This is a genomic window from Motilibacter peucedani, assembly GCF_003634695.1.
Lineage (GTDB): Bacteria > Actinomycetota > Actinomycetes > Motilibacterales > Motilibacteraceae > Motilibacter > Motilibacter peucedani.
The window spans coordinates 224,225-281,485 of the sequence record NZ_RBWV01000013.1 but is presented as its reverse complement, the minus strand read 5'-3'; the positions used below and the strand labels follow the sequence as shown (position 1 = coordinate 281,485).

53 protein-coding genes (2 of these 53 only partly in view) are annotated in these 57,261 nt (G+C 73.6%); 29 read left to right on the top strand and 24 right to left on the bottom strand.

Annotation, left to right across the window (positions count from 1 at the left end; all coding sequences use genetic code 11):
• Positions 1-683, bottom strand: the 5' portion of a protein-coding gene (gene eccD / locus CLV35_RS14390; protein WP_183061986.1) for a type VII secretion integral membrane protein EccD. The gene continues 730 nt to the left of window position 1, outside the view; only the first 683 of its 1,413 coding nucleotides appear in the window; its start codon is at positions 681-683; its stop codon lies off the left edge, out of view.
• A gap of 181 nt (positions 684-864) precedes the next feature.
• On the opposite strand from eccD, the gene eccCa reads away from it, so the two are divergent.
• The 11 genes from eccCa to CLV35_RS20140 all read left to right on the top strand — a co-directional run bounded on the left by eccCa (position 865) and on the right by CLV35_RS20140 (position 12,310).
• On the top strand, positions 865-4,935 hold the full coding sequence (gene eccCa / locus CLV35_RS14385) for a type VII secretion protein EccCa (RefSeq protein WP_121194172.1): 4,071 nt from the start codon (positions 865-867) through the stop codon (positions 4,933-4,935).
• 137 nt (positions 4,936-5,072) lie between these two features.
• A complete protein-coding gene (locus CLV35_RS14380; protein WP_121194171.1) occupies positions 5,073-5,384 on the top strand; it encodes a WXG100 family type VII secretion target in 312 nt (103 codons plus the stop codon).
• Between the two features lie 11 nt (positions 5,385-5,395).
• Positions 5,396-5,683, top strand: a complete 288-nt coding sequence (locus CLV35_RS14375; protein WP_121194170.1) for a WXG100 family type VII secretion target — start codon at positions 5,396-5,398, stop codon at positions 5,681-5,683.
• A 130-nt stretch (positions 5,684-5,813) separates the two neighbouring features.
• Positions 5,814-6,137, top strand: a complete 324-nt coding sequence (locus tag CLV35_RS14370; protein ID WP_147431977.1) for a hypothetical protein — start codon at positions 5,814-5,816, stop codon at positions 6,135-6,137.
• The gene (locus CLV35_RS14365) at positions 6,137-8,392 is read left to right on the top strand and encodes a hypothetical protein (protein WP_121194168.1); all 2,256 of its coding nucleotides are present in this window, start codon (positions 6,137-6,139) and stop codon (positions 8,390-8,392) included. Before CLV35_RS14370 ends, CLV35_RS14365 begins: the two co-directional genes overlap by 1 nt.
• Positions 8,393-8,400: 8 nt before the next feature.
• A complete protein-coding gene (locus tag CLV35_RS14360; RefSeq protein WP_183061985.1) occupies positions 8,401-9,654 on the top strand; it encodes a S8 family serine peptidase in 1,254 nt (417 codons plus the stop codon).
• Positions 9,647-9,976, top strand: a complete 330-nt coding sequence (locus CLV35_RS14355; protein WP_121194166.1) for an SAV_915 family protein — start codon at positions 9,647-9,649, stop codon at positions 9,974-9,976. Before CLV35_RS14360 ends, CLV35_RS14355 begins: the two co-directional genes overlap by 8 nt.
• Positions 9,969-10,265 (top strand): DUF6317 family protein, encoded by a 297-nt coding sequence (locus CLV35_RS14350; RefSeq protein ID WP_121194165.1) that lies wholly within the window; start codon positions 9,969-9,971, stop codon positions 10,263-10,265. The genes CLV35_RS14355 and CLV35_RS14350 overlap by 8 nt, the downstream gene beginning before the upstream one ends.
• A gap of 1 nt (position 10,266) precedes the next feature.
• Positions 10,267-11,595 (top strand): hypothetical protein, encoded by a 1,329-nt coding sequence (locus CLV35_RS14345; RefSeq protein WP_121194164.1) that lies wholly within the window; start codon positions 10,267-10,269, stop codon positions 11,593-11,595.
• A gap of 113 nt (positions 11,596-11,708) precedes the next feature.
• Complete coding sequence (locus CLV35_RS14340) at positions 11,709-12,125, top strand: hypothetical protein (RefSeq protein WP_147431976.1); 417 nt, start codon at positions 11,709-11,711, stop codon at positions 12,123-12,125.
• A gap of 47 nt (positions 12,126-12,172) precedes the next feature.
• The gene (locus CLV35_RS20140) at positions 12,173-12,310 is read left to right on the top strand and encodes a hypothetical protein (RefSeq protein ID WP_183061984.1); all 138 of its coding nucleotides are present in this window, start codon (positions 12,173-12,175) and stop codon (positions 12,308-12,310) included.
• 323 nt (positions 12,311-12,633) lie between these two features.
• On the opposite strand, the gene CLV35_RS14335 is transcribed toward CLV35_RS20140, so the two are convergent.
• Positions 12,634-14,079, bottom strand: a complete 1,446-nt coding sequence (locus CLV35_RS14335) for a glycosyltransferase family 39 protein (RefSeq protein ID WP_183061983.1) — start codon at positions 14,077-14,079, stop codon at positions 12,634-12,636.
• Positions 14,080-14,089: 10 nt separating this feature from the next.
• The gene (locus CLV35_RS14330; RefSeq protein WP_121194161.1) at positions 14,090-14,506 is read right to left on the bottom strand and encodes a MarR family winged helix-turn-helix transcriptional regulator; all 417 of its coding nucleotides are present in this window, start codon (positions 14,504-14,506) and stop codon (positions 14,090-14,092) included.
• A gap of 61 nt (positions 14,507-14,567) precedes the next feature.
• Between CLV35_RS14330 and CLV35_RS14325 the strand changes: the two genes are divergently transcribed.
• On the top strand, positions 14,568-15,329 hold the full coding sequence (locus CLV35_RS14325) for an alpha/beta fold hydrolase (RefSeq protein WP_121194160.1): 762 nt from the start codon (positions 14,568-14,570) through the stop codon (positions 15,327-15,329).
• Between the two features lie 15 nt (positions 15,330-15,344).
• Here CLV35_RS14325 and CLV35_RS14320 read toward each other — a convergent pair whose 3' ends face one another.
• From CLV35_RS14320 to CLV35_RS14300, 5 genes are read right to left on the bottom strand one after another with little or no spacing between them, the layout of a single operon-like run.
• Complete coding sequence (locus CLV35_RS14320; RefSeq protein WP_121194159.1) at positions 15,345-15,785, bottom strand: hypothetical protein; 441 nt, start codon at positions 15,783-15,785, stop codon at positions 15,345-15,347.
• Between the two features lie 25 nt (positions 15,786-15,810).
• Positions 15,811-16,698, bottom strand: a complete 888-nt coding sequence (locus CLV35_RS14315) for a carbohydrate ABC transporter permease (RefSeq protein WP_121194158.1) — start codon at positions 16,696-16,698, stop codon at positions 15,811-15,813.
• Positions 16,695-17,804 carry a carbohydrate ABC transporter permease gene (locus CLV35_RS14310; protein WP_231121829.1) on the bottom strand — a complete coding sequence of 370 codons (1,110 nt, stop codon included), beginning with the start codon at positions 17,802-17,804 and terminating at the stop codon, positions 16,695-16,697. The genes CLV35_RS14315 and CLV35_RS14310 overlap by 4 nt, the downstream gene beginning before the upstream one ends.
• A gap of 2 nt (positions 17,805-17,806) precedes the next feature.
• Positions 17,807-19,093, bottom strand: coding sequence for a sugar ABC transporter substrate-binding protein (locus CLV35_RS14305; protein WP_121194157.1), 1,287 nt, complete (start codon positions 19,091-19,093; stop codon positions 17,807-17,809).
• A 48-nt stretch (positions 19,094-19,141) separates the two neighbouring features.
• The gene (locus CLV35_RS14300) at positions 19,142-20,185 is read right to left on the bottom strand and encodes a LacI family DNA-binding transcriptional regulator (RefSeq protein WP_121194156.1); all 1,044 of its coding nucleotides are present in this window, start codon (positions 20,183-20,185) and stop codon (positions 19,142-19,144) included.
• Positions 20,186-20,353: 168 nt separating this feature from the next.
• Between CLV35_RS14300 and CLV35_RS14295 the strand changes: the two genes are divergently transcribed.
• On the top strand, positions 20,354-22,408 hold the full coding sequence (locus CLV35_RS14295; protein ID WP_231121828.1) for an amylo-alpha-1,6-glucosidase: 2,055 nt from the start codon (positions 20,354-20,356) through the stop codon (positions 22,406-22,408).
• 180 nt (positions 22,409-22,588) lie between these two features.
• On the top strand, positions 22,589-27,565 hold the full coding sequence (locus tag CLV35_RS14290; protein ID WP_183062012.1) for a GH92 family glycosyl hydrolase: 4,977 nt from the start codon (positions 22,589-22,591) through the stop codon (positions 27,563-27,565).
• A gap of 57 nt (positions 27,566-27,622) precedes the next feature.
• Here the strand turns inward: CLV35_RS14290 and CLV35_RS14285 are convergent, their stop codons facing one another.
• Together CLV35_RS14285 and CLV35_RS14280 are read right to left on the bottom strand one after the other, a co-directional pair.
• On the bottom strand, positions 27,623-28,522 hold the full coding sequence (locus tag CLV35_RS14285; RefSeq protein WP_121194154.1) for a hypothetical protein: 900 nt from the start codon (positions 28,520-28,522) through the stop codon (positions 27,623-27,625).
• A 115-nt stretch (positions 28,523-28,637) separates the two neighbouring features.
• Positions 28,638-29,366, bottom strand: coding sequence for a hypothetical protein (locus CLV35_RS14280; protein ID WP_121194153.1), 729 nt, complete (start codon positions 29,364-29,366; stop codon positions 28,638-28,640).
• A 49-nt stretch (positions 29,367-29,415) separates the two neighbouring features.
• Here CLV35_RS14280 and CLV35_RS14275 point away from each other — a divergent pair, with 49 nt between their 5' ends.
• Positions 29,416-30,144 (top strand): HNH endonuclease family protein, encoded by a 729-nt coding sequence (locus tag CLV35_RS14275; protein ID WP_407938212.1) that lies wholly within the window; start codon positions 29,416-29,418, stop codon positions 30,142-30,144.
• Here the strand turns inward: CLV35_RS14275 and CLV35_RS14270 are convergent.
• Both CLV35_RS14270 and CLV35_RS14265 read right to left on the bottom strand, forming a co-directional pair.
• Positions 30,138-31,331: an RNA polymerase sigma factor gene (locus tag CLV35_RS14270; RefSeq protein ID WP_121194347.1), complete on the bottom strand. Its 1,194-nt coding sequence runs from the start codon at positions 31,329-31,331 to the stop codon at positions 30,138-30,140. The genes CLV35_RS14275 and CLV35_RS14270 overlap by 7 nt on opposite strands.
• Positions 31,328-31,732, bottom strand: a complete 405-nt coding sequence (locus CLV35_RS14265) for a YciI family protein (RefSeq protein WP_121194151.1) — start codon at positions 31,730-31,732, stop codon at positions 31,328-31,330. The genes CLV35_RS14270 and CLV35_RS14265 overlap by 4 nt, the downstream gene beginning before the upstream one ends.
• 117 nt (positions 31,733-31,849) lie before the next feature.
• Here CLV35_RS14265 and CLV35_RS14260 point away from each other — a divergent pair, with 117 nt between their 5' ends.
• From CLV35_RS14260 to CLV35_RS14250, 3 genes are all read left to right on the top strand, one after another.
• Complete coding sequence (locus tag CLV35_RS14260) at positions 31,850-32,239, top strand: VOC family protein (protein ID WP_231121824.1); 390 nt, start codon at positions 31,850-31,852, stop codon at positions 32,237-32,239.
• Positions 32,236-32,460, top strand: a complete 225-nt coding sequence (locus tag CLV35_RS14255) for a hypothetical protein (protein WP_121194149.1) — start codon at positions 32,236-32,238, stop codon at positions 32,458-32,460. Before CLV35_RS14260 ends, CLV35_RS14255 begins: the two co-directional genes overlap by 4 nt.
• Positions 32,461-32,561: 101 nt before the next feature.
• Positions 32,562-33,770: a serine hydrolase domain-containing protein gene (locus tag CLV35_RS14250; protein ID WP_121194148.1), complete on the top strand. Its 1,209-nt coding sequence runs from the start codon at positions 32,562-32,564 to the stop codon at positions 33,768-33,770.
• A 29-nt stretch (positions 33,771-33,799) separates the two neighbouring features.
• Here the strand turns inward: CLV35_RS14250 and CLV35_RS20825 are convergent, their stop codons facing one another.
• The 3 genes from CLV35_RS20825 to CLV35_RS20560 are packed head-to-tail and all read right to left on the bottom strand — an operon-like array spanning position 33,800 to position 37,235.
• Positions 33,800-35,287: an ATP-binding protein gene (locus CLV35_RS20825; protein WP_121194147.1), complete on the bottom strand. Its 1,488-nt coding sequence runs from the start codon at positions 35,285-35,287 to the stop codon at positions 33,800-33,802.
• A gap of 10 nt (positions 35,288-35,297) precedes the next feature.
• Positions 35,298-36,974 (bottom strand): FAD-dependent oxidoreductase, encoded by a 1,677-nt coding sequence (locus tag CLV35_RS14240; RefSeq protein WP_231121823.1) that lies wholly within the window; start codon positions 36,972-36,974, stop codon positions 35,298-35,300.
• The gene (locus CLV35_RS20560; protein ID WP_231121822.1) at positions 36,975-37,235 is read right to left on the bottom strand and encodes a UBP-type zinc finger domain-containing protein; all 261 of its coding nucleotides are present in this window, start codon (positions 37,233-37,235) and stop codon (positions 36,975-36,977) included. It lies immediately after the preceding gene.
• A gap of 199 nt (positions 37,236-37,434) precedes the next feature.
• On the opposite strand from CLV35_RS20560, the gene CLV35_RS14230 reads away from it, so the two are divergent.
• The 6 genes from CLV35_RS14230 (at position 37,435) to CLV35_RS14205 (ending at position 42,825) form a co-directional block, all read left to right on the top strand.
• A complete protein-coding gene (locus CLV35_RS14230) occupies positions 37,435-38,040 on the top strand; it encodes an AIM24 family protein (protein WP_121194345.1) in 606 nt (201 codons plus the stop codon).
• Positions 38,041-38,043: 3 nt separating this feature from the next.
• Positions 38,044-38,727: an AIM24 family protein gene (locus CLV35_RS14225; RefSeq protein WP_121194145.1), complete on the top strand. Its 684-nt coding sequence runs from the start codon at positions 38,044-38,046 to the stop codon at positions 38,725-38,727.
• A gap of 14 nt (positions 38,728-38,741) precedes the next feature.
• Positions 38,742-39,488 (top strand): AIM24 family protein, encoded by a 747-nt coding sequence (locus tag CLV35_RS14220; protein ID WP_121194144.1) that lies wholly within the window; start codon positions 38,742-38,744, stop codon positions 39,486-39,488.
• A gap of 265 nt (positions 39,489-39,753) precedes the next feature.
• Positions 39,754-39,975, top strand: coding sequence for a DUF6582 domain-containing protein (locus CLV35_RS14215; protein ID WP_121194143.1), 222 nt, complete (start codon positions 39,754-39,756; stop codon positions 39,973-39,975).
• A gap of 103 nt (positions 39,976-40,078) precedes the next feature.
• A complete protein-coding gene (locus tag CLV35_RS14210) occupies positions 40,079-41,542 on the top strand; it encodes a carboxypeptidase-like regulatory domain-containing protein (RefSeq protein WP_121194142.1) in 1,464 nt (487 codons plus the stop codon).
• Between the two features lie 68 nt (positions 41,543-41,610).
• Positions 41,611-42,825, top strand: coding sequence for a pyridoxal phosphate-dependent aminotransferase (locus CLV35_RS14205; RefSeq protein ID WP_121194141.1), 1,215 nt, complete (start codon positions 41,611-41,613; stop codon positions 42,823-42,825).
• Between the two features lie 119 nt (positions 42,826-42,944).
• Here CLV35_RS14205 and CLV35_RS14200 read toward each other — a convergent pair whose 3' ends face one another.
• The 3 genes from CLV35_RS14200 to CLV35_RS14190 are packed head-to-tail and all read right to left on the bottom strand — an operon-like array spanning position 42,945 to position 47,514.
• Positions 42,945-43,760: an HAD family hydrolase gene (locus tag CLV35_RS14200; protein WP_121194140.1), complete on the bottom strand. Its 816-nt coding sequence runs from the start codon at positions 43,758-43,760 to the stop codon at positions 42,945-42,947.
• Positions 43,757-46,354 (bottom strand): phosphoribosyltransferase domain-containing protein, encoded by a 2,598-nt coding sequence (locus tag CLV35_RS14195; protein ID WP_121194139.1) that lies wholly within the window; start codon positions 46,352-46,354, stop codon positions 43,757-43,759. Before CLV35_RS14195 ends, CLV35_RS14200 begins: the two co-directional genes overlap by 4 nt.
• Positions 46,351-47,514, bottom strand: a complete 1,164-nt coding sequence (locus CLV35_RS14190; protein ID WP_121194138.1) for an HpcH/HpaI aldolase/citrate lyase family protein — start codon at positions 47,512-47,514, stop codon at positions 46,351-46,353. The genes CLV35_RS14195 and CLV35_RS14190 overlap by 4 nt, the downstream gene beginning before the upstream one ends.
• A gap of 168 nt (positions 47,515-47,682) precedes the next feature.
• Between CLV35_RS14190 and CLV35_RS14185 the strand changes: the two genes are divergently transcribed.
• The 3 genes from CLV35_RS14185 to CLV35_RS14175 all read left to right on the top strand — a co-directional run bounded on the left by CLV35_RS14185 (position 47,683) and on the right by CLV35_RS14175 (position 50,666).
• Positions 47,683-49,062: a VWA domain-containing protein gene (locus CLV35_RS14185; RefSeq protein WP_121194137.1), complete on the top strand. Its 1,380-nt coding sequence runs from the start codon at positions 47,683-47,685 to the stop codon at positions 49,060-49,062.
• A 63-nt stretch (positions 49,063-49,125) separates the two neighbouring features.
• The gene (locus CLV35_RS14180) at positions 49,126-49,686 is read left to right on the top strand and encodes an RNA polymerase sigma factor (RefSeq protein WP_121194136.1); all 561 of its coding nucleotides are present in this window, start codon (positions 49,126-49,128) and stop codon (positions 49,684-49,686) included.
• Positions 49,683-50,666, top strand: coding sequence for a CU044_5270 family protein (locus tag CLV35_RS14175; protein ID WP_121194135.1), 984 nt, complete (start codon positions 49,683-49,685; stop codon positions 50,664-50,666). The genes CLV35_RS14180 and CLV35_RS14175 overlap by 4 nt, the downstream gene beginning before the upstream one ends.
• Positions 50,667-50,679: 13 nt before the next feature.
• On the opposite strand, the gene CLV35_RS14170 is transcribed toward CLV35_RS14175, so the two are convergent.
• Complete coding sequence (locus tag CLV35_RS14170) at positions 50,680-51,270, bottom strand: TIGR03086 family metal-binding protein (protein ID WP_121194134.1); 591 nt, start codon at positions 51,268-51,270, stop codon at positions 50,680-50,682.
• A 73-nt stretch (positions 51,271-51,343) separates the two neighbouring features.
• On the opposite strand from CLV35_RS14170, the gene CLV35_RS14165 reads away from it, so the two are divergent.
• Positions 51,344-52,162 carry an AraC family transcriptional regulator gene (locus CLV35_RS14165; protein ID WP_231121820.1) on the top strand — a complete coding sequence of 273 codons (819 nt, stop codon included), beginning with the start codon at positions 51,344-51,346 and terminating at the stop codon, positions 52,160-52,162.
• Between the two features lie 6 nt (positions 52,163-52,168).
• Here the strand turns inward: CLV35_RS14165 and CLV35_RS14160 are convergent, their stop codons facing one another.
• From CLV35_RS14160 to CLV35_RS14145, 4 genes are all read right to left on the bottom strand, one after another.
• A complete protein-coding gene (locus tag CLV35_RS14160) occupies positions 52,169-52,795 on the bottom strand; it encodes a TerD family protein (protein WP_183061982.1) in 627 nt (208 codons plus the stop codon).
• Entirely contained in the window at positions 52,788-53,867 is a 1,080-nt protein-coding gene (locus CLV35_RS14155; protein ID WP_121194133.1) for a DUF475 domain-containing protein, read from the bottom strand. Before CLV35_RS14155 ends, CLV35_RS14160 begins: the two co-directional genes overlap by 8 nt.
• Positions 53,868-53,978: 111 nt before the next feature.
• Positions 53,979-54,560 (bottom strand): TerD family protein, encoded by a 582-nt coding sequence (locus tag CLV35_RS14150; RefSeq protein ID WP_121194132.1) that lies wholly within the window; start codon positions 54,558-54,560, stop codon positions 53,979-53,981.
• Between the two features lie 107 nt (positions 54,561-54,667).
• Positions 54,668-55,894, bottom strand: a complete 1,227-nt coding sequence (locus tag CLV35_RS14145) for a hypothetical protein (protein WP_147431974.1) — start codon at positions 55,892-55,894, stop codon at positions 54,668-54,670.
• 192 nt (positions 55,895-56,086) lie between these two features.
• Between CLV35_RS14145 and CLV35_RS14140 the strand changes: the two genes are divergently transcribed.
• The gene (locus CLV35_RS14140; protein ID WP_121194343.1) at positions 56,087-56,923 is read left to right on the top strand and encodes a glycerophosphodiester phosphodiesterase; all 837 of its coding nucleotides are present in this window, start codon (positions 56,087-56,089) and stop codon (positions 56,921-56,923) included.
• Positions 56,924-56,926: 3 nt separating this feature from the next.
• Here the strand turns inward: CLV35_RS14140 and CLV35_RS14135 are convergent, their stop codons facing one another.
• Positions 56,927-57,261, bottom strand: partial view of a carbohydrate ABC transporter permease gene (locus CLV35_RS14135; RefSeq protein ID WP_231121819.1) — the 3' end only. Its footprint extends 547 nt past the window's final position; 335 of the gene's 882 nt are visible here — the last part of the coding sequence; the start codon falls outside the window, past its right edge; it ends in the stop codon at positions 56,927-56,929.

Here is a 57,261-nt window from a genome sequence, read left to right as displayed (position 1 = left end):
AGGACCGCGACGAGGCCCGTGCCGCCGGCAGCCGCCAGGGCCTCCCGCCCAGTGGCGGAGGAGCCGGACACGACCACGGCGGCGACACCGGCGACGGTCGCCAGCGCGACGGCGCCTGCCGCGGCGACGGCGCCGGCGACCGCGTCGCCGAACGCCCGGGACAGCACGCCCGCGACCGCCACCAGGGCCAGGGCGCTGCCGCCGGTCGCCGCGAGCACCGCGACGGCGGTGGTGCGGGACACCCCGGCAGCGTCGAGGGCGGAGCCGGCAGCCGCCGTGGCGGCGAGCAGGCCCAGCAGGCCGGCGAGCAGGCCGGCGGTGCGCGTCGTGGCGGGGGTCCAGCGGCGCTGCGGGTCGCCGGCCGTCGTCGCCACCGCGTCGACGATGTCGTCGAAGACCGGCGAGGGCTGGGCGCGCTCCCTCGGCGAGAGGTAGAGCACCTCGCCGTCACGGATCGCCAGCGACTCCACGGTGCGGCCGGCGTCCAGGGGCGGCGCGGCGAACCGGCTCAGCACCCAGCCGCCGTCGGCGTCGTAGGGCCCCGCCGCCTCCTCGCCCGTCACCCGCAGCAGGGAGGAGAGCAGCTCGGCGATCGTCGCCGCGTGCGGCAGCGCGAGGTCCACCCGGGTGTGGGGGGCGACGACCGTCACCCGTGCCAGGCCCGCCTGCTGTGTCGCCGCCACCGGAGCTCCGTCCGCTCGTCCGCCGTCGCGCAGCACGACCCGACGGGCCGCGCGGCGACATTGTGACTGACGGGCCCGACGGGTGACGCCGACCGGCCGCGACGGCACCCTGTAGGTCCCATGGGGCAGGATCGTGCGGCCGGTCCCCGTGCGGGGCGGCGCGCGAGGAGGGGACCCGAGGATGACGACCACCGTGTTCCGCCGCCCGCCGCGGCAGGAGGCCCCCTCCTTGCCGCAGGGCGACGTGGCGCTCGTGCCGCCGCCGCAGGTCCCTGCCGCGCGCCAGGGCTTCGGCCACCTGCTCGGGATGCTGCCCCTGCTCGCCGGGGCCGGAGCCATGGCGTTCATGTACGCCGGGCGCGGCGGCGGCCCGCTGACCTACGTCGTCGGCGGGATGTTCGGAGTGTCCATGCTCGGCATGGTCGCCACCAGCGTCGGGCGCCCGGGCGCCGGCAAGCGCGCCGAGCTCGACGACGAGCGGCGCGACTACATGCGCTACCTCGCGCAGGTGCGCCGCCAGGCGCGCTCCACGGCCGAGCGCCAGCGCGAGGCCCTCGCCTGGCGCCACCCCGACCCGTCCACGCTGTGGACCGTCGCCGGCGGGACGCGGCTCTGGGAGCGCCGGGTCGGCGACGAGGACTTCGCGGTCGTACGCCTGGGGCTGGGTCCCCAACGGCTCTCGACCCCGCTCGTGCCGGCCGAGACGGCCCCCTTCGAGGACCTCGAGCCGCTGTCGTCGAGCGCCCTGCGCCGCTTCGTGCGCGCCCACTCCGAGGTGCCGGACCTCCCGCTCTCGGTGGCGCTGCGCGCCTTCACCCGGGTCGACCTCGTCGGGGAGCGCGACCGGACCGCCGCGGTCGCGCGGGCGCTGGTGGCGCAGCTCGCGACCTTCCACTCGCCGCACGACCTCGCGGTCTGGGTGTGCGCCGCCCCGGAGCGCCGCAGCGACTGGGACTGGGTCAAGTGGCTCCCGCACGCGCACCACCCCACGCTGGTCGACGCCGTCGGGCCGGTCCGCATGGTGGGCGACAGCCTGCCCGAGCTCGAGGCGCTGCTGCCCGAGGCGCTGGCCGAGCGGCCCCGCTTCACCCCCGACGCCGCGCTCCCCCCGGACGAGCCGCACATCGTGGTCGTCCTCGACGGCGGCGCCACCGGCGCGGAGGCGCTGACCGCGTCGCTCGACGGGGTGCTGGGCGTGACCGTGGTGGAGCTGCGGCCCCGGGCCGACCTCGTCGGCGCCGCCCGCTCGGTCGAGTCCGACCGCTCGCGGCTGCGCATCGTGGTCGGCTCGCCCGAGGGCCCGACCCGGCGGGCGCCGCGGCGCGCCGGCGGGTCGCGCCGCCTGGGCGGGCCGCTCCCGGCCGACCGCACCGAGGCGCCCGAGGGACCGGTGGCGCTGGGCGTCCTCGGCTACGGCGGGGTCGTCGACAGCCTCGGCAGCGCCGACTCGCTCAGCGTCGCGGAGGCAGAGGCCCTCGCCAGGGTGCTCGCACCCGTACGCCTCGCCTCGAGCTCCGAGGAGGTGGAGCCGCTCGCCTCCGACCTGGGGCTCACCGAGCTGCTGGGCATCGGCGACCCGGAGCAGGTCGACGTGTCGCGCACCTGGCGCCCGCGCGCGGTGCGCGAGCGGCTGCGCGTGCCCCTCGGCATCGACGAGAGCCGGCTCCCGGTCGACCTCGACCTCAAGGAGTCGGCCCTCGAGGGCATGGGGCCGCACGGCCTGCTCATCGGCGCCACCGGCTCGGGCAAGAGCGAGCTGCTGCGCACGCTGGTGCTGGGTCTGGCGATCACGCACTCGTCGGAGACGCTGAACTTCGTCCTGATCGACTTCAAGGGCGGCGCGACCTTCGCCGGCATGGCCGACCTGCCGCACACCAGCGCGGTCATCACCAACCTGGCCGACGACCTCACGATGGTCGACCGCATGCGCGACGCGCTGCAGGGCGAGATGGTGCGCCGGCAGGAGCTGCTGCGCACCGCCGGGCGCTACGCCAGCGTGCGCGACTACGAGCGGGCCCGCGAGGCCGGCGCTCCGCTCGCGCCGCTGCCCTCGCTGCTCGTCGTGTGCGACGAGTTCAGCGAGCTGCTCTCGGCCAAGCCCGACTTCATCGACCTGTTCGTCGCCATCGGCCGGCTCGGCCGCAGCCTCGGCATCCACCTGCTGCTCGCGTCGCAGCGGCTCGAGGAGGGCCGCCTGCGCGGGCTCGACAGCCACCTGTCCTACCGCATCGCGCTGCGCACGTTCTCGGTCGCCGAGAGCCGGGTCGTGCTCGGCGTCCCCGACGCCTACACGCTGCCCTCCGTCCCGGGCTCGGGCTACCTCAAGGTCGACACGAACACGCTCGTGCGCTTCAAGGCCGCCTACGTCTCGGGGCCCGTGCGCGCGCGGCCGCAGCGCAGCGCCGTGGGCACGGGCTCGGGTCGCGCGGTGCTGCCCTGGGGGCTCGACCGGGTCGAGCCGGCGAGCGAGGCCGAGCCGGTCGCGCAGGAGCCCGAGACCAGCGACGTGCTCAGCGAGACCCTGCTCGACGTCGTGGTCGAGCGGCTGCACGAGGCGGGCCCGCCGGCCCACCAGGTGTGGCTGCCGCCGCTGACCGAGCCGGTCCCCCTCGACGACCTGCTGCCCTCGATCGGGGTCGACCCCGATCGGGGCCTGACGCCGGTGGCGTGGGAGGACGCGGGTGCGCTGCGCGTGCCCGTCGGGGTCGTCGACCGCCCCCTCGAGCAGCGCCGCGACCTGCTCGTCGCCGACCTGGCCGGCTCGGCCGGCCACGTCGCGGTCGTCGGCGGCCCGCAGTCGGGCAAGAGCACGCTCCTGCGCACCCTCGTCACCAGCCTGGCGCTGACTCACACCCCGCAGGAGGTGCAGGTCTACGCGCTCGACCTCGGCGGTGGCGCGCTCAGCGCGATCGCGGGGCTGCCCCACGTCGGCGGCGTCGCCCCCCGGCTCGAGGACGAGCGCGTGCGCCGCACGGTCGCCGAGGTCACCTCGCTGCTCGCTGCGCGCGAGCAGCTCTTCACCGACCGCGGCATCTCCTCGGTCGCCGAGTTCCGGGCCCGGCGCGCGGCGGGCGAGCTGGCGGGCGAGGAGCACGGCGACGTCTTCCTCGTCGTCGACGGCTGGGGAGCCCTGCGCCAGGACTTCGAGGGGCTCGACCTGCTGGTGACCAACCTCGCCACGCGGGGGCTGAGCTTCGGCATCCACGTCGTGCTGGCTGCCACCCGGTGGGCCGACATCCGCCCCGCGATGCGCGACCTGATCGGCACCCGGTTCGAGCTGCGGCTCGGCGACCCCTCCGAGTCGGAGGTCGACCGCCGCACGGCGATGCAGGTGCCGGCGTCGCCGGGGCGCGGTCTCACCCGTGACGGCTTCGCCTTCCTGGCCGCGCTCCCGCGCACCGACGGCGAGACGTCCGACGCCGGGCTCGCCGAGGCTGCTGCCCACACCGTGGAGGCGGTCGCGCAGGCGTGGTCCGGCCCCGTCGCGCCGCCCGTGCGCCTGCTCCCCCGGCTGGTGCCGCTGGCCGACCTCCCGCCGGCGCCGGCGTCGCCGGTGCGTGCCATCCGGTTGGGCGTGCGCGAGGCGGACCTCGGGCTGGTCACGGTCGACCCGGACGCCGACCCGCACTTCCTGTGCTTCGGCGACGTCGAGAGCGGCAAGACCGACGTGCTGCGGGTGTTCCTCGAGGGGGTCGAGGAGCGCTACACGCCCGACGAGGCGCGCGTCCTGCTGGTCGACTACCGCCGCAGCCTGCTCGACGTGGCCGAGGGCGAGCACCTGCTGTCCTACGCCACGTCGGCGGCCGCCCTGCGCCCGATGGTGGCTGACGTGCGCGCGTCCATGGAGCGCCGCCTGCCCGGACCCGACGTGCGCCCCGACCAGCTGCGCGACCGCTCCTGGTGGAGCGGTCCCGAGCTGTTCGTCGTCGTCGACGACTACGACCTCGTGGCGACCGCGACCGACAACCCCCTCGCGCCGCTGGCCGACCTGCTGCCCCAGGCGCGCGACCTGGGCCTGCACCTCGTGCTGGCGCGGCGCACGGGCGGAGCGGGCCGCGCGCTGTTCGAGCCCGTGCTCGCCCGGCTGCGCGAGGCGGGCACCCCGGGTCTCGTGCTCTCGGGCAGCCGCGACGAGGGCGCGCTGCTGGGCGACGTGCGCCCTGCGCCGCGGCCGCCCGGCCGGGGAGTCCTCGTGAGCCGCCGGGCCGGGGCCGAGCTGGTGCAGGTGGCGTGGCGTCCGCCGTCGGCCTGACACCTGTCGCAGTGCCTGCCCGGACGAGCACCACCCGGTCGGGTTCCGCGAGACCTGTTTGAGGTCGTTGCCCAGGGGTTAGGTGTCGAGGGCCGACCCATCCCGCGAGAGCGGCCGAGACGAAAGCAGGTGAAGCCGTGGCTGACTCGTACGGCACCCAACTCGAGACGATGCAGACCGCGTCGCGCCACGTGGCCGACGTGAACCAGCAGGTCCAGGCGCAGCTCAGCTCCCTGATGTCCAAGCTCGAGCCCCTGGCCTCGACCTGGAAGGGTCAGTCCGCGACCAGCTTCCAGGTGCTGCACCAGCGCTGGAACGAGAACGCCACCAAGCTCAACGAGGCGCTCCTGGCCATCAGCGGAGCCATCGCCGAGTCGCGGACGACCTACGACACGTCCGACCAGAACCAGCACCAGTCGTTCTCGAACATCACCAGCGTGCTGGGTTGAGGGGGTATTCCATGTCCGAGATCCTCGTGACCTTCTCCGCCATCCAGGGCGCAGAGGGAGATGTCGCCGCGACCTCGCAGAACATCAACGGCCAGCTCGACGACCTCAAGAGCTACCTCGCTCCGATGGTGTCGACCTGGACCGGCGCGGCGTCGGAGAACTACCAGGCGAAGCAGAAGCAGTGGGACGAAGCCGCTGCCGAGCTCAACGCGATCCTCGCGCAGATCGGCAAGGCGCTCGGCGACGCCGGGCAGGAGTTCCAGGCGGCGGAGAACTCGAACGCCAGCATCTGGGCCTGACCCGCCGCGGCGTCCGGCTCCCTCCGGGGAGCCGGACGCGCGGTGGCCGGCGCAGCCGAGCGCCGGCCGACCAGTCGAAGAAGGACTCCGAAGGGGGCTTGCGGTGCTCGACGCCGGCACGATCGTCAGAGTGCAGATAGAGGACCTGCAGCAGTACGCCAGTGAGCTCGAGGCGGACATCGCGGCGGTCAAGGACACCTCGACCTGGCTCGACGTCAGCCCCGACTTCGGCACCTTCGCCGAGGCCAGCGCCCTGCGCACCCGCCACGACGAGGTCCTGCAGGGCATGGTCGAGCTGCTGACCAAGATCCGCGGCGGCATCAAGACGGCCCAGGCCGCGGCCGAGCAGATCGCGCAGAACTACACGACGGCCGACCAGGCGTCGAAGGTCCGGCTCAGCGTGGTCACCAACCTGATGGGCGAGCCCGTCGAGCACCCCGCGGACGTGCGCTGATGGGCTTCGAGGGCTACTCCCACCCGCAGCTCAAGGCCATGGCCGACGCGCTGGACCCTGAGTCCGTGCGCGCGACCGCTGACGCCTGGGGCGCCGTGCACCGCTCCACCTCCGACCGGAGCTACTCGCTCAACGACTCCTCGAGCCAGCTGGCGGAGGTCTGGGAGGGCCCGGCGGCCGACGCCTACATCGCCCAGATGCGCGACCTCGCCGACACCAGCGCCCGCGCCTCGAAGGCCGCGCAGGCCAACGAGGACGCCATGAACGACGCCGCCGACGCGGCGCAGACGGCCAAGTCCACGATGCCGCCGCCCTACGAGCGGCCCGCGCACTGGCAGGCCGCGGCGAGCGCGGCCGGAGCGTCCGGCGGTCCGGCCGGCGTGCTCGCCGCCCAGAAGGCGGCGGACGTCTACTACGACCACCGCGAGGAGCAGGAGCGGCAGAAGGCCGTCAAGGTCATGGACGACCTCGGCAGCTCCTACCAGGGCTCGGCATCCAGCCTGCAGGACGCGCCGGCCTACTACGGCCCGCCGCCGGCAGACCTCAGCATGCCGATGGACTCGTACGGCCCCGACGGCAGCGGCGCTGGCGCTCCCGGCTACGGCGGTTCCCCCGGCTCACCGGGCAGTGGCGCCTCGGACACCGGTCCCGCTGTGCCGGGGACAGGCACCGGCACTGGTGGCCACCACGCGACGCCTTCTCACCCCGGCCATCCAGGTGCAGCCGGCACGCCGGGGTCCGGTCACCCTGGGTCCCACGGCTCCACCTCCACTGCCCCCACGCCCAGCACGGGGTCCGGTCCGACGGGCACGGCGCCCGGCGCTCCTGCCGGTGCGCCGGTGGCGCAGCCTCCGACCACGCCGGCCGGCACCATCACCGGGCCCGGGTCCGCACCAACGCAGCCTGCAGCCGCGACGCCGTCGGCGGCGGGCACCCTCCAGGCACCGACGGCCGCCACGACGTCGTCGACCGCGGCAGCGGTGGTCGCCGGGGTCGCCGCCGGACTGGTCGCGACGGTCCGCCCCGGCGCCGTCTCGAGCCTGCTCGGCGGCGCGGCCGGCGGGAGCAGGGCGACGCCTGCAGCGACGACCGGCCCCCGTGCGGCGGCCGGGCTCGACGAGCCCGTCCGCGGCGTCCGCGGCGTGCGCGGGGGCGGCACCGTGCCGGAAGAGCCGGTCCGCGGTGCGCGTAGCGGCAGCTCGCTGGCCGAGGCGCCGGCGCGCCCTGGCGGCACGCCGGTGGAGGAGCCCGTCGGCCGCGCCGGTTCCATCCGCACCCCCGGCGGGGCGCTGGTCGAGGGCGAGCCCGGCGGCGTGCGCGCGGGCACGACGAGCGCGGCGCTCGGGCGCGACGGCGTCCTGCGGAGCCCCGACGAGAACGTCTCGGCGCGAAGCGTCGGCACCGGCCGCGGGGTGCTCGGTGGCGAGGAGCCGCTCTCCCGCGGCAGCGGCGCCGTCCGCGCCGGCGGGGTCGTCGGCGGTGACGGCACCCTGCGCCCGACGGCCGGTTCCCTCGGGCGGGGTGCCGTCTCCCGCGGCTCCGTCGCGAGCGCCGTCGACCACGAGAGCAGCACCCGCGCGCGGCTCGGTCGTGGCGCAGCGTCCGAGCAGCTCGTCGAGGAGCCGGTCGCGCAGGACGGTCAGCCGCGCGCCGGGGGGCTGCGCGGCGCCGGCGTCGGGCGGCCCTCCGCGGGAGGCTCCCTGTCGCGCAGCGCGCTGTCGCGCGAGGCCCGCGGCCGCAGCACCGCGACGTCGCAGCGGCGAGCGGTCCGCGGCACGGGCGTCTCCGAGGAGGAGGCGGCGCACGCCAGGACGGGCGCCCCGGCCGAGGGCGCAGACGAGGCGCAGGGCCGCACCTCCGCCATCCGCAGCTCCGCGGGACGGGCGACAGGCAGCACGCGCGGCGGCTCCAGCGGCGGCGGTTCCGGGCGCAGCACCGGTCGGCTGAGCCGGCTCCTGCGCGGCCGCGCCGACGGCGCGAGCGAGGCGGCGGAAGCCGCGACCCGCAGCCCTGCTTCCGGAGCGCCGCAGGACGGCGTCGAGCAGACGAGCGGGCGGCGCAGCTCGGCCCAGGGCGGCGCCCAGCAGGGCGCCGGCCGCAGCGGCGCGGCGCAGGGCGGCGCGACCTCGCGCGTCGCAGGGCGACAGCAGCGCCGGCGCGGGCAGGAGGCCGGCGGCCGCACGACGTGGCTGGTCGAGGACCGCGACGTCTTCGGCCCGGAGGGAGCGGGCACCAGCCCGCTCTCGGGGAGCTGACGCGCTCGGTGCGCCGGTGGCCGGTGGTCGTCGGCGCCGCCCTGCTCGGGCTGCTGCCGCTGACGGCGCCTCCGGCGCAGGCGGCGAGCCCGAGCCGGCCTGGGTGGCAGCTGGCCTTCCTCCATGCCGCGCAGGCGAACCGGCTCAGCACCGGGCGCGGAGTGGTGGTCGGGCTCGTCGACTCCGGCGTGAACGCCGCCCACCCTGATCTCGCCGGGCAGGTGCTCAACGGCACGGACTTCCCGCCCGCAGGCACGCACGGGCAGCGCGACATCACCGGCCACGGCTCACTGATGGCGGGCCTCATCGCCGGGACGGGCGACGGCGTCCGCTCGGTGCGCGGACTGGCGCCCGGCGCGAAGATCCTCCCGGTCCGTGGGGGTCGCACCTACTTCGACATCGCCGAGGCGGCTGACGGCGTCCGGTGGGCGGCCGACCACGGCGCCCGTGTCATCAACCTCTCCTTCGGCGACGCCATCGAGCTGCGCAGCCTCGCCCAGGCCGTCGCCTACGCGCAGAGCAAGGACGTCGTCGTCGTGGCAGCGGCCGGCAACACCAACGAGGGCGAGAACGAGGTGACGAGCCCCGCCTCGTTGCCGGGCGTGGTCGCCGTGTCAGCCGTCGACGAGAAGGGCGCCTTCCCACCGAAGGTGTCCGTCAGCGGGAAGGCCGTCGTGCTCTCCGCTCCTGGCGTCGACATCATCGGGCCGGGCAAGGGCACGGGCTACCTCAAGGGCTCCGGCACGAGCGCGTCGACCGCCCTCGTGTCGGCGACCGCCGCGCTCGTCCGCGCCCGTTACCCGAAGCTCGACGCCGCTGGTGTGATCAACCGGCTCATCACGACCGCGGACGACAAGGGGCCGAAGGGGCGCGACCCGGAGTACGGCTTCGGCATCGTCGACCCGGTGCGCGCGCTCACGGCCACCGTGCCGGCGGTCACCACCAACCCGCTGCTGCCTGCGGCACCCGCGACACCGTCCGCCTCCCCCGCTCCGTCCTCGAGCGCCTCCGCCAGCCCGTCGGACGACTCGGGTGCGGCGCCGGCCAGCGACGTGGCAGCCGCGTCCGCCGCAGCAGCGGCCGCTGCCGCAGCGGTCGCCGCCACCCAGCCGCCCGGCGCCGCCGCGTCGGCGGGCGCGACGGCGGGCGGCGCGGCCGACGGATCCTCGTCGGCTCCTGCCTGGGCTCTGGGTGGCGGGGCCGTCGTGGTGCTCGCCGCGCTGGGCGCGGCGCTCCTGCTCCGGCGGAGCAGGCGTGCCTGAGACGAAGGTCGAGGAGCTGGGCGCAGTGCCGGACGGCCTGCTCCTCGTGCCCGCGCATCCCGGGGAGCCGGGCCGCGTACGCATCGAGCCGCGCCTCGACGGCACCGGAGCCGCCGTGCTGGTCGCGTTCACGAGCACGGCCCGGCTCGTCGAGGCGCTGGGCCCGGCGCAGCCGTGGGTGGCCGTGCCTGGCGACCGGCTGCCTGAGCTGGCTCGGGCCGCTGGCCTGCGCGGAGTGCTCGTCGACCCGGTCGTCCCGCCGGGCTCTCCCGGGTGGACCGAGGACGACCTCGAACGACTGGGAGGGAACCGCCGTGGCTGACAGCTTCGAGCTCGTGCTCGCCGACCTGCAGAGCATGTCGGGCCGCTTCGCCAAGGAGGCCGACGTCTACGACGCGAGCCACTCCGACGTCACCCCGGCGCAGGCGGCGACGGGCGACGGCTCCCTGGACGGGACGCTGCGTGCGGTGATGGAGGCCCTCGACATCCTCCACACGTCGATGGGCGAGACGATCCGCGAGCACGGCGAGAAGCTGAAGGCAGCGCGCGAGTCCTACGAGCGGCACGACGTCGACGTCCACGGGCTGTTCGACGACCTGATGGAGGGTTGAGGTGGCCGAGAGCTGGGTCGGCGGCGACATGTCCGGGATCGCCGACATGGGCACCACCCTCGGGCGGGCGCCGGAGAAGATGAAGGGCGTCGTCTCAGCGCTCAGCGCCGACGTCGAGGGCCTGGTCGGGCACGCCGGCTGGAAGGGCGAGGCGGCGGAGTCCTTCGAGAAGGCCTGGACCGCCGACTCGCTGACCGCCGGTGTGCTGAGCGAGGTCGTCGCCAACGTCTCCGGCATCCTGACGACACTGGCCTCGCAGCTGCAGAAGGTCGAGAACACCCTGCACGAGGCGGCTGCGGTCGCCCGGGACGCCGGCGCGCCGGTCGGGGCCGAAGGCGTACCCGGCACGCTGACCTTCGTGGGGCCACCAGGGTCGGAGCCCTCCGAGGAGGACCAGAAGGCCCTGTCGGCGCTGCGGACCTACACCAGCGAGTACGACGACGCCCTGCAGACGGCGCAGGGCTTTCGGCTGGTCGCCGAGGACGGCCTGCAGAAGGTGCTCGAGGTCGTGAGCGACGGCGGTGCCGACCCGAACCCCGCCGACTGGACGACGATGGGCGACTACCTCAAGGGTCTCTACGTCGTCCCGCACGAGGCCAACAGCCAGGCGGCCAAGGCGCTCCCCGGCAAGATCCAGAGGCTGCACGACGACATGAAGCGCGCGAGAGCCGACTTCAAGGCGGCGCGCGCCGCCTACCAGGCGCGCGGCATGAACCTGCCGAAGTCCGACCCCGCACGGGTGGCCCACAGCCGGGTCGCGAACGAGATCAAGGACCTGAGGACCAGCCTCGCGTCCGCCGAGGCACACGAGGGCGAGCTGCCGCTGAGCAAGGCGCTCAACTACAAGCTCGGCGACGCCGCCGAGCTGGCCCGGGTCGGCCGGCTGGCCGAGCTGCCTGACTTCCTCGGGTTCGCCAAGGAGATCCCGGTCATCGACATCGCGGCCTCCGCCTTCGTCGCGCAGGTGCAGGTGAACGACGACATCGACAAGGGCTGGTCACCCGCTCACGCGATCGGTGCCGACTACGGCTCGGCTGCTGTGGGACTCCTGGCAGGGGCGGGCACCGTGGCCGCGATCGCGGCGGCTCCCGTGGAGGTGCCGGTGGCCGCAGTGACGTTGGTGGCTGGCGCGGCGGTGATCGGCGTCGGCGACTTCGCCTACCAGGCCTTCCACGAGCACTGGAGCGAGGACATCCACAAGGACGGCGTCGTCATGGGTACGCTCGACGGCATCGGTCACACCGGCGCCCGGGTCGGCGACGACATCGCCAAGATGGGCAAGGGTGTCGCACACGCGGGAGAACATCTGTGGCACAGCGTGTTCGGGTGACCCCCAGTCCACGGCCACGACGCCCCTCGGACTCTCGGCCAGCGCCGGAGTCGCTTCCCCTCCTGGGGACGTCGTGGGTGGAACGGGGTCCGTCGTACTGGCTCCGGCGGGCCTTGATCCTCTTCCTCGTGCTCGTTCCCCTCGCGGTCGCCGTAGGTGTCGAGTTCGGCGTCTACTACGCCTTCCTCACGTCGGACCTGCCCGGCTTGGCCAAGGTCGTGTTCGTGGGCCTGGTCACTGTGTGCCTCATCGGCAGCTTCGTCCAGCCCTACCGTCGCACCCGCGAGGCGGAGCGGCGACGCAGGGACGGCGATCCCCTGCGGCCCGACTACCGCAAGAACCGAACCCGAGGCGCGGGCGGTGGAGCGCTCGGGGCAATGGCCTACGGAGGCGTGGGGCTGGCTCAGGGCTTCTTCGCTCTAGCCGTGGTCCTAGGCTTCGGCTGGTTCGTCTTCATGCTGTTCTTCGCACTGCAGCGCGAGTACGGCGTCGAGCACGACGCCCGCCTGCGTTATGAGGGGAAAGCCTGACCCGGCGGGCTCAGGCAGAGTCGCTCGGCATCCTGGGCACGACCTGGGTGGACCGGGGCCTCTCGTACTGGGCGCGCCGGGCGGTCATCTTCCTGCTGCTGCTGATGGTGCTCGCTGTCGCCGTCGGCATCGAGGTCGGGCTGTACGCCGGTTGCTTCGACTCCGACCTCCCGCCCGCGGGCTAGGCCTTCTTCATCACGCTGCTCTCTGTCACCCTCGTGGGCAGCTTCGTCCAGCCCCACCGCAGGTTCCGGGAGTCCGAGCGTCGCCGTCGTGCGGGGCTGCCGCTGCGCCCTGAGGCACCGACCTCGCCCCGACGGCGGGCACACGGCGGCGGGGCCCTCGGGTCCCTGGCCTACGGAGGGGTCGGCTGGGCACCGGGCCTTCTCGTCATCGGTGTGGCGCTCGGGTTCGGTTGGTTCGTCTTCCTGCTGTTCTCCTCGCTGCGCAGGGAGTTCGGCCTCGAGCACGACGCCCGTCTGCGCTACGAGGGCAAGGCCTGAGCGGCCTACGCCAGCCTCGCCATCTGCGGCCAGAGCGACGGCCAGTCCTCCCGCGGTGACGAGCACACCCAGAGCGGCTTGCCCTGCTCCTCGCCGTCGACGTCCCACCGGTTGTGCAGCTCGCCCACCTGCCGGACGGTGCCGAACCAGCGCTGCAGCGTAGGAGCGTCGAACCCCACTGCCAGCACCGACGACGTCGACTCGGGAGGCGAACCCCAGTACCAGTAGCCGTTGTGGCCGCTGTAGGCGCGCGGCAGGCCGAGCGCCGCACCGTAGCGGTCGACCGCGCCGGCCTCGCCGTAGTTCTGCGTCAGCACGACGGTGCCGGGTGGCGCGGCGTGGTACGCCTCCGCGACCTCCCGCACGTAGCCCGGCCAGCCGATCGTCTCCGCAGCATCAGGGTTCACCGCCAGCGGCACCCCGGCAGCACCGAACGGCACGACCGGCAGCGTCAGGTAGACGACGGGGAGCGACAGGACGAGCAGGGCGGGCACCACCCAGCGGCGGCGGACCGCGTCCAGCAGCGGCTGCGCGCCCGCGGCGAAGAGCAGGGGGTACATGCCCGAGAGGTAGTAGGGCTTCCCGCCGAGGACGAGGAAGGCGGCGGCCAGCAGCGCGTACGTGACGGCGAGGAAGCGCAGCGACCGGTCGCGCCAGAGCGCGACCAGTCCGGCGATCCACACGGGTGCGAGGAACGGGCCGGTCTGCAGCACCTGCAGCGGCAGGAACAGCGCGCGCGGCTCGGACGAGGTCGAGCCGCCACCGGAGACGCTGCTCGCCACGTCGAGCTGCGGGAAGCCGTGCCGCGCCTGCCACACCACGTAGGGCAGCGCCAGGACTGCAGCGACGCCCGCCGCCAGCACCGGTCCCGGTGGCGCGAGCAGCGAACGGGGTCCCACTGCGAGGACGCTCGCGGCGCACCCGACCAGGAGCACGGCGGCCAGCGGGTGAGCGAGCATCGAGATGCCCGCAGCGGCGCCGAGCGCCAGCCACGTCGCGAGCCCTGCGCCTTTCACCAGCCGCACGACGAGCCAGGTGACGACCGTCCAGCCGAGGAGGTTGGTGGTGGCGGTGCTGAGCAGGTGACCGGTGCCGAGCGCCGTCCCGTCGAGGGCAGCTGCGCACGCGGCGAGCACTTGGCCGGAGGTGCGAGCTCCGAGGTCGCGGGCCGTCAGGGCGGCGACGACCACGACGGCAGCGGCGCACAGGGCCGACGGCACGCGCAGGACCGTCAGCGAGTCGGCGTCGATCCAGCTGGCGAGCCGAGCCAGCGCGGGCACGAGCGGCGGCTGGTCGGGGTAGCCCCACGCGAGGTGGCGGCCGGCCTGGAGGAAGTAGAGCTCGTCACGGTGGTAGCCGTAGCGGCCAGCGACCGCCAGGAGGACGACGAACACGGCCAGTGCGGTCGCACCGACCGCCGGGGCGACCGGGCGCCGCGAGGCCTGTCCCACCCGGCGCATGCTAGCCGCCGGGCGCCGCGGCACGGACGAGCAGCTCGTGCAGCGTCGTCAGCTCCTCCTCCGAGAGCCGGCCGAGCGAGGCTTCCATGACGCCGTCGAGGACGGCACCGCCACGCGTACGCAGCTCCTCCCCCGCCTCGGTGAGCCGGTGACGCACCTGCCGCCCAGGGCCCGGCACGCGCTCCACCAGGCCACGGACGACCATGCGCCTGGCCAGCTCGCCCATCGACTGGTCGGTCTGGAAGGTCAGCACCGCGATGGCGTGCAGCGAGGCGTCGGGCTGGTCGTGCAGGTGGCGCAGGACGTCCCACTGCACGAGCGAGAGGCCGAGCTCGGCGAGGCGGCGGTTCGCCTCGCGGTGGTGGCGCCACTGCAGGCGCTTGACCGCCAGACCGACCTGCTGCAGCGAGGGAGCCATGCATCCATCCTAGCGCCGGGCAAGGTTGCTGATATCAGGGTCCTGTCCTAAGGTTCCTTATATGAAACCCATCGTCACTCCTGAGATCCAGCTGACCGAGCACGGCACCCCGGGCGACCGGCCGGTCCTGCTCCTCCACGGCGGCGGCGGGCCGGCCACGGTCCTCCCCTGGGCCGAGCGCCTGGCCGCCACCAGGCCCGCGCACGTCCTGACGCCGACCCACCCGGGCTGGGACGGCACCCCGCGGCCCGAGGAGACCAGCACCATCGCGGGGCTCGCCACCGCGTACGCCGAGCTGCTCGACGCCCGCGACCTGCACGACGTCACGGTGGTCGGCAACTCGATCGGCGGGTGGGTGGCGGCCGAGCTGGCCCTGCTCGGCTCGCCGCGGACGACGCGGTTCGTGCTGGTCGACGCCGTCGGCCTCGAGGTGCCGGGGCAGCCGGTCGCCGACTTCTTCGCGCTGACCCCGGCGGAGCTGGCCCAGCTCAGCTACGCCGACCCCCAGCGCTACGGCATCGACCCGGCCGCCCTGCCGCCCGAGGCCCGCGCTCGCATGGCGGCCAACCGGCCGGTGATCGAGGACTACGCCGGGCGCGCGATGACCGACGCGACGCTGGCCGGGCGACTCAGCGGGGTCACCGCCCCCACTCTGGTGGTGTGGGGCGAGGCGGACCGCATCGTGACGCCGGACTACGGACGCGCGTATGCGGCAGCGGTTCCCGGCGCGGAGTTCCGGCTGCTGCCCTGCACCGGCCACCTGCCGCAGGTCGAGACGCCTGACCTGCTCACCGAGGCCGTGTGGGACTTCGTCACCCGCTGAGCAGGTGTCGAGCGGTCAGCCCTTGCGCCGCCCGAACAGCCGTCGCAGGCCGCGCGGCTCGTCCTCGTCCTCGTCGGGCGTGGGCGGGCGGTAGGCCGGCGGGCCTGACTCCGTGGTGAGGACCTCGCCGGTCTCGGTGTCGTAGGGCGTGATCCGCAGCGCCCGGCACACGTCGAGGACCGCGCTGACCGCGGAGTGCGCGTCCTCGTCCTCGACCGTCACGTAGAAGTAGACGTCGTGCACCGAGACGCTCTTGCCCAGCCCGATCTCGAGCGAGAACCCCGGCCGGCGCAGGGTCAGCCAGCTCTCGTTGCTCGCATCGACGTCGGGCAGAGCCTCGCGCACGAGCGCGAGCACCTCGTCGAACGGACCGACCGCCGGCGGCTCGTAGCCCTCGGGCAGCGCCTCGACCGACCGGACCCCGGGTGCCCTCAGCGCGTACACGTCCCACGTCATCCCGGCATCGTCGCAGGCCGCCCGCTCACCCCTTCACCGCCCCCTCGGTGCCCCCTCGGGTGAAGTGCCGCTGGAACGTGAAGAACACGAGCGCCACCGGGATCGTCATGAGCAGCGCGGCCGCCAGCTTGAGCGGGTACTGGTTGCCGCTGCCGTACTGCCCGGTCACCAGGGAGGCGACCCCTGTGGTGAGCGTGTTCAGCTTCGGGTCCTGCCTCGACACGATGAAGTGCGGCAACTCGTTCCAGGAGCCCTGGAACGACAGGATCGTCAGCGTGATCAGCGCTGGTCGCGCCATCGGCAGCACCACCGACCAGAACGTGCGGAAGGTGCTCGCACCGTCGACGCGCGCCGCCTCCTCGACCGAGAGCGGCACCGAGAGGAAGAACTGGCGCATGATGAAGACGCCGGCCGCGTCGACCAGCAGCGGGACGATCATCCCGCTGTAGGAGTTGTACATGCCGAGCTGGTTGAGCACGAGGAACTTCGGGATGAGCAGCACCACGCCCGGCACGGCCATCACCGCCAGCACCGCATCGAAGAGCATGTCGCGGCCGAAGAAGTGCAGCCGCGCCAACGCGTACCCCGCCAGCGAGTCGAAGAAGACCCGGCCGGCGGTGACGCACAGCGTCACGAAGACCGAGTTGGCGAACCACCGAGGGAAGTCGGCGTCCGCGAGCTGGCGGAAGGCGGCCGTGGACCAGTGCGACGGCCACGGGTTGAGCGGGTGCGCCGTGGAGTCGACGTTGGTCTTGAAGGCGGTGCCGAGCTGGATGACGAACGGGTAGATGTAGAGCACCGCGAACAGCAGCAGGACGGCGTAGAAGAGCACGGTGCCGCGTGAGGTCCCGCGCCGGGGGCGGCGCGGTGCCTCTGTGGCCGGCACGGGCGGGGTACGCGTGGTGGTCGTCACGACGTACCTCCCCGGGCCAGCGTCCGCCGTCGCCGGCGCGGCGCCTCGTCGCTCCGGTCGCGGAGGAACCACCGCTGGAGCAGCGTGAGCGCCACGATGATCGCGAACAGGATGAAGGACATCGCGGTCCCCTGCCCCCACTGGAAGGACTTGAAGGAGGTCGTGAAGGAGAGGTACGCAGGGGTCAGCGTGGTCTTGCCTGGGTCGCCCTGGCTCATGATGTAGATCTGGTCGAACACCTGCCAGGTGCCGATGAGGCCGAGGGTCAGCACCAGGAACATCGTCGGCCGCAGCATCGGCAGCGTGACGAAGCGGAGACGCTGCCAGCCGGTCGCACCGTCGAGCTCGGCGGACTCCTCGACCTCGACCGGGATGTCCTGGAGCGCCGCGAGGAACATCAGCATGAACGTCCCCGCGGTGGTCCAGACGACCAGCGCGATGATCGCGCACATCGCCACGCTCGGGCCCGACAGCCAGTCCCACCACGACAGGCCGAGCACCGAGTGGTTGGTCAACGCCCCCGGGGGTGAGTTCGCGTCGACGATGCCGAGCTTGCCGAGCAGCAGCTGGAGGATGCCGCGCGGGTCGGCGAACCACTGCGGTCCGTTGACGCCGATCTTGGCGAGCGCGGCGTTGACGACGCCGGAGCTGCTGAAAACGAACAGGAACACGATCGAGACCGCGACCGAGCTCGTCACCGACGGGAAGTAGTAGGCGGTGCGGAAGAAGGACTTCGCCCGCAGCCGCTGCCGGTTGAGCGTGAGGGCCAGCCCGAGGGCCAGGAGGGTCTGCAGCGGCACGACCAGCAGCACGTAGTAGAAGTTGTTGCGGATGCTGGTCATGAAGTCAGACCGGGCGAGCCCGTCGGTCGTGAGGATCGCCTTGTAGTTGTCGAGCCCGACGAAGCCCACCTTCGACGACAGCGGACTGCCCTTGCCCGTCCAGTCGCTCAGGCTGACCCACGCGGCCATGAGGATCGGGATGACCAGGAAGAGCCCGAGCACGACCACGACAGGCGCGACGAAGACCCATCCCGCCGTGCCCTCGCGCCCGCGGATCCCCCCTCTGCGGACGCGAGGGCGCAGCTGCACCGTTGCGGTGGCCACTGCTACTTCAGCGCCGCGGAGGCGTTCTTCTGCAGCGACGACAGGATCTGCTTCGGGTCTGCCCCCGGGAGCTTCTGCAGCTGGGTGTCGAAGTCGGCGAGGACCGGCGTCATGCCGGGCGCGTTGACCGGGCCCTTGCCGTACTTCGCACCGGCCACGAAGGCCGCCTGCGCCGGGAACTTCTGCTCGTACATCGGCAGTGCGTCGTCCCGCGAGGGCATGACGCCGAAGGCGTCGGCGAACTTCATCTGCTGGTCGCTGGTGGTCAGCGCCTGCACCAGCTGCTGGGCCGCGGCCTTGTTCTTGCTCTGCGCGGCGATGCCCCAGCAGTTGGTGAACGTCAGCGTGCCCTTGCCCTTCGCGCCGGCGGGCAGCTCGGCCACCTGGTACTTCACGCCGGGGTAGTCGGACTTGAGGCCACCGACGATCCAGTTGCCCTCGATGGTCATGGCGGCGGTCTGCTTGCCGAAGGCCTCGCCGGCCCAACCTGCGCTGAGCTGCTTCGGGTACTTCGCCACGCCCTCCTTGAGCAGCTTCTGCAGGTACTGCAGCGCCTGCAGGTTCTCGGGCGAGTCGGCGGTCACCGTCTTGCCGTCGTCACCCACGATCCAGCCGCCGGCCTCCTGCATCAGCGCACCGATGCGGTCGCGGGTGTCGCCGATGGCCAGACCGACCACCTTGCCGGCGGTGAGCTTCTTCGCCACGGTCTCGAGCTGGTCCCAGGTGGTCGGGATGTCGGCGTCGGCGAGGCCCGCCTTCTTCCACAGGTCGGTGTTGATCTCGAGGGCGAGCGTCGAGGCGTCCTTGGGGATGCAGTAGAGCTTGCCCTCGTAGGTGAAGGCGTCGAGCAGCGACTTGGTGAAGGAGTCCTTGCCGGGGAACGAGTCGCCGTAGGGCTCGAGGTTGCCGGCCTTGGCGTAGTCGCCGATCTTCGACGCGTCGACGTAGAAGACGTCCGGCGGGTTGCCGCTCGCGAAGCCCTGGCTCAGCTGCTGCGCCTGGTCCTGCGCCGGCGTGACGGTGACCTTGTTGCCGCTCGTGGACGCCCAGGCGTTGGCTGCGTCGGTGACGGCCTTCGTCTCGGGCGCACCGCTCGAGGCGATCAGCACCTGAAGGCTCGCTCCGGACACCGGGGCGGTGGAGCCGCCGGCGCTGCCACCGGAGGACGAGGACGGCGCGGCGGCCGAGCCGCCGCCGTCGCTGAACCCGCTCCCCCCGCACGCTGCGGTCATCGCCAGGCTGCCGCACGCCAGGGCGGCGAGGACGGTCCTGCGGACGGTCGGTGACATCGGGTACTCCTTCGTACGTACGCGGTGGGTCCGCGGGTCTGTCGGGGATCAGTCGTGCTTGACGCTGGAGGCGCGCGGCACGAGGTGCGGCTCGAGCAGGACGCGGTCGGCGGCCGAGGGCCGCGGCCCCTCCTCGATCGCGCGGCGCAGCAGGCGTACGCACTCGGCGGCCACCTCGCGCACGGGCTGGGCCACGCTCGACAGCCCCAGCACCGAGGCCGCCGAGGAGTCGTCGAAGCCGACCACAGCGAGGTCGCGGCCGAGCACGAGGCCGCGCTCCTCCGCCGCAGCGCGCAGGGCGACCGCGAGCGAGTCGCTCGCGCACACGACGCCGGTCACCTCGCCCTCGTCGAGCAGCTCCGCGGCGCGCAGGCGCTCCTCCTCCGCGTAGGCGGCGAGCACCGGGCCCTCCGTCAGGCCGGCGGCGGCGAGGCCGGCACGCCAGCCGCGGAGGCGGTCGTCACCCACGCCGGAGCCTGCTGGCCACCCGAGGAACCCGAGCCGCTCGTGGCCCTCGGCGACCAGGTGCGCGACCGCCGCGGAGGTGCCCGCAGCGCCGTCGACGTCGACCCACGCGTGGTCCTCCTCGGCGCCCCACGGCCGGCCGAAGGTCACGAAGGGCACGCCGCGCTCGCGCAGCCACGCGGTCCGCACGTCGCCGTAGTGGGTGCTGGTCAGCAGGAAGCCGTCGATGTCGAGCGTGCCGAGCAGGTCGTCGTAGGCGGCGATCTCGCCGGCGTCGTCCTCGGCCGCGAACAGCATCACCCGGTAGCCGTCGGCCTGGGCGCGCTCGGTCAGGGCGTGCAGGAAGCGGTCGAGGACCGCGCCGCTCACGCCGTCGCCGCCCTGCGGGTCGATGCGCAGGCCGAGCACCCGGGAGCGGCCGGTACGCAACTGCTGGGCCGCGCGCACCGGCCGGTAGCCGAGCTCGGCCACCGCCTGCTGCACGCGCTCGGCGGTGTCGGGGCTCACGCGGTCGGGCGCGTGCAGGACGTTGGAGACGGTCTGGCGGGAGACCCCGGCATGGCGGGCCACGCTCTCGAGCGTGGGGCGTGCCGACGCGGAAGCGTCGTCGGGGAAGCGGTCCGCCATGCCAGCACACCTCCTCGTGGGCTCGGTATGAACGTTCAAAAGCCGCATCGGCCGCGTTTGAACGCTCAAAAGATGGGAGTAGCGTTCCTCGCGACCACCGACCTGTCAAGCCCACAGCTCCGGCGACACCGTCGCCGCCGAGCCGGCCAGTCACCCCGGGAGACCGCCGTGGACGTCGCACGACAGCCTCTGCTCCACGACCTCGTCGCCACCCTGCGCGCACCGAGCGCGGCGCTGTCCGCCCCGTCCGGGCAAGTGCTGCCCGGCGGCGTGCAGGGCGTCTTCGCCGGCGACGTCCGCGTCGTCTCCCGGGCGGAGGTGCGTGTCGGCGGCGAGCCACCCGAGCCGGTGGCGGGCGGTCCGCTGGGCGCCGACCACGCGCTCTTCGTCGGGCTCACCCGCGCCCTCGGCGACCCCGGGCCCGACCCGACGGTGCGGCTCGAGCGCGAGCGCCACGCGGTCGTCGACGGCAGCGACGAGGAGCTGCGACTGGTGTCCACCGCTGCGGCGCCGGTCGCGACGTCGCTGTCGGTCGCGGTAGAGGTCGACCTGGCGGCCATGGAGGTGGTGAAGTCCGGCGGCACTGCTGCACCGCTCGCCCCGAGCACGGGCGCCAGTGGCCTGGAGTGGAGCGACGGCACCACAGTCGTACGCGTCTCGGCTCCGGGCGCCGACGTGCGGGTGGAGGGCACCACCGCGTACCTCACGTGGGAGCTGTCGGTCGGGCCGAGAGCGTCGACCGCCGTGCGGTGGCAGGTGCGGGCCTTGACCGCCGACGCCCCGGTGGTGTCGGCACCGGCGGCACCGACGTGGAGCACCCCTGAGGTCACCGCCGACGACCGGCGGCTCCGGGCCTTCGTCGCGCGCGCCCTCGACGACCTCGACGCCCTGCGCATGGCTCCGGCCGACTCCCCGGACGACGTCTTCCTCGCCGCTGGTGCGCCGTGGTTCTTCACCCTCTTCGGGCGCGACGGCATCTGGGCCGCGCGGATGCTGCTGCCGCTCGGCACCCGTCTGGCCGGCGGCACCCTGCGGGCGCTCGCCGCGCGGCAGGGCACGACGGTCGACCCGCGCACCGCCGAGGCGCCGGGGAAGATCCCCCACGAGCTACGCCGCGTGGCGACCGTGCACGACGCCGAGCGCATGCAGCTGCCGCCGCTCTACTTCGGCACGGTCGACGCCACCCCGCTGTGGGTCTGCCTGCTCCACGACGCGTGGCGGTGGGGGCTGCCCGAGGACGAGGTGCGCGCGCTGCTGCCGGCGATGGAGCGGGCGCTCGAGTGGATGCCGGCCCACGGCGACCCCGACGGCGACGGGTTCCTCGAGTACGTCGACGAGACCGGGTCCGGCCTCGCCAACCAGGGCTGGAAGGACTCGGGCGACAGCATCCGCTTCGCAGACGGCACACGCGCGGCCGGTCCGGTGGCGCTGTGCGAGGCACAGGCGTACGCGTGCGAGGCGGCGCTGTCCGGTGCCGCGCTCCTCGACGCGTTCGGGCGGCCGGGCGCCGAGCGCTGGCGCTCCTACGCCGCGGACATGGCCGCGCGGTTCCGCGAGCGGTTCTGGACCTCGGACGGCCAGGGTCGCTTCCCCGCCCTCGCGCTGGACGGCGACGGCCGGCTCGTCGACTCGGTCACGAGCAACCTGGGACACCTGCTCGGCACCGGGCTGCTCGACGAGGAGGAGACCGCTCTCGTCGCGGACCGGTTGGTGGGCACCGACATGAGCAGCGGGTCCGGGCTGCGCACGATGTCGACACGCATGGGGGGCTACTCACCGCTGAGCTACCACTGCGGCTCGGTCTGGCCCCACGACACCGCCATCGCCGTGGCGGGCCTGGCGCGCGCCGGTCTCTCGACGACGGCCGAGCCGCTGATGGCGGGACTCCTCGCCGCCGCGGTGGACTTCGACGACCGCATGCCCGAGCTCTTCGCCGGCCTGCCGCGCGACGAGGTGCCGAGGACCGTCCCCTACCCGGCGGCGTGCCGGCCGCAGGCGTGGTCCGCCGCCGCCGCCGTCGTGCTGCTCACCTCGGCGCTGGGCCTCGAGGCGCACGTGCCGGAGGGGTACGTGTCGGTGCGTCCCGCTCGCCCCGCACCGTTCGGCGCGCTGCACGTCTCGGGCCTGCGCGCAGGGGGCGCCGAGCTGCGCGTCGAGGTCGACCGGGAGGGCTCCGTGGTGGTCGCGCAGGCGGACGGTCTCGAGGTCCGGACCACCTGTTGACATGTGCTGAGAACGTCTGGTTTGGTGCGGATCGACAACGACGTCGCACTCGCCTGCACGGCTCGTCGCGCCCGTTGTCACCCCCGCGACCCCGCGGACCCACCTGTGACACGAGAGGACGCCGTGCTGCTCCGCTCTCCGATCCGGCCTGTCCGGATCCGCGCGAAGATAACGTTATCCATCACCACTGCCCTGTTGCTGGGCGCGGGCACCCTGGCCGCGGCGCCTGCCGCGTCCGCAGCGCCCGCGGGTCCTGGCGAGTTCGCCACGTCGTTCGAGACCGCCGACCCGGCACCCACGTGGACCAGCACGGTCGACACCGCGCCCGACGGCACCGCGCGCGCCGACGGCGTGCACGCGCCGCGCAAGGGCAGCATCCCGGGCGACGTGACCGACCTCGTCGACTCCGTCACCGCGAGCGCGGAGAACCCGCCCAACGAGGTGGCCAAGAACCTGCCCGACGGCGACGTCAACAGCAAGTGGCTGGCCTTCGACTCGAAGGGCACCATCGACTACCACCTGTCGAAGCCCACCGCGGTGTCCCGCTACGCGCTGACGACGGCCAACGACGAGCCTGGCCGCGACCCGCGCGACTGGCGCTTCCAGGGCTCGCCCGACGGCAAGACGTGGACGACGCTCGACTCGCGCACCGGCCAGACCTTCGCCGACCGCTTCGCCCAGCGCGTCTTCGACTTCAGCAACACCACCGCCTACCCCTACTACCGGCTGGACATCAGCGCCACCAACGGCGCCGACCTCGTGCAGCTCTCGGAGTGGCGGCTGTCCAACGGCGACGACGCTCCCCCGCCGGCCGGGTCCATGACGACCGAGGCCGGCACCGGCCCGCGCGGCGGCTACAACAGCGCCCCGGAGGTCGGCTGGACCGGCACGCACTCGCTGCGCTACGCCGGCCAGCACGTCACGGACGGGCGCGCGTACTCCTACAACAAGGTGCTCGACGTCGACATCCCCGTCACCGCGGCGACCGAGCTCTCCTACAAGATCTTCCCTGACCAGGAGGGCACGGACCTCCGCAACCCCAGCACCTACGCTGCGGTCGACCTCGCGTTCACCGACGGCACGCTGCTCAGCTCGCTGGGCGCCGTCGACCAGCACGGCAAGCCGCTGAGCCCGCGCGGGCAGGGCGAGTCGAAGGTCCTCTACACCAACCAGTGGAACGCCGAGAGCTCGCGCATCGGCGACGTCGCTGCCGGCAAGACCGTCGACCGCATCCTCGTCGGCTACGACAACCCGGCCGGGCCCGCCGACTTCGGCGGCTGGATCGACGACATCACGCTCACGCAGCACGCGGTGCACAACACCTCACCCCGCCCGTCGGACCACGTGCTGACCACCCGCGGCACGAACGCGAGCGGCAGCTTCTCGCGGGGCAACAACTTCCCGGCGACTGCCTTGCCGCACGGCTTCAACTTCTGGACGCCGGTGACCGACGCCGGCAGCACCAGCTGGCTCTACGAGTACCAGAAGGCCAACGACGAGCAGAACCGCCCGAGCCTGCAGGCGTTCTCGCTCAGCCACGAGCCCAGTCCGTGGATGGGTGACCGCCAGACCTTCCAGGTCATGCCGTCAGTCGCGACCGGCACCCCGAGCCTCGACCGCCAGGACCGCGAGCTGACGTTCTCGCACAGCAACGAGACGGCCCGGGCGCACTACTACGGCGTCACCTTCGACAACGGTCTGAAGGCGGAGCTCACGCCCACGGACCACGCGGCGATGTTCCGCTTCACGTTCCCCGGCGACAGCGCCAGCCTGCTGTTCGACAACATCACCAACGACGGCGGGCTCACCCTGGACGCCGAGCACGGCGCGCTGTCCGGCTACACCGACGTCAGCAGCGGCGGCAACTCCGTCGGCATGACGCGGATGTTCGTCTACGCGACCTTCGACCGGCCGGTGACCGCGGGCGGCAGGCTCAACGGCGGTGGCCGGGCCGACGTCGGCGGCTACCTGCGCTTCGACGCCGGCAGCTCGCGGACGGTCGGCATGCGCATCGCCACCTCGCTCATCAGCGTGGACCAGGCAAAGCACAACCTCGACCTCGAGATCTCGCCGTCCGACACCTTCGACGCCGTCGAGGCCCGCGCCCAGGCGGCGTGGGACGAGCAGCTCGGTGTGATCGAGGTGCAGGGCGCCACCGAGGACCAGCTGACGACGCTCTACTCCAACCTCTACCGGCTCAACCTCTACCCGAACTCGGCGTTCGAGAACACCGGGTCCGCCGCGGCGCCGGTCTACCGCCACGTCGTCCAGTCGTCGACGTCGAGCAACCCGGCGCCCGCCGGGACCACTGCTGACCACACCGGCGCACCGGTCAAGGACGGCAAGGTCTACGTCAACAACGGGCTCTGGGACACCTATCGCACGACCTGGCCCGCCTACTCGCTGCTCTACCCGAGCGAGGCCGGCGAGATGGTCGACGGGTTCGTGCAGCAGTACAAGGACGGCGGCTGGGTCTCGCGCTGGTCGTCGCCGGGCTACGCGGACATCATGACCGGCACCAGCTCCGACGTCGCCTTCGCCGACGCCTACCTCAAGGGCGTGCCGGGCATCGACGTGCAGTCGATGTACGACGCGGCTCTCAAGAACGCGACGGTCGCGCCGCCGAACCAGAACGTCGGGCGCAAGGGCCTCAACCAGTCGATCTTCCTCGGCTACACGCCGACGAGCACCGGCGAGAGCGCGTCGTGGGCGCTGGAGGGCTACCTCAACGACTACGGCATCGCCAACCTGTCGAAGCGGCTCTACGACACGACCACCTCGAGCGACCCGCGGCACGCGGAGTACCTGCAGAACTACCAGTACTTCCTCAACCGCTCGCTCGACTACGTCAACCTGTTCAACCCCGCGGTCGGCTTCTTCGAGGGGCGCACGGCAGCGGGTGACTGGCGGCAGTCGACCGCCGACTTCGACCCCCGCGTCTGGGGCAACGAGTTCACCGAGAGCGACGGCTGGAACTTCGCCTTCCACGCCGTGCAGGACGGCCAGGGCCTGGCCAACCTGCTCGGGGGCAAGGACAAGCTCGGCGACAAGCTCGACACGTTCTTCAGCACGCCCGAGACGGCCGGCTTCCCCGGCTCCTACGGCGGCACCATCCACGAGATGCTCGAGGCGCGCGACGTGCGTCTCGGCCAGTGGGGCCTGAGCAACCAGCTCTCGCACCACATCCCCTACATGTACGACTACGCCGGCGAGCCCTCGAAGGCGGCGTCCGTCGTCCGCGAGGCGCTGTCCCGCGCCTTCACCGGCAGCGAGATCGGCCAGGGCTACCCGGGCGACGAGGACAACGGCGAGCTGTCGGCGTGGCAGATCTTCAGCTCGCTCGGGTTCTACCCGCTGCAGATGGGCAACCCGACCTACGCGATCGGCTCGCCGCTCTACCAGAAGGCCACGATCCACCTGGAGAACGGCAAGGACATCGTCCTGAACGCCCCGCAGAACAGCACGTCGAACGTCTACGTGCAGGACGTCAAGGTCAACGGCGCCGAGCACAGCAAGACGTACTTCACGCAGGACGAGCTCGCCAACGGCGCCACCATCGACTTCACGATGGGCTCGACGCCCTCGGCGTGGGGCACCGGTGCCGACGACGCCCCGCCGTCGATCACACCGCCGGGCCAGGCGCCCGCGCCGCTGGCCGACGCCACCGGCCCGCGCAAGGGCATGGCCAGCACCACCAGCGCAGGTGCCAACGCGACCCTGCTGTTCGACAACAGCTCGGACACGCGGGTCACGTTCCCGACGGCCACTCCCACGGTGCAGTTCGCACTGTCGGGCACGTCGGCACGCGCCTCGATGTACACGCTGACCTCGGGCAGCACCGCCGGCGACCCCAAGAGCTGGGTGCTCGAGGGCTCCAACGACGGGGCCACCTGGACGACGCTCGACACCAGGGCAGACCAGTCGTTCCCGTGGCGGCTGCAGACACGCGCCTTCAGCATCGCCTCGCCGCAGGTGTTCCGCACCTACCGGCTGCGGGTCACGGCGGGCTCCGGCGACACCGTCTCGCTCGCCGAGGTGGAGCTGCTGACCGGCAAGCCGAAGGTGAGCGAGGTCCGTGACGCCGTCGCGGCGGCGGTCGCGAGCGGCGGCATGAGCGCGAGCCTCGGTCGCGACGCCCAGGCCGACGTGGCCGCGGCGCAGTCGGCGGAGGACAAGGGCGACGACGCAGCGGTCCTCGCGGCCCTGCGCCGGCTGAGCTCGCGGCTGCAGACGGCATCGGCGTCGAAGCTGACGCCCGCCGCCCGCGACGCGGTGCTGCTCGTGGTGTCGCAGTGGGTGGCGCCGGCGTCCGGGGTGAGCGGGGTCCGCGACGCGGTCGCCCACCTCACCACGAGCGGCGACATCGCCTCGAGCACGAGCAAGGACCTGCAGGCGCTGGTGACCTCGGCCGAGCAGGCGGAGGCCGCGGGCGACGGGGCGGCGATGCGTACCGCCCTGACGTCCCTGCGCTCCGCGGTCGCGGTCGCCAAGGCGTCGAAGGTCAGCGCGCACGCCAAGGACGTGCTGCTGCCCCTGATCGACGACCTGCTCGTGCTGCCGGGCCCGGACAACCTGCGGGCCTACGTCACCACGACGTCGATCGGTGACGACGGCGTCGGCAACGCCGACTTCGCCGAGGGGTTCTACTACTCGCGGCAGGCGCTCGCGGCCAAGGGCGTCGTGCAGGGTACGCGGCTGACCGTCCCCGGGACGTCGTTGACCTACGTGCTGCCGAAGTTCGCTCCTGGCGACCCCGACAGCGTCGCGGCCAACGGCCAGACGCTCGACATGGCCGGCCTGCCCGCCACCGCGAAGCACATCTCCTTCGTGGGGGCGGCGAACAACGGTGACGCGCAGGAGCAGGCGACCCTGACCTACTCGGACGGCTCGACCGCGAAGGTCGCGCTGGCGTTCGGCGACTGGAGCCTCGGCGGCGACCTGTCGGCGACGCCGAGGTTCGGCAACATCGGGATCGCGCGGGCGGAGTACCGCGACCGCTTCACGCAGACGAACGACCCGGCCAAGCCGTGGCTGTTCGCGACCGCGCCCGAGGCGCTGGCCGCGGGCAAGACGCTGGTGAGCATCACGCTGCCGACGAACTCGCGCATCAAGGTGTTCTCCATCGCCTACGACGGCGGGGCTGCCACGCAGCACTGAGGCAGCTCTCGACGGAGGCCCCGTCCCGTCCGCGCACCGCGGACGGGACGGGGCCTCTCACTTGGTGACGCGGGTGCCGATCGCCCGCAGCGTCGGCACGGCCGCGACCACGGCGGTGAAGACCGCGCCCATGAGGGTGCCGTAGGCCGTCCAGCTGCCGTCCCAGCCGGCGTCCTGCAGCACCAGCCGGTCCATGACCCCGAAGCTCACCAGCATCGCGGCCAGGCGCACGACGACGAGGACCCACGGGTGCTGGCGCTCCTGCGTGGTCCCTCCTCCGAGCCGGACCAGCCAGGCCCACGTCACACCAGCACCCGCCGCCAGCAGCCCGGCCGCCGCCACGAGCGCGAGCCGGGGGTAGACCACCAGCACCGTGACGGGCACCGTGCCGCCGGTGGCGCGGGGGTCCTCGATGCGCACGGTCCCGGTGTAGCGGCCTGCAGGAAGCCGTGTGGTGACGTTCTGCGGGCTGGCGCAGAACGAGAAGTTCACGCTGCTGCCGCTCGGCGTGCCGGTGTACCACGCCGACACCAGCTCGGGCGGGAACTGCAGCCGGTCACCGTCGTGGTGCAAAGGACCCACGATCGCGCGCAGCCGGGCCGTCGCCGGCAGCCTCCCACCGCCGCGGATCTCCATGCCCAGCAGCCGCTCGACGACCATGCGACCGTCGCGGCCGACGCGCAGCTCGAACGTCGGGCCGGTCGCGCCTCCGGTGCCGCCGGTGAAGGCGGCCACGTTGACGGGCGCCGCGGGTGCGCGCGGAGCGGTCGGACGGGTGCCCGGGTCGGTGCAGACCCTGCTCGTCGCGGGGTACGGGTGCAGCCGCGCCGTCGTCGGAAGCACCTTCGCGGTCCAGCCGAAGTCGAGCTGCGGGAGGGCCAGGCACAGCACGACCAGGACCAGCAGGGCGAGCAGGACCCGGTCGTGAACCGTCATGCGGCCGACGTGCTGCTCCACGGGTTGCTGTTGCTGGGGTTGTTGCTGAGGAGCGATGTTCGCCATGGGCTGCGCCCTCCGCCGCGCCGGGGCCCCCGGTGGCGGGTCCTCAGCGTGCTCGCGAGACGCAGCAGCGTCAATGGCCCTCGACGCCGGACAGCCGGGTGCGGATGTCGTCGGCGAACCACCTGCGGTCGTGACCGTCGAAGCTGCTGCGCTCCAGCACGTCGAGGACCGAGCGCTGCTGGCGTGCGTCCAGCCCGCCGTCGAGCAGCATCCGGACCGCCTTCAACGCCTGGTACTGCTCGAAGGCCGACCGGGAGTGCTCGACTGCGTCGAGGAGGCAGTCGAGGTCGGCGAGCTCCGGTCGCCCCTGCATCATGGCGATGGCGGAGATCCGGTCGCCGTCGCCGCCGGCGCTGAACGCCGAGCGCACTTGCTGGACGTCTGTCAGCTGCGGCGCGAGCGCACGGCCCTGGCTCATCAGCGTCTCCATGAGCTGGGTACGCGTGGCGCCCGACTCGTGCGCGCCGCGGACCCGTTCGTACTCGCTGCCCAACGAATGCGCCGCCGCAAGCAGTTGCTGGCCCTCGCCGCGCAGCCGTGACGCGTCCTCGGACCGACCCGCCCGCTCGGCCAGCGCGGCCTGGGCGAACTTCGAGTCCGCCTTGCGCAGCAGCACCTTCACGCCCGCCCCCTCGATGGAGTCGATGCGGTCACCGAGTAGTGCGAAGCCGACCAGGGCGACGCCCGAGACGACGAGCGCGGCCGTGCCCGTCTCGTTCTCGGACACGAAGACGGCGACGGCGCCCGTGACGAGGGCTCCGACGCCGAGCGCGAGTGCGACCGCACGTAGCAAGGCCATGGCCGATCGTAGGACCGCCGGAGCGGCGTTGTCGGTGCCTTCCGGCACCATGCCTCCTGTGCCCCTCCTGCGCCGTCGCGCGCTCGCCGTCGCGCTCGCGTCCGGCGTCGCGCTGCTCCTGGGCGGCTGCGACCCGCGCGCCGCGACCGCGCCGCAGCCACCGCAGACGTCGGGCGGCTCGGCGCTCGGGGCACTGGCTGCTCTCGCGACCGCCCGGGCCGACGCAGTGGTGCCGACCTACCGGCGCGACCGCTTCGGCGACGGCTGGGCCGACCTAGACCACGACGGCTGCGGCACGCGGCAGGAGGTGCTGCGGCGCGACCTGCGCGACGTGCGGTTCCGGGCCGGCACCGCCGGGTGCACGGTGGAGAGCGGAGTGCTGGACGACCCGTACTCCGGCGAGCAGATCCGCTTCCGCTACGGACCGAGCACCAGCGACGACGTGCAGATCGACCACGTCGTCGCCCTCGCCGACGCGTGGCGCACCGGCGCGAGCTCGTGGACCGACGTCGAACGGGAACAGTTCGCCAACGACCCGCTCGAGCTGCTGGCGGTCGACGGGCCCCTCAACCAGGCGAAGAGCTCGAAGGACGCCGCCCGGTGGCTGCCGCCCGAGCCGGCCGCGCGGTGCACCTACGTCGCCAGGCAGGTCGCTGTGAAGAGGCGCTACCTGCTCGCCGTCACCGCGCGCGAGCGGGTGGCGATGCAGCACGTGCTCGAGGGGTGCCCCGGCGAAGGGCTGCCGGGACCAGCGGATGCGGCGGTGCCCCGTCAGTGACCGCCGACGCGCGCCGCGCACGCCACCAGGTAGTCGCGCTCGCGAGCGTTGTCCGTGCGGGCGGCGGCCGCTGCGTACCCCTCCGCCGCGGCGCTCCGGTCGCCGGCCTGCTCGTGCAGGTGCGCGCGCACGGCGTGCAGCCGGTGCGAGTCGCGCAGCTCGAGCCCGTCGAGCAGCGCGAGCCCGGCGACAGGTCCCTCGACCATCGCGACGGCCACCGCGCGGTTGAGCCGGACCACGGGGTTGCCGGTCAGCGCCTCCAGGCGGGCGTAGACGGCGGCGACCTGGTCCCAGCGGGTCTCCTCAGCGCTGGGCGCCTCGTCGTGCAGCGCCGCGACCGAGGCGAGCAGCTGGTACTCCCCGATGCGGCCGGTGGCCAGCGTCCGGTTGAGCAGCACCATGCCCTCGGCGACGAGGCGGCGGTCCCACAGCGAGCGGTCCTGCTCGGCGAGCGGCACCAGCGCGCCGTCGGGCGCCGTGCGGGCGGGGCGGCGCGCGTCGGTCAGCAGCATGAGGGCGAGCAGGCCGGCGACCTCCGGCTCGTCCGGGAACGCGGCCTGCAGCATCCGGGCCAGCCGGATCGCCTCGCCCGACAGGTCGACCCGGGCGAGGTCGGGGCCGCTGGAGGAGGTGTAGCCCTCGGTGAAGAGCACGTAGAGCACCTCGCACACCGGCCGCAGCCGCTGACGGGAGTCGGCGGGCATCTCGACCCGTCGCCCGCGTAGCGCCGCCTTCGCCCGGCTGATGCGCTGGGCCATGGTGGCCACTGGCACCAGGTAGGCCGCGGCGATCTCGCGGGTGGTCAGACCCGCAACGGCCCTCAGGGTCAGCGGCACTGCGAGCGCGGGCGACAGCGCGTCGTTGCAGCACAGGAAGAGCAGCAGCAGCGAGTCGTCCGAGGCGGGCGCCGGCTGGTCGGGGTGGATCGACAACGACGCGGCCAGGTCCTCTCGCCGCCGGCGGGCGTCGTTGCGGCGGTACTCGTCGACGAGCCGGCGCGAGGCCACCGTGACCAGCCAGCCCAGCGGGCGCTCGGGCAGCGCGTCCTGCCACTCCACGGCGGCGGTGGCGAGCGCCTCCTGCACGGCGTCCTCGGCGTCGGAGAAGTCGCCGTACCTCCGCGCCACCGCGGCGAGGGCCTGCGGCGCGAGCTCGCGCAGCAGGCCCTCGAGCTCGGCCGTGGTCAGACCTCCGGGTCGGGCGCGCCGAGCACCTGGCGCACCTCGATGGGCATGCGCAGCGGCGCTCCGCCGGGGCCAGGGGCCGCGGACGAGCGGGCCGCGATCTCGAGGGCGCGCTCGACGCTGTCGACGTCGACCAGCCGGTAGCCCGCGAGCAGCTCCTTGGACTCGGGGTAGGGCCCGTCGACCACCTTGGGCGGGTTCACGCCGTCGGAGACGACGAACTTCGCGACGTCGGGACCCGCCAGCCCCTGCGCGTCGACCAGCTCGCCGCTCGCCAGCAGCTCGGCGTTGAGCGTGTGCTGGAACTCGATGTGGGCCCGCACGTCCTCCGGCGCCCACTCGGTCATCGGCGGGCAGTCCTGGAGCTCGACCGGACCGTAGGCCTGCATCAGCATGTAGCGCATCTCGCCATCCTCTCCCGCGCCGCCTCTGTGGCCGCGCTGCACCCTCTGGTCGGAGCTGGCGCGGCGTTCTCGACATGCCCTGGACACCGTGACCTGGACTCCGGCACAGTCGGACCCATGAGATCGCGGACCGCCGGCATGTGGTGGGGCACCGCCATCGAGGCGCCGGACCCCAGCGCCCTGGCCCGGTTCTACTCGGAGCTGCTCGGCTGGCCGGTCGGGCACGAGGAGCCCGGGACCGCGATCCTCGGGGCTCCCGAGGGCCCCTTCGTGGTCTTCCAGCAGGCGGACGACTACTCGGCGCCGGTGTGGCCGCCGGTCGACGGCAGCCAGCGGCCGATGATGCACTTCGACTTCCAGGTCGGCGACCTGGACTCGGCGGTCGAAGACGCCGTCGCGCTCGGCGCGACGCTCGCGGAGCACCAGCCGCAGGAGCACGTACGCGTGCTGCTCGACCCCGCCGGCCATCCGTTCTGCCTGTGCCGCGAGCCGGAGGAGGACGCGTGAGCCGCCCGCCGCTCCCGCTGCCCCAGGCGCTCCAAGCGGCCACCGCGGGCGGGGCGGCGATGGCACTCGGCTTCGGCCTGCTCGACCTGCTGGTGCACCACGCCTCCGCGGCCCAGTCGCTCGGCACGGCGCTGGTCTTCGGCGGTGTGTCGTTCGTGGGCGACCTCGGGCTCGAGGGCTGGCGGGCCTGGCGCGTGCGCGCCGCATCCGGCGCGAAGTAGGGCAGACCCCACCAGGAGGACACCGGCCCGCAGGATCGTGCCGGGAACGCTCGCGGGGTTGTGTTGACCAGGTCAGCAGAACCCCGATCCGAGGAGCGAGCATGACTCCCCCGCACCCCTTCCGCCGCACCGGCGCACGCCGTCGGCTGGCGCTCGTCGCGGCCGCCGGCACCCTCGCCGGCACCGCACTGCTCGGCGCGAGCACGGCAGGTGCCAGCACCTCCACGGCGAGCACCGCGACGGCGCGCACCGCCGCCACCGCCCACCCCGACGCCACGTCGCGACGGCTGGCCGCGCTGGTCGGCACGGACCGCGTACCCGGCGTCCTCGCCTCGGTGAGCACCCGCGGCGGCGAGGTCCGCAACTACACCGCCGGCGTCGGCAACCTCGCCACCGGTGCGAAGGTGCCGACCGACGGCTACGTCCGCATCGCCAGCAACACCAAGACCTACACCGCCGTCGTCGTCCTCCAGCTCGTCGGCGAAGGCCTCGTCGACCTCGACGCGCCGGTCGAGACCTACCTCCCGGGCCTGGTGCGGCACAACGGCAACGACGGTCGGCGCATCACGGTCCGCCAGCTGCTGCAGCAGACCAGCGGGCTGCCCGACTACGACGACGACCTCCCCACGCCGCTGTCGAGGGCGGCGAGGACCTACCAGCAGCCGCGTACGCTGCTCGACCACGCCCTGTCGCACCGCAGCCACTTCGCGCCCGGCACCACGTGGGAGTACAGCAACACCAACTACCTGCTCGCCGGGCTCGTCGTCGAGCAGGTGACCGGCCGCCCGATCAACGAGCAGATCACGGACCGCATCCTGCGCCCGCTCCACCTGACCCGCACCTACTGGCCAGCCACCGGCAACCTGCGCATCCGGGCACCGCACCCGCAGGGCTACTTCGCCGCAGCACCAGGGGATCCGTGGCAGGACATCACCGCCTTCGAGCCCTCGATCGGCTGGGCCGCGGGTGAGCTCATCGCGACGCCGAGCGACGTCCTGGCGTTCTACCAGGCCGTCGTCGGGGGCAAGCTGCTGCAGCCGGCGCAGCAGCGCGAGATGGAGACCACGGTCGCGGCGCCGGGCTTCGAGCCGACGGGCCGCTGGCGCTACGGGTTGGGCCTCGCGAAGAAGACGCTGAGCTGCGGCGTCACCGCCTGGGGCCACGGCGGCGACATCCCCGGCTTCGAGAGCCGCGACCTGGTGACGGAGGACGGGCGTGGTGCGGTCGTCGTGACGACGGCGCTGCCGACGACGTACGCGCCGCTGAACCACCTCAACGCCGCGGTCGAGGCCACCGTCTGCGCCTCGTAGCGGCTCCCCTGGCCGGAGCCCGCGTGCGGTCAGTCGCGCGCGGGCTCGACCAGCGGCAGTCGCACCTGGAAGCAGGTGTTGCCGGGCACCGACTCGACCCGCAGGTCGCCGCCGTGCTTGTTGACCACGATGCGGAACGAGATGTCGAGCCCGAGCCCGGTGCCCTCGCCGACCGGCTTGGTGGTGAAGAACGGCTCGAAGATGCGCTGGCGCAGCTCCTCGGGCACGCCCGGCCCCGTGTCGCACACCTCGACCAGCACCGACTCGCCGTCGAGGGAGGTGCGCAGGGTCAGCGTGCCGCCGCCCTTCATCACCGCGATGGCGTTGTCGATCAAGTTGGTCCAGACCTGGTTGAGCTCGGCGCCGTAGGCAGGGATCTTCGGCAGCGAGCGGTCGAACTCCTTGACCACCACGATGTCGTCGCCGATGCGCCGGCTGAGCATCACCAGCGTCGACTCGAGCCCGTCGTGCACGTCGATGTCCTGGTGCGGCGCGCGGTCCATCTGGGAGTACTGCTTGGCCGCGCCGACCAGCGTCGAGATGCGGGCCGCGGCCTCCTCGATCTCGCCGATGAGCAGCTCGGTCTCGAGGGTGTAGGCGAGCCAGCGCATGGCCAGCTCGAGGTTCTCGATGTCGGTGCGCGCGGCGACGTCGTCGCCCCACTCGAGGTCGAGCCCCGCCGAGACGAACGTCGCGGCCATCTCCCAGCCGCGGGCGATGCCGTGGTCCTCGAGCCAGTCGGCCCACTCGTCCTCGCGCTCGCTGGTCTCGACCACGCCGAGCTTCGGCGCCGTGGGGATGCGCGCGATCGCCGCCTCCTGGCAGTCGGCGAGGGCCAGCAGCTGCTCCGGCTTGATGGCTCCCGAGGCCAGGCCCTTGAGCTTGTGGCGCATGGCCGCCAGGCGGTCGCGCAGGGTCGCCGCGGCCCGGGAGGTCGCCGCCGCCGGGTTGTTGAGCTCGTGGGTCAGCCCGGCCGTCAGCGAGCCGAGCGCCACCAGGCGCTCGCGCTGGCCGACGATCTCGTTGGAGTTGCGGGTGCCGAGGAAGAGCCCCTCGAGCAGGTGGGTCGGCATCGGGAACCACTTGCGCACGATCTTGCCGAACACCGCCGCGGGCAGCACGAACAGCCGCACGTCGGTGACGGCGCGCATCGACTGCAGGTAGGTCTGCGACGTGCGGTCGCCGAGGTAGGCCTGGGTCGCGCCGGCGTAGGAGCCGACGTGGTCGCTGCGCACGATCTCGACGTCGTCGCGCTGCACCATGCGGCTCAGCGTGATGGTGCCCGAGAGCAGGACGACGAACGCGTCGGCCGGGTCGCCCTCGCGCAGCACCGTCGAGCCGGCCGGGAAGTCCTGCACCCAGCCGTGCTCGGCGAGCCAGGCCAGCTTGTGCTGGTCGAGCGACTCGAAAAGGAACAGCTGGCGCAGCTCGTCGGTCGAGAGCAGCACCCCCGTGGAGGTGACCAGCCGCTCCGGACCGGCACCCCGGACGACGCCGCCCACCTGCGCGATGCTCATGACCTGCTCCCTAGGACCGATCGAGGTAGCGGTGGACCAGGGTCACGGCCATCGCACCCTCGCCCACCGCGGACGCCACCCGCTTCACCGACGCCGACCGGACGTCACCTGCGACGAAGACGCCCGGCACGCTCGTCTCCAGGTAGAACGGCTCCCGGTCCAGGTTCCATCCCGCCGGCTTGCGGCCCTCGACCACGAGGTCGGGCCCGGTGCGCACGAACCCCCGCTCGTCGCGCGAGACGACGCCGTCGAGCCAGTCGGTGCGCGGCTCGGCCCCGATGAAGACGAAGCAGTAGGGCGTCTCGACCAGCTCGACCTCGCCCGTCGCGCTGTCACGCAGCCCGAGCCGCTCGAGGTGCTCGTCGCCGTGGGCCTCGACCACCTCGGTGCAGGTGCGCACCTCGACGTTCTCGATGCCGGCCAGCTGCTCGATGAGGTAGTGCGACATGGTCGCCTCGAGACCCGGCCCGCGCACGAGCAGCACGACCCGCCGCGCGTAGGAGGAGAAGAAGACGGCCGCCTGCCCCGCGGAGTTGGCGCCGCCGACGATGTAGACGTCCTTGCCGCTGCACGCCGGCGCCTCGGTGGCCGACGAGCCGTAGTAGAGCCCGCGTCCCTGGAAGTCGTCGGCACCGCTCGCCGGCAGGCGCCGGTAGGACACCCCGGTGGCGATGACGACGGCGTGCGCCGAGAGCTCGCTGCCGTCGGCGAAGTGCACGACCCGGGCCGGGCCGCGCGTCTCCAGCCGCACGACGTCGCGCGTCGTGAGCAGCTCGGCGCCGAACTTGAGCGCCTGGCGGCGGGCACGCTCGGTCAGCTGGCCGCCGCTCACGCCGTCGGGGAAGCCGAGGTAGTTCTCGATGCGCGACGACGTGCCGGCCTGACCGCCGGTGGCCTCGCGCTCGACCAGCACCGTCTTCAGCCCCTCCGAGGCGCCGTAGACAGCGGCGCCGAGCCCTGCCGGGCCGCCGCCGACGATGACCAGGTCGTAGAAGTCGACGCTGGGCTCGGTGCTCAGGCCCACCGCCGCGGCGAGCGTCGCGTTGTCGGGCGCGCGCAGCGCCTCGCCCGACGGCGGCACGACGAGGGGTACGTCGTCGCCCGTCGCGCCCGCCGCCTCCAGGAGGCGGCGGCCCTCGGGCTCGTCCGACGCGTACCAGCGGTAGGGCACCGAGTTGCGGGCGAGGAAGTCGCGTACGCCGTGCGACCGCGCGTTCCAGCGGTGGCCGACGACCTTGACCTCGTCGACCGGGGAGTCGCCGAGCGCCTGCCAGGTCTCGAGCAGCGAGTCGACCACCGGGTAGAGCTTGTCCTCCGGCGGGTCCCACGGCTTGAGCAGGTAGTGGTCGACGTCGACCACGTTGATCGCCTGGATCGCGGCGTCGGTGTCGGCGTAGGCCGTCAGCAGCGCCCGCCGCGCACGCGGGAACAGGTCCATCGCCTGCTCGAGGAACTCGATGCCGTTCATCTGCGGCATGCGGTAGTCGGCGAGGATCGCCGCAACCCGCTCACCGCGGAGCTTGACCTCCTTGAGCGCGTCGAGCGCCTCGGCAGCCGAGGACGCGCGCAGGACGCGGTAGTCCTCGCCGTAGTGGCGGCGCAGGTCGCGCGCCACGGCGCGGGAGACCGCCGGGTCGTCGTCGACGGTCAGCAGGATCGGCTTCGCCGCTGAGGCCGCACCCGCCACCTAGACGACCACTTCGTCGACGAAGCACCAGCGCCAGTCCTCGCCCGGCTCGAACGACTGCATCACCGGGTGGCCGGCCTGCTGGAAGTGCGCGCTCGCGTGCTTGTTGGGCGAGGAGTCGCAGCACCCGACCTTGCCGCAGCTCAGGCACTCGCGCAGGTGCACCCACGACGCCCCGATGCGCAGGCACTCCTCGCACCCCTCGCGCGTCGAGGGCTCCACCGCTCCGGGCAGGTCCTTGACGTGATCGCACGATCCCACTGACGACTCCTCCTGCTCGCATGCCTTGCCGAGCGCCAGCCTGCCCGGTCGGGGCCGCTCCTGTCGACAGGTGTTCGCTCGCAGCGCGACAGAGGCACTGCCCGGAAGTGCTCGACGTGCAGGTACGCCTGCGGCAGACTGCCTCCGCGCCCGCCGACCGCGGCGGTGCAGGAGGGGGAGGCTGGTGGCGCAGTTCCGCATGAACGGCTCGCGCGTGCTGGAGGTGCACCTCGCCGGCGACACCGTGCGCGCGCTCACCGGCTCGATGGTCGCCTACGAGGGCAGCGTGACGTTCAAGCACTCCGGCATCAGCGGCGGCGGCGGCCTCAAGGCCGCCATCAAGCGCAAGGTGACGGGCGAGTCGCTGGAGCTCATGGAGATGACCGGCAACGGCATCGTCTACTGCGCGGCCAACGCCACCGAGGTCGAGCTGGTCGAGCTGCAGGGCGACACCCTGCACGTCGAGTCGAGCTCCCTGCTCGCGCTCGACGGCAGCCTGCGCACGGACGTCGCCTTCGCCGGCCTGCGCGGCGCCAGCAGCGGGCAGGGCCTCTTCACCACCACCGTCACCGGCATGGGCACCGCCGCGGTCCTCTCGGACGGGCCGATGATCGCCCTCGAGGTCTCGCCGCAGTTCCCGCTCGTGGTCGACCCCGACTGCTTCATCGCCCACCGTGGCCAGCTGCAGCAGTCCTTCGTCACCGACATCTCCTGGAAGACGATGATCGGCGAAGGCAGCGGCGAGAACTACAGCCTGTCCTTCCAGGGGTCCGGCGTCGTCTACATCCAGCCCGCGGAGCGCTGACCGGTGGCCTACGAGAAGATCAACAGCAAGGTCGTCAAGGTCGCGCTCGGCCAGCCGGTGATCGCCCGGCGCGGCGCCATGCTCGCCTACAAGGGCACCGTCAACTTCGTGCCCCACGGCGTCCCGGGCGCCGGCGGCGGCATGGGCGGTCTCGGTGGCGCGATGGGGGGCTTCGGCGGCCTCGCCGGCCAGCTCGTGCAGCGTGCCGCCGGTGAGCACGAGGCGATGATGCAGGCGGTGGGCTCGGGCGAGGTCTGGTACGGCTTCCGCGGGGCGCACGTCACGGTGCTGGAGCTGGCGGGCCAGCAGCTGCAGGTCGAGGCCGACCGGCTGCTCGTCCACGACTCGTCCCTGCAGTCCTCGACGGTCCAGATCGGCGGCGGCGGCATCCGGGGCGCGGTCTCGGGACTCGCCTCGGGGCAGGGCATGTTCACGACCCAGCTGTCGGGCAACGGCTCCGTCGCCGTGCTCTCGCACGGCGGCACCATCGCCATCCAGGTCGACCCGTCGAAGCAGGTGGCCGTCGACCCGCAGGCCTACGTCGCGGCGCTCGGCCAGCTCACCGTCGAGGTCGGGGCCAAGCTCGGCTGGCGCGACGCCGTCGGCAAGGGCTCTGGCGAGGCGGTCCAGCTCAAGGTGTCGGGCTCGGGCACCGTGCTCGTGCAGGCGTCCGAGCAGAAGCTCTGAGGGAGGAACCCGCTGTGCCACCGACGATCCTCAACCCGTCGACGCTGCCGAGCGACGACAACGTCAACCCCTACGCCTTCGCCATCGACCTGCGCCAGCCGTGGTTCCTGCGCAAGGGCGCGATGATCGCCTACTACGGCCAGGTGAAGTTCGACGGGCTCGCCCAGACCTCGCTCAGCGCGATGGTGGCCTCGCAGTTCTCCTCGCCGCTCTACGCGCAGCAGTGGGTGGTCACGCAGGGGCAGGGCAAGGTCGTGATCGGCGACCGGGGCTTCGACATCAACTCCTACGACCTCGACGCCGGCAACCTGACCATCAAGGCCTCGAACCTGCTGGGCTTCGACTCGGGCCTCGAGCTCAAGCAGTCGATCGTGCCGGGCTACCTCACGCTCATCGGCACCGGCAAGTTCCTCGCGTCGTCGAACGGGCCTGTCATCTTCGCCGAGCCGCCGATGCGGGTCGACCCCGAGGCGCTGCTCGGCTGGGCCGACTGCCCGTCGCCGTGCCACCACTACGACACCGGCTGGATGCAGGGGTTCCTCGGCGCGATGGCCCACCGGGTGCTGGGCGCGGAGTCGGGCGAGGAGCGCCAGTTCGACTTCACCGGCGAGGGCACCGTGCTGCTCCAGTCGACCGAGAAGCCGCGGGTCGACCCGGCCTACCTGCGCCAGGTCGAGCAGCAGGTGGTCGGGCTCGGCGTGCCCGGCATGACCCACATCCAGCAGGTCGTCAACTCGCGGCTGGCTGCCCAGCAGCAGTAGCCAGCACCTCGTAGACCTCGCCCGGTGCGTAGCGCCGGGCGACCGACTCCTCGCGCGTCACGCGCACCACCTGGCCGCTCGATCGCTCGATGACGACCCACATGACAGCCTCCTGACCTCGTGCCGTGCCTCCAGTAGAGCGCGCCTGCGCCGGCCGGCCCAGCAGGCTGGGCACACGGACGCGGTGGTGTCGTCACCCTCGTCGGAGTAGAGGCAGCACCCCCGCTCCCGCGTACGTCCCCCGCGTCGCGGGAAGGTGTCGGGCATGGCCGAGGAGCTCACGAGCAAGGACAAGAAGAAGCTCAGCAAGAAGTCGTTCGCGCTGCCGGGGAAGCGCAAGTACCCGATCCCCGACAAGTCGCACGCCCGCAACGCCCTCGCACGCGTCGCCCAGAACGGCACGCCGGAGGAGCAGAAGAAGGTGCGGGCCGCGGTGAAGAAGCGCTTCCCCAGCATCGGGAAGAAGGACAAGAAGAAGAACGACTGAACCGCTGGCGTCGCCGGACGTATCAGAGCAGGCTGGGCGCGCTCTTCGACATGGCGCAGGGCCACTGGTCAGCAGTGGCTCGCGAACGAGGGAGTCCGCGACCATGACCAAGCCCACCCGTGCGCGCCGGCTGGGTGCAGCCGCCGCCGTCGCGACCGCGGTGACCGCCGTGAGCGCGACCGGCCTGGCCGCCGCTGCCCCGGCCTCAGCTGCCGTGCGATCACCGTGGACGCAGCTGTCGACCGGTGAGGGCGTGGGCCTCAGCGCCGAGCCGTCCGTGGCCCGGTGGGGCCAGCAGCTGGTCACCGCCTGGGCGCAGACGACCAGCCCGACCAGCGAGTCGCTGCACACCCGGGTGCTCGACCGGCTCGGCCGGCCGGCCGGCGCCATCGGCACCGTGGCCACGTGGTCCGACGTCACCGACCCGAGCGTCCTCACGCTCGCGGGCGTGCCGACGGTCGTCTTCGGCGGGCTGCGATCGCTCGACACGAACGACCCCTACACCGGACCGATGGCGTACGCGCAGGCGCCCGACGCGACGTCGTGGTCGCTGGGCGCCGGGTCCCTCACGCAGACGCACGACGCCTACGGCGCCTACGGCCTGGGCGCTGTCGACGACGGCACGGGCTCGCCGGTGGTGGCGCTCGCGGCGAGCAGCACCGACCACGTCACGGTCCACCACGGCATCGACCCGGCGGTGCCCGCGGCCGCGCCCGACGAGGAGGTCGCCGGCACGGTCGAGGCGCAGCAGGTCAACCTCGCCAAGGACCCGCTCACGGGCAACGCCTACGCGGTCTGGTACGCAGCGCGCGACGAGGCCAACGAGGGGGTCCGCGCTGCGCAGGTCTGGCCCACCGTCGGCGCGCCGACCGCTCCGGCGCCGCTGTCGACCGTGGCCTTCCAGGGGGCGCGGGAGTCGGTGAACCCGGGGCAGCGGGTCGCGGTGGCCGGCCGCGTGGGCGGCGGGGTGTGGGCCGCGTACGCCTCCGGCTACCCCAGCGCCCACCGCCTCGTGCTGTGGGACGTCGTGTCCGGCCGCACGCTGAGCCTGCCGCGCCGCGGCGCGGTGCAGTACGTCGGGCTGAGCCCCGCGCCCGGCGGGCGGCTGTGGGTCTGGTGGGTGGAGGGCCCCACGGTCTACGCGGCGCGCACGAACCCTGCGGTGACGGCCTTCGGCGCGGTGCGCGCGGTGGCCGCACCGGGCGGGTGGTCACCCACGCGTACGGCCGGCGACGGCTCGCTCGGCCCGCTCGACGTCGTGGTCAACTCGGCGGCCGACGGCGTGCACAGCCAGATCCGCACGACGCGCATCCTCGAGGCGCTCACGGTCACCGTGTCGCCGTCGTCGCTGGCGACGACGGCCCGCCGCCGCGCCGTCACCGTCTCGGTGACCGACGCCGGCGTGCCGGTCGCCGGCGCGACCGTGCGTGTCGGCCCGCGGACCGCGGTGACCGGGCGCGGCGGCCGGGCGCGGCTCGTCGTGCCGCGTACGCCGGCCGGGACGACGACCGTGGTCGCACGGGCGGCCGGGTACGCGCCCGGCTCGGCTCCCCTGCGCGTGCGCTGAACGGGTCGCCGCAGACGCGCCGGAAAGGCGCGCGACGGGGCGAGGGGCGGGATGCGACGATCGGAGGCATGGAGTTCACCCAGTCCGCCAAGCTCGCCGATGTCCTCTACGACGTCCGGGGCCCCGCACTCAGCCGGGCCCGCGAGCTGGAGCAGGCAGGGCACCGCATCCTCAAGCTCAACATCGGCAACCCGGCGCCGTTCGGCTTCGAGGCGCCCGACGAGCTCCTCGAGGACATGATCGCCAACCTGCCGCGCGCGCAGGGCTACAGCGACAGCAAGGGCCTTCTCTCGGCGCGGCGCGCGGTCGTGCAGTACGCCGAGCAGAAGTCGATCGCCGGCGTCGACGTCGAGGACGTCTACCTCGGCAACGGGGTCAGCGAGCTCATCGTCATGGCGCTGCAGGGGCTGCTCGACAACGGCGACGAGGTCCTCGTCCCCTCCCCCGACTACCCGCTCTGGACCGCCGCGGTCAGCCTGGCCGGCGGCACGGCCGTGCACTACCTGTGCGACGAGTCGCAGGGCTGGGCGCCCGACGTCGAGGACCTGCGCTCCAAGGTCACCTCGCGCACGAAGGCCGTCGTCGTCATCAACCCCAACAACCCGACCGGTGCCGTCTACGGCCGCTCGGTGCTCGAGGAGGTCGTGGAGGTCGCGCGCCACCACGGCCTGCTGGTGATGTCGGACGAGATCTACGACAAGGTGCTCTACGACGACGCGGAGCACCTCTCGACCGCGTCGCTCGCGCCCGACCTGCTGTGCCTGACGTTCAACGGGCTGTCGAAGGCCTACCGCGTCGCCGGGTTCCGCTCCGGCTGGATGATCGTCAGCGGGCCGAAGAAGCACGCGGCGAGCTACATCGAGGGCCTCGACATGCTCGCCAACATGCGCCTGTGCGCCAACGTGCCGGCCCAGCACGTCATCCAGGCCGCGCTCGGCGGGCGGCAGAGCATCCGTGACCTGGTGCTCCCCGGCGGCCGGCTGGCTGAGCAGCGCGACATCGCCTGGTCGCTGCTCAACGACATCCCGGGCGTGAGCTGCGTGAAGCCCACCGGCGCCCTCTACTGCTTCCCGCGGCTGGACCCGGAGGTCTACCCGGTCGCCGACGACCGCCGCTTCATCCTCGACCTGCTCGAGCAGCAGCACGTGCTCGTCGTGCAGGGCACTGGCTTCAACTGGCCGCGCCCCGACCACATCCGCATCGTCACCCTGCCGCGCGCCGAGCAGCTCGTCGACGCGATCGGGCGGCTGCGCACCTTCCTCACCGAGCGCGACTGGCGCTGACCCCGCGGCGATGTTGATCGCCCTGGCCGATCGAACTCGTGCGAGGCCGACTCAAGTTGCTAGGCCCCGCACGAGGTTGATCGCCTCAGCCGATCAACATCGGCGGTGCTTGGGCGCGCTCAGCCCGCCCAGTGGAGGGCCTCGGCCACCAGCCAGCGGGCGATGTCCTCGCCGGCGAAGACGCCGGAGGAGCCGGTGAGGTGGACCTTGGGCGAGGTCCAGCCGGTGTCGTGCAGCTCGCCGTGCGAGGGCCGGACGCCCTGGTCGGCGAAGGCCAGCATCTCGGCGTCGAGGAGCGAGTCGCCCGCCGCGAGGATGCGGCTCGCGCCGGACTGTCGCCCGACCTCGGCGACCGCGGCCGACTTCGTGAGCTCGTTGGGGACGACGTAGAGCTTGCGGCCCTGGAGCGAGACCTTCCAGCCCTGCCCGTCGGCCCAGCCGGCGAGCTCGGTGACGAAGCCCGAGGGCAGCTCCTCGCGCTCGACCACCGCGTAGCAGAAGAGGTCCTCAGCCACCCGGCGCTTGCGGACGAACGAGCGCTCGCACGCCTTGCGGAAGTGCTCGGCCACCTCGGCGAGGGGTGCGCTGGTGGCGGCCAGGCGCGCGTCGACCGTGGCGCGCCACGCCGGGTCGGTGACGCCGTCGATGAGCAGGTGCCCGCCGTTGGCGCAGATCGCGTAGCGCGGCGGCGGGCCGGGCAGGCGTACGCGGCTGTACTGCTCGCGGGTGCGCGTGGTGGTCGGCACCAGCGTCGAGGCGTAGGCGAGCTCGACGAGCAGTCGGCCGGCCTCGGCGGTGAGGAACGAGATCGGCTCGCCGCGGTAGACCTCGCCGACGATCAGCGGCGGCGCGGCCGAGTCGGGGCCCGGCAGGGCCAGGGCGCGGCCGCTGTAGATGAGGGTGCGGTCGAGGTCGACCGCTGCGACGACGGTCATGCCCGGGCTCCCGACGCGCCCGCCGCGGCCCGCCCGTCGGAGCCGGTGGCCGCACGGGTGTAGCGCGGGTGAATCAAGCCCACACAGCTGTAGGGCACGTCCTCGACCTCCTCGACCGTCACTCCCCGCTGCTCCGCCAGGAGCAGCACGTGGGCGAGCCCGGGTGCTGCCCCGCGACGGACGAGGACACGCCAGGGTACGCGTCGGAGCAGCACCCGCGTCGTCTCGCCGACGCCGGGCTTCACGAGCGTCGGGTCGCCGATGCCGTAGTCGGCGCTGATGCGCTCGACCGCGGCCCAGCCGCCCCAGTCGGGGGTGCGCTCGGAGGCGGCCAGCGCCGGCCAGGTCTGCGAGACCTCGGCGGCCTCGTCGGCGAAGCGCTCGCTGACGGCGTCGACGAACCGGGCGCTCACGTCGGCCGCGGCGAGCTCGGGGTAGGGCTTGGCGCCGTGGAACTGGCCGGCGCGCAGCAGCGAGCTGTTGAGCACCGTGCGGCTGACCAGGCCCGAGACCGTGGAGTTCAGGCAGGCGGAGGGGATGAGGAAGTCCTCCCGCGTGCCGAAGGTGTCGACGCAGCGGCCGGGGTCGGCGAGCACCGCGAGCCGGGGGTCGAAGCGCGGGCCGCCGGAGGCCGCCACCGAGGCGAGGGCCGCGGTGAGCTCGCGCGCGATCGCACCCTTGCCGGTCCAGCCGTCGAGGAAGACCACCCGCTCGGCGCCGTGCTCGCGGTCGAGCCAGCGCAGCGCGACCTCGTCGATGCCGCGGCCTCGCACGATGCTCACCGCGTAGTGCGGCAGCTCGGCGCCGTGCACGGCCCGCGCCCACCGGCGCACGAGGACGCCGACCGGCGTGCCGGCCCGGGCCAGCGAGGCCAGCACGACCCGGTCGCCGCCGCGCTCGGCCAGCAGGAGCTCGGTCACGACGCCGACGGCGCGCGCGACCTGCTCCGCGGACTCCTCGAGCGCCCGGTCGAACAGCTCGAGGTAGTCGGGCGAGGGGACGTACTCGACCGGGAGCGACTCGGCGTAGTGGGCCCCGCCGGACTGGATGGCCTCCTCGCGCTCCTCGACCGGCGCCTCGAGCCGCGCGCCGGACAGGTCGGTGAGCAACCAGCCGACCTCCTCGGCGGCGTAGGACCCGAAGCCGGGACCGCGCAGCGGCTCCGGCAGCGGCAGGTGCACCGGCAGCACGGCCAGCCGCACGTCGGGGCAGGCGCCGGCCAGCGCGGCGAGCAGCCCGTCGGGACGGTGCAGGCCCGGCCCCGCAGCCGCCGCGTCGGTCACCAGGACGACGGTCGCGGCGCCGCTGCCCTCGACGTTGTAGGCGAAGCGGTCGGTGCCGTCCTCGGGCGAGGCGAAGCACAGCGCCGTGCGGATCGCGCTGCCGTCGGCGTCGACCGGCTGGACCGGCGAGCGGGTCGTCGTGGAGAAGAGCACCCGGCGCCGGGGCAGCAGCTCGGCCAGCCCCGCGGCCAGCTCGAGCGGCACCTCCATGAGCTCCTCGGTGCCGAGCACGAGCACCGGCCCGGCGCCCGGAGCTCCGGCCAGCTGGGCAGCGAGGACCTGGGCGGCGGCCGCTACGGCCGCCTCCTGCCGGACCCGCTCGACGGGCAGGAGCCCGTGGCGCCCGGACTCGGGCACGTCGGGCCAGGGCAGGGCCACTTCGGCCGCCGCCTCAGCCGCCGCCTCCCCGAGCTCCGAGGCGCCCGACCTCGCTGGCGCGGGCAGGCGGCCGAGCAGCACGGCGGCGCGCGCAGCGGCGTCGGGCGCCATCTCGACCGAGCCCGCCACGAGCGAGACGACGTCGAGCCGCGCGCCGAGCGCCTCCACCTCGGCATGGAGGTGCTGGCGGTCGGCCTCGGAGCGCAGGTCGACCAGCGCGGCCACGACGTAGCGCTCGCGCGGGTGCAGCGCGTGGACCGCCCGGATCGTGTGCAGGGCGGTGCGGCCGGTCGACAGCTCGTCGTCGACGAGGACGAGGGGGCCGGCGCCCGCGAGCAGCGCGGGGTCGACCGGGAGCAGCAGGTGGGAGGTCGCGTGGCTGTGCTCCTCCTCGAAGCCGGCGACGGGCTCCAGCCCGGGGACCGCCCGCCGCGTCGAGCAGAGGTAGGGAGCACCGAGGGCCCGGGCCACGCCCGAGCCCAGCGCGGTGGCCGTCTCGGCGTAGCCGAGCACGAGGGCGCCGGGCAGCTCGGGCGCGGGGGCGGCGCGCAGCGTGCGCCACAGCGCGGCGACGGGCCCGATGTCGCCGGCCAGCCCGGCGCGCAGGGCCGCGCCCGCCTCTCGCCACGCGCCGTCATCGAGCCGCCCGCCGAGCACCTCGCCGCCGAGCCCCTCACCGCCGAGGACCTGGCCCGCCAGCCGGCCCAGGAGCAGGGCGCTCGCGTCGACGAGCCTCGGGTCGGTGGGCACGTGCTTGCCGAGCACGCGGGAGACCAGCAGGTGGGCGCGGCGCGGGTTGCGCCGCAGCGCCAGCCCGACCAGGTCGGGCAGCTCGAGACCGAGCGGCGAGGCGGAGGTGCGGAGTGCGACGTCGAGCTCGCGGGCCACCCAGGCGCCGCTCCAGCTCGCCGGCGGGGAGGTCGGTGCGGTCATGCGGCGGCCGCCTGGGCGGCCAGCAGGTCGATGAAGCTGACCCCGGGCGCCGAGACGCCGAACGCCTCCGCCCGCCGCACGGTGCGCAGCGCCCACGAGGTGTGCGGCTTGCTCTCGTTCATCTTGTTGCCGTAGCCGGACGCGGCCACCCCGCCGCGCGCGGAGGTGCCGAGCACGTCGGAGGCGTCGCTCCACTCCTCGTGGGAGACCACCGAGAGCGCGTGCACGGCCGAGACGTGCGACGGGTGGATCACCGTCTTGCCGGTCAGGCCGCTGGCGCGGTCGAGCACCAGCTCGCGGATCAGGCCGTCGACGTCGCGGGTGACCAGCTCCTGCCGGAGGGCGCGCGCGTCGTGCTCGACGAAGGGGGTCTGGCGCAGCAGCGGCCGGAACATGCGCTCGGACGGGCTGAAGTACTCCCACACCGGGCCGGTGATGACGAAGCCGCTGCCGTCGGTGCGGCCGAGCACGTTGACGATGTCGGCGATGGCGCTGGCGACGGGCAGGACGTCGTAGATCGTGAGCTCGCGGTCGCGCCGGATGCCGAAGGCGCTGCACAGGTCGGTGGCGCCGATGCGCACGGCCAGGACGTCGTCGCGGTGCTTGTCGAGCAGCCGGGCGATGGCGGTCAGCGCGTCGGCGCGCGTCTCTCGGTGGACCACCTCGGGCGACTCGATGACGGGCATGGCCATCAGGCGCAGGCCGGTGGCCGCCCGCGCCTCGGCGACGGCGTCGAGGTAGGCCCCGGAGTCCTCGGTGAACTTGGGCAGCACGAAGCCGGAGAGGATGCCGGCGTGCTCGCCCAGGCCGGCGACGATCTCGGGGATCTGGCCGGCGCGGCGCACGCGGACGAACAGCAGCGGCGCCTCGGTCTCGTGCTCGGCCCGCAGCCGGCGCAGCTCGGCGACGGCGTGGGCCTGCGCGGTCTCGACGTCGGCGTCGGCCACCGCGTCCTCGAGGCACACGACCATGCTGCGCACGCCGAGGGCCGCGCGGCGCAGGATGTCGTCGCAGAGGTGGGGCCGGTCGGCCGGCGCGTAGAGGGTGGCTCCCAGGGCGACGGCCAGCAGGGCCGGGTCGCTCGAGCGGTCGAACTCGGCCGGCTGCACGTGGAACAGCTGCTCGCGCTGCTGCTCGTCGAGGAACGCGAAGTGGCGCACGCTGGCCCTCCCCCTGTCTTGTCGTGGCCGCCCCGGCTGCTCGAGGCGACGGAGCCCGCTCGGGGTCAACGGACGAGCAGCGGCGATCATCCCGGCGCCACCGTAGCGGCGGGCACTGACAGCGCGCACCTCCCTTCGCGCAGCTGTGGATAGGGCACGATGAGTCCCATGACGAGCATCGCCAAGGGCGCCAACATGCCGCTGGCCGCCACCTCCGTGACCGCCGTGCTGGGCTGGACGAGCGGCCCGGGCGTGCCCGACGTCGACGCGTCGGCCCTGCTGCTCACCGCGACCGGCAAGGTGCGCTCCGACGCCGACTTCGTCTTCTACAACCAGCCCTCCCACGCCTCCGGAGCCGTGCGGCACACCGGGAAGTCGGCACCCGCCTCCGGCGCCGCCACCGACTCGCTCTCGATCGAGGTCCCCCGCCTGGAGCCGGCCGTCGAGAAGGTCGTCCTCGCCGCCTCCGCCGACGGCGGGACGTTCGGCCGCGTACCCGGCCTGCACCTGCGCCTGCTCGACGCCGCGACGGGCACCGAGCTCGTACGCTTCGACATCTCCGACGCGAGCACCGAGACCGCGTTCGTCTTCGGCGAGCTGTACCTGCGCGGAGGTGCCTGGAAGTTCCGTGCGGTCGGGCAGGGCTACGCCACCGGCCTCGCCGGCCTCGCCACCGACTTCGGGATCAGCGTCGACGACGCGCCGGCGCCCGCACCGCAGGCACCCGCCCCGCCCGCACGCACCTCGCTCACGCCTCCCGCCGCCCCGGCCGCCCCCGCCGCGCCGGCTGCCCCGCAGGTCTCGCTGAAGAAGCAGCAGCTGGTCAACCTCGAGAAGAAGCTCGAGGCGCGCGGCGACCGCAAGCTGCTCGACCTGACCAAGAAGGCGGCGGTGTCGCTGGAGAAGCGCGGGCTCGGCGAGCACACGGCCCGGGTGGCGATCTGCCTCGACATCTCCGGCTCGATGTACTCCCTCTACCGCTCGGGCAAGATCCAGCAGCTCGCCGAGCGCGTGCTCGCCCTGGGCATGCGCTTCGACGACAACGCCGAGATCGACTGCTTCGTGTTCGGCGAGAACGCCGACGGCGCCGGCTCGATGGGCATCGACAACTACGGCGCCTACGTCCGCGAGATCCTGCAGTCGCACAAGCTCGAGGCGGCGACCTACTACGGCAAGGCGATGGCCGAGATCCGCCGCTACTACTTCGGCTCGGACGCTCCGCGCAGCTCGCCGCTCACCGACGTGCCCGTCTACGTCATGTTCATCACCGACGGCGCGACCTTCGACGAGGAGGTCACCCGCCAGCACGTCATGTCGAGCTCCTACGAGCCGCTGTTCTGGATGTTCATGGCCATCGGCAGCAACAGCCGAGACTTCGCCTTCCTCGAGGGCCTCGACGACATGCGCGGCCGCTTCCTCGACAACGCCGACTTCTTCCCGGTCGCCGACCCGGCGACGATCAGCGACGACCAGCTGTTCGAGCTGATGATGACCGAGTACCCCAACTGGCTGCAGCAGGCGCGGTCGAAGGGGCTCGTCCGCGGGTGAGGTGAAAGGACCGGGGGCCTGCCGGCCACTACTGGGCATGGACAGCTCCCGACGGCCACGCCCGTGACCGACCCCGACAGCGTGCGCTTCACGCGGCTCTACGAGGAGCACCACGACCGCGTGCTCGCCTACGCGTCGAGCCGGGTGCCGCCCGAGCAGGCCGCCGACGCGGTCGCCGAGACGTTCCTGGTCGCCTGGCGGCGGCTGCGCGACGTGCCCGGCGCGCCGCTGCCGTGGCTGCTGGTGGTGGCGCGCAACACGATCTCCCAGCAGCGGCGCTCCGCCTACCGCCGCGACGTGCTCGCCGAGGAGCTCGCGCGGCTGCACTCCCTGGTGCAGGAGAGCACGGGCGACGTCGCCGACTCGGTGGCCGAGCGGCTCGCCGTGCTCACCGCGCTGACCTCGCTCTCGCCGCGCGACCGTGAGGCGCTGATGCTCACCGCCTGGGACGGGCTCGCGGCCAAGGACGCCGCGCTCGTCGCCGGCTGCTCCCCCGCGACCTTCGCCGTGCGCCTGCACCGCGCGCGCCGGCGGCTCGCCGTCGTCCTGGAGCACGCTCCGCCCCGCGAGCGGTCCCGGACCGCCCCGACGCCCGCACCCGTACCTTCGGAGGCCCGACCGTGACGACCCAGACCGCGCTCGACCGGCTCGCCGCCCAGCGGCCCGTGCCTGCGCTCCCCGACGTCCACGCCCGCCAGCGGCTGCTCACCGAGGTCCTCGCTCGCCCGCAGGAGCCGGCGGTGGTGCCGCCGCTGCGCAGCCGGCCGAGGGGCCGGACGCTGCTCGCCGGCGGGCTCGTCGCCGCCGCGGTCGCGGCGGCCGTCGTCGTCCCGGCCACCTTCCCGGGCAGCTCGGCGCCGACCACCGCAGCTGCGTACGCGGCGACGCCTCCCGTCCTCGCCTTCAGCGGCGAGCGCGGCACCGACGAGCGGGCCGGCTCGCTGCTGCGGGAGCTGGCGGAGGTCGCCGCCCGGCAGCCGGCTCCGACCGGCGCCGGCCGCTTCTCGTTCGTGGAGTCGCGCGGCTGGTACCTCGACCTGGAGCTGCACTCCGACGGCACGACGACGGGCGGGGTCGACCCGGTGCTGCGCCGGTCGTGGATCGCCTCCGACGGTTCGGGGCGCGCCGAGGAGACCCGTGCGGGCGCCGAGCTGCGCGACGACTACGGCCCCGGAGGCCTGTCCGGCCCCCAGGAGCTCTCGACCGACGTGCCGACGCTGGCGCGCCAGCTGCGGGAGGAGGGCGGCTTCTACGGCACGCCCTCGTGGCTGGACGCGGTGGCGGAGGTCTGGAAGCGCCAGGTCGTGACGCCCGGGGTCCAGGCGGCGATGCTGCGCGTGCTGGCGCTGCAGCAGGACCTCGTGGTCCTCGGCGACGGGACCGACCGGCTCGGTCGTCCAGGGGTGGCGCTGGCCACGGAGTCCGACTACAGCGGCCTGCGCACCCGCTACGTCCTGGTCGTGTCGCGCAGCACCGGCGCCCTGCTGGACTTCGAGCAGGTCGCCCTGGAGGCGGGCCGGATGCCGGTGCGCGCGCCGGCGACGACCAGCTACACCGCCTGGGTCCGTTCCGGCTTCACCTCGACGACGCACCAGGAGCCGTGAGGCCAGGAGCGGCTCAGCGGGCGTCGCGCCCGGTGAAGCAGAGGAACCTCACCAGCGGCCGGGCGTCGTCGCCGACGGGCACCGCGTGGGCGAAGGGCATGCCCGGCCCGCGGTACTCGTCGAGCAGCATCGGCGCCATCCCGTCGGCGGCGAGGTCCGCGACGTCGTCGGTGTAGGGCACCGGCTGGCCGGTGGCGGTCGCGAGGTCCCAGCCGTGCGCGACGTACTCGCCGATCATCATGCGCAGCGCGGACCGGGCCGGGACCCCGCCCGAGGTGAGGTGGACCTCGCGGTCCAGGCCGAGCCGTCGTACGCCGTCGAGCGCCTGCGCGGTCGCGGCGCGGAACTCCGCGGCCGGGTCGTCGGCGACGAAGACGTCGGGCTGCTCGACCGGCTCGCCCTCGGCGAGCCCGGAGGCGAAGACGCGCACCCAGGCCACGACGTGGCCGACGAGTGCCGAGACGTCGTAGTCGGGACAGGGGGTCGGGTCGTGCAGCTGCTCGGGCCGGACTCCGGCGAGCAGGTCGCCCGTGGCGGTCAGCACCCGGTCGAGGGCGTCGAGCTCGGCCTCGGGCGAGACCGTGGGCGTGGTCGTGTCGGTCATGGCGCCGACGCTAGGACCAGCGGCCGACCGCGTCTTGGACGAACACGACAGCTCCGGCCGCTAGCGTGCAGCCGTGACGCAGGACAGCGGGCCGGCTCCGGTCGAGGAGGACTCGCGCGGCATCCTGCGCCCGCACGACCGGCCCTGGGGGATGCAGCGCTTCGCTCCCTCGCCCGCGCTGGCGCCCTACGTCCGCCACTACTGGGCGGTCTGGTGGGACCTGCCCGAGGGCGAGGTCTTCGAGCAGGGCGTGCTCGCGCACGCGGCGGTCAACCTGGTCGTCGAGCCCGAGCGCGCGGGCGTCCACGGCGTGCCGACCCGGCTCTCGGCGCAGTCGCTCCGCGGCCGCGGCTGGGGGCTGGGGGTGCTGTTCCGGCCCGGCGGCTTCCGGCCGTTCTGGCCCGAGGCGCTCAGCGCGCTCACCGACACGGTGGGCGACGTCGCCCGGGTCGGCCCAGGCGCGGAGGATGCGGTCGCGGGGGTCCGCGCCACAGACGTACCCGAGCGGCGGCGCGACGTCCTCGACGCGTGGCTGGCGTCGCTGGCGCCGGCCGCACCACCGGAGGCCACGGTGCGCGCGGTGGCGGCGGCCGAGCTCGCCGCCGCCGACCGCGGCATCACCCGCGCCCAGCAGCTGGCCGAGCGCAGCGGTCGCGACCTGCGCTCGCTCCAGCGCGACTTCGCCGAGCACGTCGGCCTCTCGCCGAAGCAGGTGATCCTGAGGTACCGCCTGCTCGAGGCGGCGGAGCAGGCGGCGGGCGACTCGCCGGTGCGCTGGGACGAGCTGGCGCTCGAGCTCGGGTTCAGCGACCAGGCGCACCTGGTGCGCCACTTCACCGCGGTGTTCGGCATCCCGCCGGCGAGGTACGCGGCGGCCGCCCGCGCCCGGTGAGCCGGGCTACTTGCGCCCGGCCTGCCACTGCAGGCCCCACCCGTAGGCGGAGTCGAGCGCCTGCTGCGTGCCCTGCACGTAGCGCACCTCGCGGTGGACGACGAGCTCGCCGCCCTCGTTGCTGAGCAGCGCGATGGCGCACGTGCGCGCCTGCGGGTCGTGCTCGTCGAGGCGCACCTCCACCTGCGGGCCCTGCGCCGGGGTCAGCGTGACGACCGCGTCGGCCTCGGCCCAGTTGGGGGCGCCCTCGTAGATGTAGGCGAAGACCAGCACCCGCTTCAGGGCCGGCAGCTGGCCGAGGTCGACCGTGAGGTTCTCGCCGCCGGCCGCCGTGCCGGAGCGGTCGTCCGCGTCGAGCTGCAGCACCGGGGCGTCGACGCCGGGGGCGTGGGCCCGGAACGAGTTGCCGAGCGCCTGCACGACGCCCTTCTCCCCCGAGCTCAGCTCGTAGAGGCAGGCGAGGTCGAGGTCGACGCCCTTGGGCTTGCGGCGGAAGAGGCCGCCGCCGCCCTCGGGCTGCTTCCAGTTGAGGTTGACCCGCAGCAGCCCGCCCGCGGTGCCGCGCTTGGTCAGCGAGACGGCGGGGGCCGACTTGGTGAGCGTGACCTTCGAGAGCGAGACGGGCTCAGACATGGACCTTCTCCACTTCGTCGGCGGCGGTGCGCCGGTTGAGGGCGAGCGAGCTGAGCATGGCCGCGCCGATGAAGCCGACGCCGATCAGGCCGGTGACGACCTCGGGGATCTCGGTGCCGATCGAGACCAGCAGGATCACCGCCAGCGCACCGATGGCCCAGTGGGCGCCGTGCTCGAGGAACTTGTACTCGCTCAGCGTGCCCTGGTGCACCAGGTAGACGGTGAGCGAGCGGATGTAGAGCGCGCCGATGCCGAGGCCCGCGGCGATGATGTAGATGTCGTCGGTGATGGCGAACGCGCCGATCACTCCGTCGAACGAGAACGACGCGTCGAGGACCTCGATGTAGAGGAACAGGAAGAAGGCGGCCCGCCCGGTCGCCACGGCGACGCCGCTGCGGCTCCGTGGTGCCTGCTCCTCCACCTCGTCGTCGCTGCCCGCCTCGAACAGGCTGCCCAGGCCACCCACGACCAGGTAGGTCACCATGCCGAGCACGCCCGAGAGCAGGACGTCCTCGGGGTGGTCGGCCTGCACCTCGGCGGCGACCGCCAGGGCGACCAGCGCCACGGCGACCGCGATGCCCTCGAGCTCGCCGGCGCGGGCGAGCGGGCGCTCCAGCCAGGTCAGCCACTGGTACTCGCGCTCGGCGTCGAAGACCCAGTCGAGGAACAGCATCAGCAGGAACAGCCCGCCGAACGCGGCGATGTCGGGGTGGGCCTCGTGGAGCAGGTTGGCGTAGGTGCCGGGAGTGTCGACGCTGCCGCCCTCGTTGGCCAGCCGGATCGCCTCGAACGGCGACAGCTTGGCGGTGATCCCGACGATGAGCAGCGGGAACACCAGGCGCATCCCGAACACGGCGACGGCCACGCCGACGGTGAGGAACACCTTCTGCCAGAAGTCGGACATGCGCTCGAGGATCTTGGCGTTGACGACGGCGTTGTCGAACGACAGCGAGATCTCGAGGATCGTCAGGATCGCCACGAGGAACAGCGCCTTGGGGCCGCCGAGCAGCAGGGCGGCGACGAGCCCGACGGCGGTGATGCCGAAGGACCAGCCGAAGGTACGCAGGATCACGGTGCTCCTCGGAGGGGGGACTGGCGGGAAGGACGACGGCGGTCCGGCTCGGTGACGCGCACGGCCCGGCGTCCGTGCGGACACCGGGCCGGTGCGGTGGGCGAGGAGCGGCTAGACGCCCACGCCGAAGTCCTGCGCGATGCCGCGCAGGCCGGAGGCGTAGCCCTGGCCGACGGCGCGGAACTTCCACTCGGCGCCGTTGCGGTAGACCTCGCCGAAGACCATGGCGGTCTCGGTGGAGGCGTCCTCGGTGAGGTCGTAGCGGGCGAGCTCGGTGCCGTTGGCCTCGTTGACGACGCGGATGAAGGCGCCGCGGACCTGGCCGAAGTTCTGCGCCCGGGTGTCGGCGTCGTAGATCGAGACGACGAAGACGACCTTGTCGACCTCGGCCGGCACGAGCGGCAGGTTGACCTTGATGGCCTCGTCGTCGCCCTCGCCCTCACCGGTCTTGTTGTCGCCGGTGTGCTCGACGGCGCCCTCGGGGCTCTTGAGGTTGTTGAAGAAGACGAAGTGCTGGTCCGAGAGCACCTTGCCGTCGGGCTTGACCATGATCGCCGAGGCGTCGAGGTCGAAGTCCGCGCCGGTGGTGGTGCGGATGTCCCACCCGAGGCCGACGAGGGCGTTGGTGATGCCCGACGGCCCGGCCTCCTTGGTGAGCGAGACGTTTCCGCCCTTGGAAAGGCTGACTCCCACGCGGTCCTCCTGGATGTGGTGATCTCTTGACGGACGTTCGGCCGGGGGTGCCGGCCGCGCTCGTCCTACTGCCCCAACGACGCCGTGGTGACGCCCGGTTCCGGAGCCTACCGACGAGCCGTGCCCCGGCGCGCGCTCCGGATGTCGTCGACGACGTCGGACGCGGCGGTCTCGACGACCCGCAGCTCCTGGGCGAACGCCCACCAGTCGCGCCGCCCCGGCTCCGCCACGCTCGCCGCGAGCCGGTCGAGGCGGGCGACCAACGCATCGAGCCGCGTCACCCAGCCGGGCTCGGGGCCCGTGCCGCTCATGGCGAGCCGCTGCGCGTCGCGCACCGCGAAGCTGGCCCGCGCCACGGCCCCTGAGGGGTCGGCGGCCAGCGCGTCGAGCGCGCGCCGACGCTCCGGGACCGCGTCGACGGTGGAGTCCAGCCGGTCGAGGTCGGCCACGACCGAGCGGACCAGGTCGGCGACCCGGGCCCGCTCCCCGGCGTCGAGGAGCCGCGCGGCGTCACGCAGCCGCTCCGGCACCGAGGCCAGCAGCGGACGGGCGGCGCTCAGTGCGGCCTCCACGTCGCGCCACGACGCCTCGACGTGCTCGCGCCGCAGCCGGCTGAGCTCCGGCTCGAGCAGCGAGTCGCGGTGGGCCACGCCCTCGAGGCGCACGCGCAGCGAGCCCAGGCGCCGGCGCAGCGCGGTCGTGCGCTCCCCCGCCGTGGCCGCCGCGTAGCGCGCGTCGTCGGCCGCCTGCTGGGCCAGCTGGGCCCGGCGCACGGTCTCCGGCACGCCGAGCACCGGCGCGCCGCCCGCGAGCTGCGCAGCTGCCGCTTCGGCCGCCGCCAGCGCCGCAGTCACGTCGCCCGCCTGCGCACCCAGGGCGGCCACAGCAGTGCGCGCCGCCTCCAGCGCCGCCCCCGCGGCGCTCACCGCCGAGCCTGCCTGGGCCATCGCCGCGTCGGCGCGGGCGAAGTCGGCGGCGTGGGCGGCGCTGAACGCCTCGAGCCGGGCGGCGGTCGCGCGCAGCTGCTCGCTCGCCTCCCCGAACGCGCCGAGAGCTGCCTGGAGCTCCGAGCCCGTCGCCTCGGGGTCGTCGAGGTCGACGCTGTCGAGCGTCGCGATCCAGCGCGCGCTCGCGGTGTCGGCCTCCGCGTCGAGAGGGGCGAGCCCGGCCTCGAGCGCACGGGCGTCCGGCCCGGGCGAGAGCCGGCCGAACGCGGCGACCGAGATGCGCGCCGCGCGCTGCGCTGAGTCCATCCGGTAGAAGTCCTGGCCCGCCGCATCGCGCGCCGCGAGCGCCGCCCTCCGCTGGGCGTCGGAGCCCCGCCTGCCGCGCACGTTCCTCCCGCTCTGCCGGACGGGTGGGCCGGTCGTCCGGCGTGCCCGCGGGCTCCAGGCTATCGGCGGGCCTAGCGTGGAGGGCGTCATGCTGCCGAGCGCCCCGCGGACCGCAGGTGTTCACCTGCGCGTCCCACGCACGCCACCGGCACCTCCCCCTGCTCGTCGCCCGCGAGAGGCAGGCTCGTGCCCGTGCAGACCACGCGCGCGCAGACCACGGTGACGCTGCCCCTCGTCGTCGCCCACCGCGGCGCCTCGGCCGACGTCCCCGAGCACACGCTCGCGGCCTACGCCAAGGCGCTGGCCGACGGCGCCGACGGGCTCGAGTGCGACGTGCGGCTCACCCGCGACGGGCACCTCGTGTGCGTGCACGACCGGCGCGTCGACCGGACCTCCGACGGCCGGGGCGTCGTGTCGACCCTCGAGCTGGCCGACCTCGAGCAGCTGGACTTCGCGTCGTGGGCGCAGCCCGGTGGTGCCTACGACAGCATCGAGCCGGGCGGGCGAGGGGTGCTGACCCTCTCGCGGCTGCTCGACCTGGTCGCCTCGTCGCCCCGGCCCGTGCAGCTCGCGATCGAGACCAAGCACCCGACGCGCTGGGCCGGTCGGGTCGAGCGCAGCCTGGTCGACCTGCTCTCGGCGCACGACCTGGCCCGCCCGCGCCCGGGCCAGGGCAGCTCGGTGCGGGTGATGAGCTTCAGCACCCTGGCCCTGCGCCGGATCACCGACCTCGCGCCGGCGCTGCCGCTGGTGTGGCTGACCAGCCGGGCGCGGCTCGGCATCGCGACGCCGCGGGCCGTCGCCGGCGCGGTCGCCGGACTGCCCTCCGGGGTCGACGGCTTCGGCCCGAGCATCGGGCTGCTGCGCGAGCGGCCCGAGCTGGTGGCCGCGGCCCACGAGCGCGGCCGCAGCGTGCACGTGTGGACGGTCGACTCCGCCGCCGACGCCGAGCTGTGCGCGCGGCTCGGCGTCGACGTCGTCATCACCAACCGGCCCGCCGCCGTGCGGGCCGCGCTCCACGGGAGCTGAGGGCTACTTCACCGAGCCGGCGGTCAACCCGCCGACGAGGTGCTTCTCGATCGCCGCGAACAGCACCACGACCGGCACGATCGCGATGACCGAGGCGGCGAACAGCTGGTCCCAGTGCTGCTCGTAGCCGGTGACGTAGGACGTGATGCCCACCGTCAGCGGCTTCTTCGACTCGTCGAGCATCAGGGTGAGCGCGACGACGTACTCGTTCCAGGCCGCGATGAACGTGAACACCACCGCGGTCACGACGCCCGGCAGCGTCAGCGGCAGCATGATGCGCAGCAGGGTGGCGACCCGGCCGCACCCGTCGAGGTTGGCGGCCTCGTCGACCTCCTTGG

Bases quoted from the DNA above. Each gene is read 5' to 3' on its own strand.
- CLV35_RS14250 (WP_121194148.1), top strand. From the start codon at position 32,562: ATGACTCCCCCGCACCCCTTCCGCCGCACCGGCGCACGCCGTCGGCTG.
- CLV35_RS14160 (WP_183061982.1), bottom strand. From the start codon at position 52,795: ATGTCTGAGCCCGTCTCGCTCTCGAAGGTCACGCTCACCAAGTCGGCC.
- CLV35_RS14215 (WP_121194143.1), top strand. From the start codon at position 39,754: ATGGCCGAGGAGCTCACGAGCAAGGACAAGAAGAAGCTCAGCAAGAAG.
- CLV35_RS14365 (WP_121194168.1), top strand. From the start codon at position 6,137: ATGGGCTTCGAGGGCTACTCCCACCCGCAGCTCAAGGCCATGGCCGAC.
- CLV35_RS20825 (WP_121194147.1), bottom strand. From the start codon at position 35,287: ATGAGCATCGCGCAGGTGGGCGGCGTCGTCCGGGGTGCCGGTCCGGAG.
- CLV35_RS14280 (WP_121194153.1), bottom strand. From the start codon at position 29,366: ATGGCCTTGCTACGTGCGGTCGCACTCGCGCTCGGCGTCGGAGCCCTC.
- CLV35_RS14300 (WP_121194156.1), bottom strand. From the start codon at position 20,185: ATGGCGGACCGCTTCCCCGACGACGCTTCCGCGTCGGCACGCCCCACG.
- CLV35_RS14200 (WP_121194140.1), bottom strand. From the start codon at position 43,760: ATGACCGTCGTCGCAGCGGTCGACCTCGACCGCACCCTCATCTACAGC.
- CLV35_RS14375 (WP_121194170.1), top strand. From the start codon at position 5,396: ATGTCCGAGATCCTCGTGACCTTCTCCGCCATCCAGGGCGCAGAGGGA.
- CLV35_RS14170 (WP_121194134.1), bottom strand. From the start codon at position 51,270: ATGACCGACACGACCACGCCCACGGTCTCGCCCGAGGCCGAGCTCGAC.
- CLV35_RS14195 (WP_121194139.1), bottom strand. From the start codon at position 46,354: ATGACCGCACCGACCTCCCCGCCGGCGAGCTGGAGCGGCGCCTGGGTG.
- CLV35_RS14260 (WP_231121824.1), top strand. From the start codon at position 31,850: ATGAGATCGCGGACCGCCGGCATGTGGTGGGGCACCGCCATCGAGGCG.
- CLV35_RS14230 (WP_121194345.1), top strand. From the start codon at position 37,435: ATGAACGGCTCGCGCGTGCTGGAGGTGCACCTCGCCGGCGACACCGTG.
- CLV35_RS14210 (WP_121194142.1), top strand. From the start codon at position 40,079: ATGACCAAGCCCACCCGTGCGCGCCGGCTGGGTGCAGCCGCCGCCGTC.
- eccCa (WP_121194172.1), top strand. From the start codon at position 865: ATGACGACCACCGTGTTCCGCCGCCCGCCGCGGCAGGAGGCCCCCTCC.
- CLV35_RS14275 (WP_407938212.1), top strand. From the start codon at position 29,416: ATGCCTCCTGTGCCCCTCCTGCGCCGTCGCGCGCTCGCCGTCGCGCTC.
- CLV35_RS14330 (WP_121194161.1), bottom strand. From the start codon at position 14,506: ATGGCTCCCTCGCTGCAGCAGGTCGGTCTGGCGGTCAAGCGCCTGCAG.
- CLV35_RS14320 (WP_121194159.1), bottom strand. From the start codon at position 15,785: ATGACGTGGGACGTGTACGCGCTGAGGGCACCCGGGGTCCGGTCGGTC.
- CLV35_RS14265 (WP_121194151.1), bottom strand. From the start codon at position 31,732: ATGCGCTACATGCTGATGCAGGCCTACGGTCCGGTCGAGCTCCAGGAC.
- CLV35_RS14325 (WP_121194160.1), top strand. From the start codon at position 14,568: ATGAAACCCATCGTCACTCCTGAGATCCAGCTGACCGAGCACGGCACC.
- CLV35_RS14305 (WP_121194157.1), bottom strand. From the start codon at position 19,093: ATGTCACCGACCGTCCGCAGGACCGTCCTCGCCGCCCTGGCGTGCGGC.
- CLV35_RS14205 (WP_121194141.1), top strand. From the start codon at position 41,611: ATGGAGTTCACCCAGTCCGCCAAGCTCGCCGATGTCCTCTACGACGTC.
- CLV35_RS14185 (WP_121194137.1), top strand. From the start codon at position 47,683: ATGACGAGCATCGCCAAGGGCGCCAACATGCCGCTGGCCGCCACCTCC.